Here is a 40,378-nt window from a genome sequence, read left to right as displayed (position 1 = left end):
TTATGAGTTTTAAAGCGAAAGTCTATATTATGCATAAATTCCATCCTCTCTTTATTCTCTTACTTCTATAATAATGGAATTTATGATAGATTTTTATACTTTATATTTGGTAAAATTAGTTATGCGAAATATGAGTTACATCATTCTCTCTTATTTGAATATCTGATAAAAACTTTTGAACAATCGATAATGATGTTGATACATACCTTTTAGGATTAGCATCTTTTCGCCTTAAATTCTCGTTAGCATAAGTATTTAACCATTCTATATACATTTCTATATGATATCTTTCTAATCCCTTTAAATCATTCCAAGTAGGTTCTAATTCACAGATGTAGTTTATAAATTGAGGAATAGATTTTAAATAATTCAGTGCTGAACTCCAAGAAAATTTATTGTTAGAGATTAGTTTTTTCTTAATATATTTCTTTAATGCTTCTCGTATATTGATATTATTTATCTTCTCAAAATTAATATAATGAAGTTGACTTGACGTATTATATGCTATCCCATACTTTTCTAAATTTCTGATATCCCATCTGTCTTTTTCCCATTCTTCTCGTTCATCTGTTAAGTTTATTAGACCAATATATATTTTTTCTAAAAATTTAACAGTGTCTGTCTTTGTAAAAGAATCTCTTCCCATGATTTTACTATTATTGTTGTTTTTTTTAATAGTTCTTACACCATTAACACTCAACCAATCTATCCATTCAATATTTGCTTTTTTAAAATCTAATTCAAATATCGAATTTAGATTAGGATACTTTTTATTTATAAATACTGCTAATTTTTTTATTAAATACATACGTGATATTAAGGCTGTTTGTAATTTCCATTCATCAGAAAATAATTTACTGAAAACTATACATTTAATTTCTTTTTTTATATTGTCATTATCAAATAGAAAAGAAATATTTTTTCGTGTGTATTTATAATTTTCAACTTGCTCTCTAAATTGTTCTATACTACCAAAGAAGTCTATATGCCATTTATCATTTTCTAAAAAATAATCTGTTTCAATCTCTTTATAGTTTGCTGATTTATCTTCATTTATTGTTATTTCAGTATACTTTGATAAAGTTTGAGTAATTTTATCATTATAACCATTTATAGTATTATATCCTAAAATACTTATTGTATTATTTATCATTCGTATCTCCTTTGTTTAGTTTGAATGATGGTTGTGCTATCTCCCAATCCGCTCTTATATCTTCATCAGAAGGGTGTACGTACATATTCATAGTAGTTTGTATCTGTGAATGTCCTAAACGCTCTTGTACTTGTTTTATATCTTTTGTAGCACGATAATACATAGTAGCATGAGTATGTCTTAAAAGGTGAGGGTGAACATCTATTCCAGTTTTCTTTTTGAGTGTTTTAAATAAAGCACTGACATCTTGATATTCTAATGGTTCACCTTTATTCTCACCTCTTAATTTCACAAATAAGAAATTAGTATCAATTTCTAATTCATCTAAAATATCATAAGCATAATCATCAAATAAATCTACTAACTCTTGCGATATGTATATTTCTCTCTCTCCAGTTTTTAATCTTGCACCATTTTGAAGTTCCCCTCTATCAACTAATCTAATCCTATGTCCTTTGTCATGGGAATGGATAACATCCTCAATGAATAGAGAAAGTGCTTCGCCTATTCGCAAACCAGTTTCAAATAGTAGTTTTATAAGAAATTCATCTCTAATGTTAGTTGTGGCATTATAGACTATTTCTATTTCTTCTTTTGTAAGAACCTTTAGTTTTCTTCGTGGCTCTTTGATTTTAAGAATATTTTTATTTGAGGGTTTATCTTTATTAACATGATATAGAAAGTCTTTATAATGCCTATTTGTACGAGTAAAAACTTGTTTCATAAGTTTATCAATCATATCATTATTTAATTCTTCTGACCTAAATAGGTAATCGTAAAAATTAGTTACAACTGTTACTATTAAATTAACTGTTTTTTCAGTTCTTTTAGCCTTAGTTGGCTTTAGGTTTATTATTTTAGTATTTTCATTAGGATTTCTAAGCCAACCAACAAAGTCAGACAATATATTAACATTAACTTTTCTATAATCAACATCTATTTCTTTTAAATACTCAAAATATAGTTTTAAAGAATAACAATAAGTCTTTTGTGTATTATAACTTTTTTCGCCATTATCAAGATACTTTAAGTATTTTACTACTGGAATAATTGGTAATCCATTATCATCTAATAACATATATCTTCTTATGTTATTCTCTATCTTAACTTCTTGTACTTTCAATAACTATACCTCCTACCTTAACCTTATAATTATCGTACTACATAGTAAACATACTGTACCACCTATATTATATATGTATAATAATTATAATATATAAAAATAGTAGGTTATTTAATATACATATTATACTAAATAACCTACTATCATTATACTCTATTTAAAATATTATACTAACACCCTTATTATTTATCTTTTTCCAATTACATTCCATCTTCACAAGCCTTATCCCTCGGATAAAAACACATCATAAGTATTATTACCCCTAATAAAAATATTCCATTTCCTAAAAATACATTTCTAACTCCGAATACATCTGATAAATATCCGCCTAATTGATTTCCTATTATGCCTGATACTCCTGCTGCACCACTTAAAGATACTAAAGATTGGCCTGAGGCTCTTAGTTCCTTAGGCACATTGTTGTAAACATAATTTATCATTACATAAGTAAATACTATAAATCCCCAACCATGAAGACATTGAAGGAGTATGGCCATATATGGATTATAGTTAAAACTCATAATTATCCATCTAACACAAGTGACAACTAGGCCACTCATCATAAGTTTGTAAGGTCCCATCTTTTTTAATATGTATTTAGACTTTAACAGAAAAGGCATTTCTGTAAAAGCTGCCATAAAAAATGCTACCCCCATCAATAAACTGTCTCCAGTAAGTTCATTAAAGTAAATTGAAAAGAAGGAATTATAAAAGGCTATGGTTATAAAGATCATGGCATTAAAAAATAATACTATTCTAATACTTTTATTTTTTAACAATAAACCTACATTCCCCTTATTCTTCTTAGTTCCGTGTCCTTCCACCTTTGGTAGAGTACTTAAAACACCTATGGACAGTATAATAACTATTACATATGCTATAAACACATAATCTAATTTTATAGATGCAATTTTCCCCGCAACTATGGCAAAAACACTAAAGCCTAGTGTTCCACCTATCCTTATCTTTCCATAATCTAAATTATTCTTATCTGCCACTTCTAAAGTTATAGTGTCTCCTAAAAATATTAGGGCACAATTGAAAAAGGCAAATAATCCATAAAGAATATATAAAAAATACTCATTATCCATTTTACTAAAGGTAAACATGGCAATGGCAGAGCATATTAAAATCCCTTTAAGTACATTATTTTTACTCTTGCTTTTGTCCGTTATATTGGCCCAAAAGGGCATGGCTCCTATTCCTATTATTTGTGCTAGTGATAAAAGTATGCCTATCTTAGTTTGAGTAAACCCCTTATTTTTTAGAAATATGGGAATAAACAAAGTAAACATAGGAAGACTTCCAAAATACACAAAATAATAGGTGAAAAATTTAATTGAAAGTTTATTCATGAATTGTCCTCCGTTTTTTGTAAAAATCACATTCAGATAATTATAACACATATATACTGCCTAATTTAAGTAACAACTTGTCCTACTTTTCATATTATAAATCGGAGGTGACCTACTATGACTTCTAAACTTGCCATACTAGCAGCCATAATCTATGCAATTGTAGAAACCCTTGAAAAATTCGGATTAAGTCGTAAGTATGCCCATCTACTGGCTATACCTTTAGGTATAGCTGGAGGATTTGTATTTTTACGTTACAGCTCCCCAATAGACAATGTAATATATGGTATATTTGCTGGTATTACTGCTGTTGGAACTTGTGATACCCTCTGTAACGTATGTAGAAAAGAAAAAGAAAAATAACTGCAAAAAATAAAAGCCCCCTTTAATTAAAAGGGGGGTTATTTTTAGTGAATTCCTCCAGAGTGCTTTTCCTGTACCACGTTACTAACTATACCTTTCGTAGAGTCTATCATGGCATCAACTTTCTTTAACTCTTCTTCTATTTTCTTTTTAGTATTAGGATTTTCAATGGTTCCACTTGCGTTAGTCAAATCATTCTTAATTTGATCTAACTTATTTAAGCAACCCTGTAAGTTTTGTTTAGCATTTCTTTTCATGAACGTTAATCCTCCTAATTTTTATTACCTTAACATTAATTAGTATGGATTTTTTCTAAATCTAAAATTCTTCAAATGTAAACTTCGTAAATTTTTCCACAAAACCTATTTTAATTAATCATCAATGCCAATACGGTGGCAAAGACAATGGCAAATATTACAACTGAATACATTAAACTATTTACCCTAAAGTTTATTTTCCCCATAACCTGAGAAACACTATATTTATAATCTTCCATTTCTTCCATAACCCGTTGAGGACTTATTATATTTTTAACCCTTATATTTCTCTTTTTACTTATATCTATGTCTATTTCACTTATGGCCTTCATCCCATCTGCCACTAAGTAGACACTACTAACAACCATCTTATCTATAATGTGAAATAGGAAAGAACTTGCCTTAAATGTAGTGAATATTACAGGTTTATATATGTTTTCTTCTAGGTTTATCCATCCTAATGTGGGGTTTACATATGATTTATCCTTTAATAGAACCCTATTGACATATGCAAAATATATGATCAATCCTATTATTGTAGAAATCAAAGAGCCCTTTATATTATGGAAGGTATATATATGAAGGTGTATACTCTCTTCTATATTAAAAGTACTTAAAGATCTCTTTAAAAGGGGTTCTAATACTTGGGGATTAAAGCCAATGTACATGATGGTAACTCCTAATACAATCATAGGAATTAAAGACCTTTTCTTAACATGTTCCTTATATTGTCCATAGAATTCTGGATTTTCTTTCATAAATACAAAGACAAATATCTTTAACAAATAGGCAACCGTAAAGGCACTACTCATATAAAAGATTATTTCTAATAACATAAAGTATCCATTGTGATAAAGGTGAGCCCCCTCAGCTAAAGCCTCATGAAGTAATGTTTTACTTATAAAACCATTGAATCCTGGCGTTCCCGTTATGGCTAATAATCCTATTAAAAACATTCCCTTTACTATTTTTTTATGCCTTCCAAATCCACGTATCTTATTTATACTAAGTTCGTGTAATACCATGTATATGATTCCAGCTCCCATAAATAATAGTACTTTAAATAGGGCATGGTTAAATATATGGTATAAGGTAGCATATACAGCTAACCCCTTTTCTTCTAGTATACCTATAAGGCCCATACCTAATAGGATATATCCAGCCTGACTCATACTACTATAGGCTAAAATCCTTTTTATATTCCTTTGGAATAGGGCCATAAATCCTCCAAAGAACATGTTTATGGCTCCAAAACCTAACATTATGATGGATAAGGCAAAATCCGATTCCATAAGCATGTTTACAGTTATAATCATGCCAAATATACCTGTTTTAATTAAAATACCAGATAGTATGGCACTGGCAGGTGTAGGTGCTGCCGGATGGGCCTTTGGAAGCCAAATATGCAATGGATATACACTGGCCTTAGCACCAAATCCTATTAATATTAAAGTACTTATTATATATTTTAAGTTACCTAACATGTGCAATTTATGAGGTATTTCCTCTATATTTAAAGTCTCAGTGTAGTCAAATAATAAAAATATTCCCATTAATAACACAAGTCCTGCTCCTATGGCCATACTAAGATATGATTTTCCCGCATCTAAGGAATATTTATCCTGGTCATGGATTATGAGAGCATAGGATGTGAATGACATTATTTCAAAGAAGGTAAATAAATTTAATATATTATTAGATAAAAATATACCTATAGTACTACTTAATGTGAGCATGAAAAATGCGTAGTATCTATTTCTATTTTTATACCTAATAAGATACCCCGTTGAATAAAGGGTACATAAAAACCAAATGAAACTAGTAACCCACACAAATATATATCTAAATGAATCTAATTTTAATTCCAATCCCGTTCCCATTATATCTGGAATAATTACTTTTATATCCGATGACAATACCTGCCTATACATGGATGTTATTAAAAGAAGTGTGAAAGCAGTTATCATTACATTGAACAAATCTCTATATTTTTCACTTTTCATACCGATTAAAAAACCCACTCCTGCACCTATGGCTGGTAATATTATAAGGCCTAAAATCATTATATTTGTCATATTTCTGCTAACCTCCTTCCTATAAAACTTCTGCAACTATACTTTTAACAAAATTTAAAACCACGTTGGGGAATAAGCCTAAAAATACTATTATTCCCGTTAAGGTTATAATAGGTACTAACATCTTTCTAGATGGATCTAGATTTCTTTCATCCTTATTTTCTTCTATGTGAAAAAAGGCTGTAACTACTATAGGTAATATATACATGGCCGTTAAGAATGCACTTAACAATATGATTATAGGAAATATTACCTTATCATCAAGTCCACCTAAGGCCAGATACCACTTACTTACAAAGGCATTAGTAGGTGGTATACCTATTAATGATATGGCAGCAATGGAAAAACACCACATGGTTATGGGCATATTTTTTCCTATGGCCTCAATTTCTCCTATATTTTTTTTATGGGTCTTATAATATATGGCTCCAACACAGAAAAATAGGGTTATTTTAATTACTGCATGATTTATTAAGTGCATTATGGCCCCTGTCAAGGCTTCCTTATTTAGAAGGACAATTCCAAGTACAATATATCCAAGCTGACTTATGGTAGAATATGCAAGTCTCTTTTTTAAGTTATCCTGATGAAGAGCTAAGAAAGATCCCATCAAAATAGTTAGCACTACTAAAATACTTATATATACATTTCCATTTATTTCTCTTATGACTTGAGCTCCCACTAGAAAATAACTTACCCTTATTAGGGCAAATACTCCAGATTTTACAACTGCCACCGCATGAAGTAATGAACTTACTGGAGTTGGTGCCACCATGGCTGCTGGTAGCCAGGAATGTAGTGGTACCATGGCTGCCTTTACTCCAAAACCTATGAACATACTCATATAGGCTATTAGCATTAAAGTCTTATCGTAACTTAAACCCATAACCACACCCTTTGGTATGAAGTCTAAATTATTAGTAATACTATATAGGATCATCATTCCAAGTAGAGCCAATGTGGCTCCTCCAAAGGAGTATATAAGATACTTTTTACCACTATATAAGGCATCCTTACTTTCTGCATGGATAACCAATGGAAAGGTGGATAGGGTCAATAATTCATAAAATATATACATGGTAAATAAATTTGCCGATAGAGCTATACCCACTGTTATGCCTAGGGTAGCTAAAAAGAAGGTAAAAAATCTTTTTTCATCCTTTTCATGTTTCATATACTCGATTGAATAACTAGTAGTAAATATCCAAAGGGTAGAAGCTAGTATTGAAAATAATATTCCAAGTTTATCAATCTTAAAATATACATCTAAAAAGGAACTTATCTTTACCAAATGAATAGTAAAGGCTTCTCCTTGTATGAACAGCTCCACTAATACTGCTAAATTCAATATTACTGTAGCATATAAAAATACGTTTCTGTCTCTCTCGTTTTCAAACTTCAACCTAGTACTTATGATGGCCATAATTATAGGAAAAACTATGGGAATCAATACAAAAAATTTCATATATGCCTCCTAAAAACCTTTACTTATAAAGTCTATTATTTGAATAGAAAACACTCCAGTTAATATTACACATATAACCAAAATTCCCATTGGGATTATCTTAGGTTTTCTAAGTTCTTTACTCATGTATGTCTTTCCTTCTAGGTTTTCATGGCCAAAGTATCCATTTATAACTATAGGGAAATAATAAGCAACATTTAACAAACTACTAAGAAGTATTATACCTATTAAATATATTTTCCCTGATTCTATAGTAGCTAAGGCTAGTTTCCACTTACTAATAAAACCTGGTAGTATGGGAATTCCCACCATGGATAAGGCACATAATGTAAACAATCCCAGTGTAATAGGCATCTCCCTTCCTATTCCCTTCAAATCCTTCACATATTTAGAACCAGTCTTTTTAATCATGGAACCACCTATTAAAAATAGTGCTGATTTAGTTAAACTATGACCAATCATATGGAATATACTCATAACCACTCCAAGCTTGCTTCCAAGACCAATTCCATAAAATATATATCCCATTTGGGCCACACTAGAGTAGGCTATTACTCTCTTTACTTCCTTTTGGTTCATGGCAAATATGGAACCACCTATCATTCCTATACTTCCTAAAACCAATAATATATTTAATATCCCCATTTCTTTTAATATTTGAATTTTATACACCTTGTATAAAATCTTTATCAAAAATAATACGGGTGGCTTTAAAACCAAAGCAGATAAAATGGCACTTGAAGGTGATGGAGCTGATGAATGGGCATCTGGTAGCCATACGTGAAGGGGGAACATGGCACTTTTCACTCCTAAACCTATAGTAAACAAGGATGCACTTATTACTATTAGGTTTCTATTTCCTCCTTCTAGAGATAGGATAGATTTACCTATGAAATCCATATCAAGATATCCAGATACAGGATATATAAAGGCAATTCCCATTAATACTAATCCTGAACCTAAACTACTTAAAACTAAATACTTTAAAGTGGCCTTTATATTCTCCTTTTTATCTTTGATTACTATTATTCCACAACCTGCTAAAGTACTCACTTCTAAGAATACAAATCCATTAAACAAGTCATTGGTAAATACTATACCAAGCAATGATCCTAATAAGAGATTCATTAAAGTATAATACAGATTTACCCTCTTTTTTGATATTTCTTTTTCAATGGTCATATAGCTATATGACATGACTAAAAGGGCCACTAATGTAAAAACAACACCCATGATAGATTCTACATTTCCTATATAAAATGAAATTCCCCAAGGAGAATCATAGTGGCCTATTCTATATGAAAATGGACCATTATTCAATACATTTATAAAATTTACCACAGAAAATATAAGGCTTAAACTTAAACTTATACCTGATAGAATTTTCACTCTTTTATTCTTCTTCATAATGGGCATACAAAAGGCCGTAATAAAAAGTAATAGTATAATAATAAGGGGACTACTTCTCATAACATTCATTATTAATCACCTCTCATTTTCATAATTTCATCTAATTCAACTGTTCCATATGCTTTATATAGTCTTACTGTTAATCCTAATAAAAACGCGGTTACACTTACTGCTACTACTATTCCTGTAAGCATAAGGGCACTTGGTACTGGGTCTATATAACCTACTGCTCCTTCTCTTATTATGGGAGCATCCTTTCCATGGACATATCCTTTTCCTATGAAAAATAGAAAAATTGCCGTATCCATTATGTTCATTCCTATTATTTTTTTAATTATGTTGTTATGAAGTAACAACATGGTAAACCCTATGCCAAATAATATTATGGACCCGGTTTCGTAATAATTTGTAGTTAAACTCTTCATCTTTATATTTCTCCTTCATAAAAAAGTGAAAATAGAAAATATACTGTTATGGCTACTATAATTCCAACTGCCATATTAAGGGGTAATATGGCTCCCCCGCTAAGTATATGACCTACTTTCCCCAATGGAATTACAGGTAAATGAAAAGAATCTCCTATAAAGTAGTATCCCTTTAGTAATCCATAAAAGACTAGGGATAAACACATGAACTTCATAAGCTTTTCATAGGATAGTTTATACCTAACTTCTCTTTTATCACTCACTAGTCTATAGAGTATAAAACTAACTCCCATTATGGTACCTCCTGAGAATCCTCCTCCAGGAGATAAATGACCAAATAATATTACATAAATTCCAAAGACTTGTATTAAGGGAATTAGAAATCTTAGAATTTCTCTTAAAATAACACTATTCATCTAACTCTTCATCTCCCTTTTTTAAAAGTATCATTACACATATTATTCCTGTGAAAAGTACTGTAGCTTCTGCAAAAGTATCAAAGGCCCTATAATCTAATATAATTCCTGTTACTATATTAGTAGCTCCCGTATCCTTTAATCCATCTTTTATATATTTATTAGCTAAAGGTCTATTTTTTAAAATATCTTCATCACCAAAATGGGGTAAACTAGTTATTCCCATTAACAATACACCTATTATTGTAAGGGTACAGACTATGGATATGATTTTTCTCATTTTTTTACACCCCTTATCTCCTTTAGGGTAATTACAAATAACAAAGTAGTTATCCCTGCTCCTACAGCAGCTTCTGTTATGGCTAGATCTGGAGCATTAAGCTGTTGCCACAATATGGCCATTACTAGTGAATAGGCCATAAAAACAATAACTGCTGACAATAAATTTTTTATGGCAGATGCACATATGGCAGATACAATTAAAAATATGATCATAATAACACTAAATATCTTCATGATTATTTACTTCCCCACTTTTCATGCTAGCCTTTCCTATTAAATGGGTTGCCGTAGGATTTGTAACCCAAATAAATATTATTACTAGCAAAATTTTTAAAGATACAAAACTTATACCACCATATATAACTAATCCTAATAAACATAATACAGCTCCTAAGGTATCACATTTAGCAGCACTATGTATTCTCGTTTGTAAATCTGGAAACCTTATTATTCCAATAGTTCCTACAGAGAAGAAAAATAATCCTCCTAGTAAAAACATTGTTATAAAAACCATCTTCATAACCTTCTACCTCCAATCCCCTGCAATGACAGTAGTAGCTACAAAACTTATAAGGGCATAAACTAATACCACGTCTATAAAGTAAGTTTCACGCAATATGAAAGATATTATAGATATTAAAACTATAGTTTTAGTACCTATTACGTTTATTACTACTAACCGATCTAATTTAGTAGGGCCTATAAAGGCTCTTATCATGCATATCATAATAGTTATACTAAGGACTATTATGGATATGATAAAAATACTATTTGTCATAATCAATCTCCTCAATCTTTAATAGTATTTGTTCAAACTTAGAATCCTTTAAACCAAGGCTATCCTCTTCTCTCAAACAATGTACTGTAAGTATATTGTCCTTTAAGTCCATAGTTAAGGTCCCTGGAGTTAGGGTTATGGAGTTTGCCAAAATAGTTTGATAAATTTTAGACATTAATTTAGTTTCATAGCTTACTATTTTAGGGCATATATTCATCTTTGGACTAAGAACTATTTTAGCTACCTGAATATTAGCTATGACTATTTCCTTAACCAATACTCCCCCATATAGAATAAAATATAAAGTTTTTTTAAATAGAAATGCTCTTCGTTTTCCTACGCCTTCCATTTGTTTTTTATTGAAAATACTTATGGACAAACTAACAATAAGTCCCATAACTAAAACTTCCACGTTAAATTTTTCTGCAAGTATAATAAAAAATACATTAAAAATTATAATGAACTTCATAAAATTATTCATTTTTCCTCCCAAATCAATTCTTTTATTTATACAACTACTATATGCAAAATTCAAGCCAATACTTAGATATTTTTTTAACATCTCCCTCTAATATAGACTTTTCAATATAAATATATTTTTCAGAATAATAAAACAGGATGTTTCACAACATCCTGTTTTATGTTTTGTTTCATTTTGATACACTAGTGCTTGTATACACCTGTTTCAATTCGATACATTTGTTTCATTTTAATACACTTTTAATTAAATATTTATCCATTTTCCTATATAAAGTACTTCTTCCTATGCCTAGTATTTTAGCCGTTAAAGCTAAATTATTTTTTGTTATTTTTAAAGTCCTTATTATGGCCATTTTTTCCATATCCTCAAGGGAATATAAATTTTCATCTAACTCTATGTCTGGTAACAGGGTCTTTTCTAATATATGATTAGGCAAATTATTTTTTGTTATATATTCCCTATCTGATATCATATTTATGACTAATTGAATAACATTTTGTAATTCACGCACATTTCCTGGCCAAGAATAACGCTTTAAGGCCTTATAAAAACTCTTGTCTATTCCCTTAATATCCTTATTCATGTTCTTTGTAAATTTATTTATAAAATAATCGGCAAAAATACTCACATCTTCTTTTCTTTCCCTAAGGGATGGGATAGACACGGGCATTACATTTAATCTATAGAATAAATCTTCCCTAAAGTTTCCCCTTTCCACTTCCTTTTCTAAATTCTTATGAGTTGCGGCTATAACTCTAACATCTATAGGAATTACTTCATGTCCTCCTATTCTAACTATCTGTTTAGTTTCTAGTACCCTAAGTAAACTCACCTGTGCATCTAGGGGCATATCTCCTATCTCATCTAAAAATATTGTTCCTCCGTCTGCAAGCTCAAATTTTCCATGATGGCCTCCCCTCTTAGCTCCAGTAAAGGCACCTTCCACATATCCAAATAGTTCACTTGCCACTAAGTCTCTAGGTATGGCTCCACAATTTAATACTACAAAGGGTTTTCCACTTCTTTCTCCTCCGTTATGTATGGCTTGAGCAAACATTTCTTTTCCTACTCCACTTTCACCTAGTAAAAGGGTTGTTGTATCTGTAGTAGCTGCTAAGGAAGCCATATTTTTAGCACTTTTGATATTAATACTTTGGCCTAATATATCATGAAAAGTAAATCTAGCTTGAGCCCCTACTATTTTATTGACTAATTTATGTACTATCTTCTCCTGTTTAAAAGTTATTACTACTCCTTCTATTTCATTTGAAGCTAAAACTTTTATAGGTGTTATATCTACTATACAAGGGTCTGTTCTTCCCTTTTCCGTTTTAAAATAAATTTCCTCTTCTTCCATTTTTTTGCAACCGCTCATGGATCCTCTTATCTTTTTATAATCCTTTTTATATAATATACTTTTAATGTTTTTTCCAATTATATCCGCTTCCTTCATCTTCAAGAATCTTCTCGCAAATAAATTTATATCCATAACGATCCCTTCATTATCTGTACATATAAGGCCTTCTGATATGGATTCCATAATAGCGTGAAAATGCTTGTTGGCTAGATCTAATTGTTTATTACTTTTTTCTAATTTCAATTCATTTTCAATTGCTTGAGCTGCTGCCATTAACATGCCTAGGGTATGAGGATGAACTTCATAGCTGACCCCTGTTATACTTAATACTCCCATTAAATTATCATTCTCATCCCTTATGGGACAAGCTGATGAAGTCCAATTATGATATATTTTACAATAATGCTCTTCTCCCACAACTTGTATAGCTTCTTCAATAATAAGGGCTAATCCAATGGCATTAGTTCCTATACTTTCTTCTTTCACATTGCACCCTTTATATAAATTTAATTCTCCATATTTTTCAACTAAAGTACCATCTCCTAAAAAGTCTAGTACATATCCTTCCTTATCTGTAAGTCTTATTATGAGGTTAGAACTTCCTACAATCTTATTTAAACTATCCATAAAGGGCTTTGCCCTTTTGGTAAGTTGGGTACAACACTCATACCTTTCATGAAGTTCTTTATCCGTAAGGCTTATCTTTATTTTATCCACAAAGGGATCTATTCCATAGTCTTTACTTCTAATCCATGAGTCATATATTATTTTTCTAACTAAACCCTCTTTCATATATGCCCTATCCATAAATTGAGCCCAAGGGTTCTTAATTTTTTCATCTCCACATATGATCATTTCCTTCTCCAAAAAAAGTTCCTCCTTCTATATGCCTAAAGAAAATGGCCAGTGATTACTGACCATTTTCCATTTCTTTATCTAGTATAGATATGGCATTTTTGTATAATCCGTCTCTAGACTTTTCAATATTTTCATTTATTATCCTATTATTTTTATCTAAAATATTAACATATTGTCCCAGCATTTCTCCTATATTCGTATCTTTATATTTCCTAGCCATCTTTTCATAACTATTATATGCCTCTTCCAATATGATAGAATTTTCCTTGTCTACTTGTGTATCTTCCATTCCCCATATATACACCTGAAGATATGTTAAATATAGACTTGTACATTCCTTCTTAAAAGAAGAGTCTGGATATTTTTCTAAATAAGTTTCAACCTGGATTAATCTTTCTCCTAGTTCATCCCAACTTATACTTAAAGTTCCATCCTTAACCATGACTTTTGCCGATTCTCTTCCCATTAATTTAAAATAATCTTTTATTCCATCTGAAACATAGGGACTATACCTTTTTAAATAGTCATAATCCACAACTGGATAATAACTACCTTCAAATCTAACAAACTTATATCTACCATTAACTATTTCTCTTAAAAGTTCCTTAATCCTCCTATCAGATATATGATGAATTTCACTTTCATCAAATCCATTTGGAAAAATCTTATTTAAAGTTTCCTGAGTTTTATCCTTAAATAGTTTATCCATATATACGTCTCCATAAGAGGATAAATAATCAAATAGGTCTACCATTATTTCATCTGCATTTTCTTCTGATAAATAATCCACATTATTATCAATAAATAAAATTACATCTTCAGGTTTGCTTTCCTCCTCAATAAGATGATTATATTGAGCCATTATTTTATGTGATTCCATATTTACTGCTTCTATTGCTACCCTTTGTTCCATTGACCTTTCCATACTTAAACATCCTGTAAAAATCATAGCTGTAGATAAAATAGGCACAATAATTTTCTTCATCCTTCACGCTCCCCACCATATTTTATATTATAAGTATATCAAACATGTATACATTTACAAACACAGTAAGGAGAACTAGTTTATATATATATTTGCATACTTATACATTCATTTCCAAAAATAATTAAAGGATGGTTAACATTTAACCATCCTTTATCCTAATTATTAGGCATATGAAAGAAATAAAATTATCAGTTTTCTGAGGGATTTGGATTATTTTCAAGACATGGTGAGCGAGCATATTGAATATATGTAAGCGATTCCATAACGAAGAAAGTAATTCAAATAACCAGTGAAATGACTAATTTATTTTTTGAATATGCCTTAACCTATTCCCCCATATAAAATTCCTAAAATTAAAACTGCCGTTGCTGTAAATACAAATATATATTTAGCTAATATTTCCCAATGTTTCACCATTTTTATTTTAGCACCTCTATTGATTTCATTTCTAGCTTTATCTATTCCATAAATCCAGAAAAATGCTATGGCTGCTAAAAGAGCACTAAATGGCAATAAGTATATGGCAACCATGTCAGCAAACTTGCCAAACCACTCCATATTTGTACTTAAAAGGCATCCAGTTCCAATTCCTATGCAAGCTGTCAATAAAGCACTACTAGTCCTTTTCATACCCAATTTATCCATAAATGCTTCCACAGCAACTTCCATGAGTACTATTTCTGTGGATATGGCCGCAAATACTAAACATAGGAAAAATAGTATTCCAAATACATATCCTCCACCCATCATATTAAATATTCTTGGCATAGTTATAAATAATAATTGTGGTCCTGCTCCTGGATCTAAATCAAAGGCAAAGGCTGCAGGTATTATAATAAACGCTGCCATTAGGGCTGCTAGTGTATCAAATAGTGCTGTACTAAATGCGGATGAAGGTATATCCATCTCCTTTGGTAAATAACTTCCCAAAACAACCATACCTGCTCCTCCTAGTGAAACAGTGAAAAAAGCTTGCCCTAATGCCATTACCCAAGTGTCTATTTTTAAAAGATAAGACCAATCAGGTAATAATAGGTATTTAATTCCTTCCATAGACCCCTTTAATAGTAGAGTATTTATCATAAGCATAATAAAAATACCAAATAGAGCAGGCATTATTACTTTACTTACTTTTTCAATTCCACTCTTAACACCTAAAATTACTATACACAATGTTATAAGTATGGCACCTATAGTCCAACCTATACTTTCCGTATGACCTGCAAAATTCCCAAAGGCCGTATTTATATCCATAGTTTTAAATTCATCCCTAAGGGCAAATACAAAGAATCTCAATACCCATCCTACAACTACAGAATAAAATATAAATACACCCGTCTGAGCTATTACAGGTATGGTTCCTATTAATGTTCCTCCAGGAAGTTTCTTTTCTTTAAAAACTTTCTCAAATGCTCCTATGGCTCCCCTTTGTTGAGATCTCCCAAGGGCAAACTCTCCCATAAGTCCTGTAGTTCCTAATAGGAATACAAAGATTAAATATGGTATTAAAAATGCTCCGCCTCCAAATTGTCCCAATCTCCAAGGGAACATCCATATGTTTCCAAGTCCGATGGCAGATCCTATACAAGCTAATATAAACCCTAATTTTGAACCCCAAGTTTCTCTAGAATTATTTTGCTCCATATTATCACCGCCTTAAAATAATAAAACCCTCCAGATGGTGGACTCATATTATTAAGAAATCTCACCCTTAGTGGATAATTTAACTCTCAATAATACAAGCCCTCCGCAGGAGGGCATAGTAATATTCTAAAAAATTTAATTACTATAATGTTGTCCTACTATTCTGCCATCTTACTCTTAAAAAAACAATTTAATCTACCATACTATTTTATAAATAGTATACTACCTCATTTAGTATAAATTAACATGAGCAGAATTGTCAAACTACATTTTAAGTAACTTAGTTAAGTTTGTCCTTATTAAATTTATTTTCCCATTTGTTTATGAACACATGATCAGACATATGAGTATTACTGTCTTGTGCTTCATGTTTATTTACTTCTCCTATGGGAGTCACACCTATAACCTTGTATTCATCAGGTATGTTCAAAGTACTCTTTACCGTAGCCTCATCAATTGCACCGATCCAGCAAGTACCATAACCTTCATTAGTAGCTGCCAAAATGAGATGTTCCATGGCAATGGCTCCATCTACTAAATAGTATTCTTTGTCTCCAATTTTTCCAGAAACATTTGGATTTCCTACTACAACGGCCACCATTGGAGCCTCTCTTAAAGCATTTTCTCCGTTATTTCCATCATTCATAACAGCTCCAGCCAATTTATCCTTTTCTGATTTTTCATTTACTAAAATGATTTTGTAAGAACTTTGATTTTTCCAAGAAGGAGATTTCATGGTAGCTTCCATTATCCTTCCCATTTTCTTTTCGCATATGGGTGTATCTTTAAAACTTCTCTCACTACTTCTTTTATTTATTACATCATAAAAATTCAATCAAATCACACTCCTTACAAATTATTATGTTCATTTTCTCTTTGTTAAATGCAAGGACTTTTTTAAATTTTTTATTCTAATAATTCATAACTACTCATGAGTATAGGCATTTTTAAATTCTCTAAAACTAACTCTAGTAAAATACCTTCCCTTTCCTTATAATCAAAACCATAACTGGCCTTAATGCAAGAACTTATAAATTGTACTCCACGGTCTAATGCCATTGGTAAGCTGTCTCCCTGTAATAAACTTCCTATAACTACACTAGTAAAAGAATCTCCAGTTCCAGGATAGTGGGCTGGTATGTATTCACAACTTACTTTCCAAAATCTATTGAATTTTTTATCATAGGCAACTACACTAGTTCTCTTATCCTTATCTGGAACACTAGTTATTATAACTATATTAGGCCCTATTTCAGAAAGCCTCATAAGATACTCCTTTATATTTTTAGGATCTGGTTCTTTTCCTGGGTCTTCTCCCAAAAGATACATTACTTCCGTAAAATTAGGAGTTATTATATCTGCTTTCTTTATTAATCCTCTCATATTAGTTACCATTTCATCATCCATAGTATCATATAGTTTTCCATTGTCCCCCATAACAGGGTCTACTACTACTATATTGTCTTCCCTTTTAAAGGTATCTATACATTTTGATACTATATTAACTTGTTTAGGAGATCCTAAAAAACCACTATATATGCAATCAAAATTTATGCCTAATTTTTCCCAATGTTCTATGGTAGGTTCCATGGTCTCTGTTAAATCTATAAAATTATATCCTTCAAATCCTCCCGTATGGGTAGACAAAACGGCTGTAGGTAATGGACACACCTGAACTTTCATAGTGGATAGTATGGGTACTATAACAGACAAGGATGCTCTTCCAAACCCTGACAAATCATGTACTGCCGCTACTCTTTTTACTAAATGCTTCATATTATATTTTTCCCCCTCTTTTTAGAAATTATATTGTATGGATTTCGTAACACTAAGCTTACTTTATACAGTAACTTGCCTACGAAGGAAAATATATTTTAATTTTTAGGAATCTGGAGCGTCACTATATCTTAAGCATAGTCAACATAACACATGAACCTAGTTTTAAAATTTACACTTTAGCATGTGACAGGCGACTTAGATGGATAAAAATTAAAATATATTTTCCTGAAGTAGGCTCACATAAAGCAAGTTTATAAATAATGAATCTATAAACGCTCATTTACCATTATATTATAAACTATTTTAAACTTTTATATAGATTTTTAATAAGGCATATGAAAGAAATAATTCAAATAACCAGTGAAATGACTAATTTATTTTTTAAATATGCCTAATAAGCATATGACTCTTTTCAAATTGCCAATTGAAACTTATAATATTTATTAAGAGAAGAACTTAAGGAGGTATTTAAATGAATTTTCCTGATGTATTAAGAGATGGACGATTAAATCTAAGAGGAAGTTGTAGTGTATGTAAAGTATGTGATGGTACCGTTTGTAGTGGCCAAGTTCCTGGAATGGGAGGAAAGGGTACTGGTAGTTCCTTTAAATCTAATGTATTATCTTTAAATAAATATAAAGTAAATATGAGAACTATACATAATGTTAAGGATCCGGATACATCTATACATTTATTTGGAAAAGAATTAGATATTCCCGTGTTTGCTGCTCCTGTTTCAGGGACAACTTTAAACATGGGAGGTAAATTTTCTGAGGAAGAATATATATCTTGGGTTATAAAGGGTTGCCTAGATGGTGGTATCTATCCTATGGTAGGAGATACGGCTGTAGATTCATTCTTGATTAAAAATCTAGAAACTTTGGAAAAATACAACGGACAAGGAATTGCAATAATAAAGCCCTGGGAGAATAAAAATGTTATAGAGAAAATTAAAAAAGCAGAGAAGGCTGGTGCCTTTGCAGTAGGTATGGATATTGATGCCTGTGGTCTAATCACATTGGCCCTCCATGGAAAACCTGTAACACCAAAAACAGTAGACGAGATAAAAGAAATTGTAGATAGTACTAATTTACCCTTCATATTAAAGGGGATTATGACCGTAGATGAAGCAGAACTTGCTGTAGAAACAGGAGCAGATGCCATAGTAGTGTCTAACCATGGAGGAAGGGTTCTAGATCACACTCCTGGTGTGGCAGATGTTCTTCCTAAAATCTCAAGGGCTGTAGGTGGAAAGATTACTATCCTTGCTGATGGTGGAGTTAGAAGTGGAATTGATGTAATTAAGATGATTGCCCTAGGGGCTGATGCCGTATTAATTGGTAGACCCTTTGTTATGACTTCCTTTGGTGGACAGGATAAAGGTGTAAGAATCTATTTAGATAGATTAAAATCAGATATTAAGTCGGCTATGGTCCTTACCGGATGCAAGTCTATTGATTCTATTGATGATAGGGTATTATATAAAGAGTAAAACGCTAGTAGTAAATGGGCATATATTTCTAATATAGGGTTACAAAAAAATACTCTTATATCCCTTTTAAATAAAATTACTTTTATTATGAAAACAGGAGGTTATATATGATGAAAGCCGTATTAATTGATGACGAAAAAAGTGCATTAAACCTTCTTACTAAAATTTTAAATAAATATGAACAAATATCAATCGTAGGAGTCTATTCTAATCCCCTTGAGGCATTGGGAAATCTTAAAACATTGAATCCAGATGTTCTTTTTATAGATATAGATATGCCTACTATAAATGGTTTATCCCTTGCTGGGCAGATCATTAATATGTTTGAAAACATTAAAATTGTATTTGTTACTGCCTATGATGAATATGCCCTAAATGCCTTTGAAGTAAATGCAATTGACTATTTACTTAAACCAATTTTGCCCCGTAGAATGGATCAATGTATAGATAAGTTATTAAAATATAATTCAAATTTAAATCATAAAAACATATTGGATGTGACTTCTAATTATAATGATACTTTCAAGAAAATATTTGCAAATGATAGTGGCGATATTGTCCTTCTACCTATTGAAGATATTTTATATTTTGAAGCTAATGGAAAAACCATTACTATCCAGACAAAAGATTATAAATATAGTTCCTCCAAAACTTTAAATTATTATGAAAATAAATTAGGAGATCAAAACTTCTTTAGATGCCACAAGAGTTATTTAATAAACTTAGATAAAATTCAACGTCTTATTCCTTGTATTAGATATGCATACGATATAATTTTAAAAAATTGTCATAAGAAAATCCCTGTAAGCAGAAATAAAGCATCTTTATTGAAACAATTACTTGAATATTAGCATTTGAAAATTAAAAATTTCAATTATACTAAAATAAGACAGGGGACAAACCCCTGTCTTATTAAATTATATAACCCTTCTTCTCAATATTACACCAACTAAAATTAACATGGAGCCAAATAGATATAATCCTAAATTATTTTCTTCTCCCGTCTTTGGAAGGGTACTCATAATTCCAAGGGGTATTTCTTCCACATCTATTTCTACTATAATTTCTTCTTCATTTCCATTTTCATCCGTAACTCTTATTGTGAATTTATCTTTACCTACAAAGCCTGGATTTGGCGTGTACTTCCAATTTCCATTTTCATCAATAGTTACTTTTCCATTTGATGGTTCTTCTTTTATATTAACCATACCACCCTCTGGAACTTTCACAACCCCATTTATTGGTGTATCCTCATTAGTTACTTTATTTAGATTTAATTGATCTGGTTCTTTTGGCGTATCCTGTGATTTAGATTCCTCTAATTCCTTTGGTACTTCTTCATTCTTTGGTACTTCTTCTGTTACAGGCACCTCTGGTTCCTTTGGTTCCTCCGGTTCTTCTGACTTAGGAGGATTACCTCCACCACCTCCACCACTTGGTTTATCTGGTTTATCTGGTTTATCTGGTTTATCAGGTTTATCTGGCGTTGAATCACCGCCACCACCTCCACCAGTTGAACCACCACTGTCAGTTGAAGAACCATCGTCCGGTTCTTTTACTATTTTTGTTTCTACAATACTGCTTACAGAATCCGTATCCTTACTATCTGCTATGGCTTTATTAATGATTTTGCCCTTATGTTCATCAGATTTTTTCACCCTATAGGTTCCCGTGAACACTTTAGATTCACCCTTTTCAAGTGATATAATGTCATCTAAATGGATTAAAGGATCTATAATATGGATATTATCTAATCTAACGTCACCTGTATTTGTTACTTTAATAGTGTAGTTAAGCACATCTCCCACTTTAGCAGATTTTTTATCTACAGTTTTTTCTATCTTCAGATCTTTATCTGCTTCAATTACAGGTATGGTCCATGTGGAAGTGATTTTCTCAGATTTATATACGGAGCCATAAACAGTTTCAGATACTGTAAAATAAGCTTCTGCCCTATTTGTTATAAATCCTCTCCAATAATCCTCTTGTGTTACCCTATAAGTATTTGGATGAAGTTCCTTCGAGCTACCTACCTTAAGATCTTCAATTATGTTACTAAAATTCAGCATGGAGTCTTCCACATATACACTTTTTATTACAGTATCACCTATATTTTGTACACTGAATAAATATGATATGTCATCTCCAACTTTAACAGAACCTATAGGACCTGATTTCATAAATCTTAGATTTGGATTAATTTGAACATCTACAATCCACTCATTAGATCTTATAGTACCCGTCTCTTTACTTTTTGCCGTGGCTATGTTTTTAAGCTTAGGTGCATCCTTTTCTTTAACAGTATAATGTACTGATTCGTATACAGCTTCACCAACAGTAAGCTCATCTATGTATTTACTAAATCCTATTAATTCATCCTCTAAGTACACATGATGTACCACTGTATCTCCCTCGTTCATAAGGAATAGAGAATATTCAATTTCATCTCCAATTTGAACAGTTCCTCTAGGTCCTGTTTTTTTCAACATTAATCCAGGATTTGTATTAAGTTTTACTATACATTCATTAGAAGATTCTTTTTCCGTTTGGTCACTATAAACTTGGGCTATATTTACAATGTCATAGGTTTTAGCCACTTTAATATTTGAATCTGGAATATCCCTTTGTAATACCATATACTCTACCTTTTCATATACGGCTTGACCTACTGTTAAAGTTCCCATGTTTTTTCTAAAGCTTAACATATCATCTTCTACATATACATTTTCTACAACAGTCTCCCCTTCATTCCTTATAGTAAATGTATATTCTATAGTATCACCAATTTCCACATTTTCTTTGTTAGCTTCCTTTTGGATAGTCAAGTTTGGAATGGCTGATCTATATGCAAAATCCACTTTGTCTGTTGATATGTTATCTTCAGACAAAATAACTGTTGTAGTATTATCCTTTTCTCCATCCAAATTATATGTTACATACATGTTTTCTTCTGGAAGGGTACTTTCATCTAATTCTATTTTGTATTCTCCCATAATAAGTTTGTCAAAGAAATATTTACCACCATCTTTAGTAGTAGTAATCCCTTTTTCTTTGAAAACATGGTTTTCTTTAAGATATAGGGTTACTTTTACACCATCAATACCCTTTTCATCCCTATTATGGACTCCATAATCATGTTCATCTTTCCAAACCCTATCTCCTATGAACCCTGTACTTACATACCCAAAGTCCACATCTTTTTTGTTTTCTCCAAGGGATAGCTTTACTGAAGTATGATTATCAGGAGTACTATCTAAATCATAACTAGGTTTTAAATATTTAGGTATGGTTGATATATCTACTTCAATGGTGTACTCACCAGAAGGTAATTTTTCAAATAGATATTCTCCATCATTACCTGTTATGACCCTTTTGTCGGATATTTTTCCTGATTTATCCTTCAATATGAGTTTAATATGTTTAATACCCTTTTCATGAAGATCTTCATCTCCATCACCATCTAGATCTAGCCATACATAATCTCCAATAGAACCTGTATGATTATATCCAAAATCTGCTGTTAGATTTTGTTCACCCTTATCTAAATCAATAGTATAAGAATTTTTAGGTTCATAGGTGTCATCAGATGATTTGTTATTTACAGGGTCAGATACTTGTTTTAACCTTTTATCTTTAGGCATAGTCACTGTTACAACATATTTATCTTTAGGTAAGTCATTAAATATATACTTACCCTCTGAATCTGTTTTAGTAGTAAAGTTCTTACCATCTGAGTTACGAACTAACCTTACCCCTATTCCTTTAATACCCTCTTCACCTTCATCTTTTATACCATCTTCATCTAAGTCATACCATATTGTATCACCTATAGCACCTGAGTAAAGATATCCAAAATCTATCTTATCTTTTTTACCTCCAGCAGGTAGTTTAACAGTATTCATATGATCAAGGGTACCATCAGGATCATAAACTTGTTCTAGCTTCTTATCCTCGGGCATAGTTACTTTTACAATGTATTCACCCTCTGGTAAATCATTGAAGGTGTATTTACCATCCCCATCAGTAGTAGCCTCTTTAAAAGTTTTATTATCCCCTTTACGTGTAAGACTAAGAATAATATTTTCAAGACCTTCTTCTTCTGAATCTTTCTTACCGTTTTTATTGAAATCCATCCAAACTATTCCTTCTAACTTTCCTGAGTGTTTATACCCAAAGTCAACAGTATGAATAATCTCACCATCTTTAAGGGTAACCTTTGTTGTACTATCTGAACTTAAATCTTTTGGATAAGAATCCTTACATATTACTAGTCCATTAGGGGTTAGGGTATTTGTATCTACTGTGATAGTGTATTTACCTGATTCTAGATCTTCAAATAAATATTTACCATGAATATCTGTAATCCTATGTTTATTAGTAGTATTTGAATCATTTGTTAAAGTAACTTTAACTCCTTTAATACCCTTTTCATCACTATCTTGTATTCCATCAGCATTAGAATCTAGCCATACATAGTCTCCTATTTTACCCAATACTTTAACATTGGCCGTATCCTCATGGGATACATCATCTAATATACCTACTAATTTATTACCACTTGAGTCTGATGGAGTAGCTATAACTTCTCCTTCGTTAGTAATATCACCATTAATTTTAGTATGATAGTAATAGATTATGTCATCTCCAGAAGCTAATGCCTTAGTATCATCTCCACTTCCTAACTGCATTTTAGATTTATTTATACCTAGCTTTGAATCATTTATTCTAATATTGTGAAGATATGTATCCCCCTTGTTAATTACCCTAAAGAAATAGGTAATAGGTCCATCCTTATAATCACTTACCACATCAGATGATTTACTAATATGGTCTATATGTCCATTAGCCACTGTCTTTTCTATTTCTACCTGTGGATTTACCACATATACTTTGGCACTACTTTCCTTACTTTCAACAAGTGGAATTTTAGGATATTTATTTTTATTTGAATCTGTAGCATCTCCTATGGCTTTAGCAATGTTTGTAAGAGAACCTTCTACTGTACTCTTATATTGGTAAGTTGTAGTTTCTCCAGGTCCTAAAAACACTTTTCCCCTTGTAGGCCATGTATTAGGTTTAAGTCCTAAAGGTTCATCAACAATGGAAATATTGTTTATATAAGTATCTCCTTCATTTTTTACAGTAAATACATATGTTATTGGATCATTTGTTTCCCTATACACTGATTTGGTAACTGTATCACCATGACCAGTTAGTATAGATTTATCAATGGTTATCTTTGGAGCTACTTCATCTACCTGGGCCGTATCACTATCATAAGGATTTTTATCCTCTGGAATTTTACCTATATCATCTCCATTAAGATCAACTGGATTCCCTGTAACCCTAGCAGTATTTGTTAAATCGCCATTAATATTTGTCTCATAATAATAAGCTACTTCCTCACCAGGTACTAGAGGCAAATGACCCCTTACTTTGTTCATATGACCTTGGGTTAAATCATGTCCAGAACTATTTTTCAAGTTTAAATCTGTAATCTTAATATGGTCTAAATGTGTACTTCCCGTATTTTTTACAGTAAATATGTAAGTGACCGGTTGATCCTTTAGACCTACAGCAAGTTCTCCCCCCACTTGACCAGATTGGTAAGAACCAATATATACTGTTTTTTCAAGATTTATTCCAAATGTATCTACTACTACATTAGCATCCTTAGTACCTATATAGTCATGTTTAGCCGTCACAGTATTTTTTATCTTGGCATTCTCAATATTATTATCCGACCCCTCTAGTAAGTCAGATGATTTTACCATGTAAGAACCCTTTAGTATCTGTGAATTATTTAAGCTTGTCCTATCTGCAAGTAATGTGATTTTTTTGTTTGTTATATCAGCAAGTAGAGGATCATTAATATTTATATTGTTAAGATCGACACTTCCTTTATTTGTCACTTCTATTGTGTAATTAACTGAATCTCCCACAGCATAAGGCCCCTTATCTGCTGTTTTTTCAATTTCTAAATGGGCTATTTCCACATTTACACTACTCGTCTTTATTATTTGTGTATCTTCACTAATAGCTTCTACATAATTATTAATAGGTAGGGTAGTACCTTTGCTTCCTATATCTTCTTCTTTTACTATATAATTGATCTTATAGACCTTCCTTTGTCCAACACCTAAAGTAGAAAAAACTACTTTATCCGATTCTAATGTATCAGGAGAATCAGAATTTCTAGAAGTTCTTAATTCGTCTTTAATTATCTTAACATTTGTCAGGGGAGAATTTCCTGTATTTTTAAATGATATGGTATATTCTATCTTATCCCCCACATTAGCAATGAACTTACCATCCCTTTTCTTTGCTGCCTTTCCATTTATCTTCGTTACAGTTTTTGTAACTGTAAGGTCTTTAACATAAACTTTATTTTCCCCTTTTACTTCATATCGAATATGATCATTTGTAGCGAAGGCTTCATTTAAAATAGAACTTGATAAATCAGATTCTGATACAGTGTATGGTACTTCAATAAATTTTGAGTTACCCTTTTCTATAGTTCCAAGGTCGTGTTGTAATAGATTTACTTTAGGATCATCTATCTTTACATGGTCTAAATCTATACTTCCTTCGTTGTATGCAGTAATCTTGTACTTTATAATATCTCCCACTTCAACGGCTAAATTAGATATATCTGTAACATTTTCAAATTCCGTCTTCTCTTTTCTTTTAATTTGAGAAACTATCTTTTCTAAACGTAGGGCTGATATATGTACTGTCTCTTCCACTTCCTTACATGGTGGATTGGTAGGGTCTGTATTATCCTTTAACTCATTAGCCCATACCTTTAATGTGTTTTTCACAGGGTTTTTATTATCACAAGCTTCATTAGCATCTGCTTCAATAACTTTATATTCTCCATAAAATTCATATTTTTCATTTACTCCTAATGTATTTACAGTCAATGTATTAGGAGTATCTTTATAAATCACATTAAGATCTTCATCTATAGGTTCAAATTCCTTTTCATTAGAATTAGGATCTGTAAATGTGGCCTTAGTAAATTTAAATCCTTCATTTACCATTTCATCTTCTAATCTAATATTATTAAGGGGAACTGTACCATTGTTTTCAACTAATATCTCATAAAGTATGGTTTCATCCTTATTTACTGGTCCTTTAGTTCCATTAAATAAAACTTCTGTGCCATCAGTTTTCTTATACCCTATGGCTGTCTTTTTCACATTAAGACTAGGCAATCCACTTGACTGGATTAATCCTAAATCTACATTATGGTTTTTACGTGTAGACTCACTACTAGTGTCTATAACCATTTCAGCTGTACGTATAGTAGACCCGTCTTCGTATCCATCCGAATCCTTAGAATCATCATTTGTTGTTGTTTCAGGTATATGGGCATCCTTCTTGCCTACCTTATAATAATTAGGTATTTCAAAGGATACATAATAATTACCCCTTTCTAAATAAGGAAATAAATAATATCCAGGATTTCCTTGGTGATCATTTCCTGTTAAGGTTGTATCTACTATATTCCAATTATCTGTTCCCGAATCCTTCTTGTGAAGATTAACAGTAATTCCATTTATGCCTGCCGATTGATCATCATACCCATCGTTTTGATATCCATCATTATTTTTATCAAACCATATGAAATTCCCAATTTCCCCAATTGGATTTGTTTTAACTTCAATACCCACCTTTAGGGGCTCAGCTGGCAGTAAGGATACTCTATCTCCTTTACTATCTAATGTTTCTCCACTCATACTAATAGAGTTCCATGCAACCTCACCACTAGTGGGAGCTCCCACAGGAGATCTCATTTTCCAATGTAGAGTAAGTATATTACCTGGTTCTAGTCCTCTAGAATCATCAAAACCATTTATTAAAAATTTTAAGGACCTAACACTAGTAATATCACTAGGTGGTTTCTTAGACCAATTAGGATTTTCACTTCCTATTTCTCCCGTTCCCTTTTTACGGACTGGGTCTGTAGCTGTACTATAATATACTTCCACATTGGCATGGGTTATAATTCCATTAGAATCCTTTACTATAGGTAAATTTCCTTCACTTAATTTTTTTATTAAATAGGGACTCCACTGGGATTTTCTTTTCTGACTAGGATTTAACACTGCCGTATCTCCAATGTAAGGAAGAATATCTATAATTTCAATATTATTTACATGAACATTTCCTCCATTAAAGACCTCTAATTTATAGTCAGCAGAACCTCCAGGTGTTGTACTTCCCTTTTCATTAAGACGTTTGTAATTATCACCATCAAATTCTCCTCTTACCCACTTATAGGCATTAAGGGCAGGTGTTTCCCTAACTTTAATATTTGATGGATTTCCCACTAGACGGTTACTAGTAGTAGGGTCCTTGTCTAAATCCTCACTATCAGGTTCAATATTAATACCAGCACTTGTTAAGTATTCACCTTCACTTATCATATATAATTTATTAGTATGTACTCCTACATCTGCATAACTTTTGATTCTCAGATCATACTTTAATCTAATACTTTTACCCTTTGGAAGGTCATAATCATTCCAATACCATTTTAGTGTGGTTTCACCAAGGTTTGGATAATTCTCGTATTTTTCAAATTTTGGTTCTGGTATATGTCCATTTAATGTATTCCATGTGCTTTTCCACTTATTGTTGCTTAAATATTCAAATCCATTAGGAACCACATCTATTAAAATAGGTTTTTTCAAGGAACCCGTTCCTAATCGGCCATGGTTTGTAGCTAATAATTCAAACTCTATGTCTTCTAAAGTGTAGTGGGCATAGTTTTCATCTTCAGTAAGTTTTTTCTTTTCCAAATGGGAAATCCAAGCCTTATCTATTAGTACTTTAAAATTTATGCCATCAGATAAGGACTTTCTTGTATTACCTGTAAATACATTAAATCCATATTCTAAATTAGCATTGTTTTCAATGAATGAATTATTACTTGCTAAACTCTTTACCATTCCCTTTAACTTTATCTTTTCTGAAAATTTAAAGTTTACAGGAATAGTATCATATATTAACCTAATACCCCTTATATATTCATCACTATCTAAACTCAATGAGCTTATATTTATTATATTTTCACTTTGAGTATTACGAGATGTACTATCATTTATCCATCCCTTTTTATTAGTCTTATATGCAAAGGTATAATTTGCAGATAGTAAAGACCTTCCCAAATATATTTCTTTAAAATCTATATGTTCTGATAAATTTTCATCTGTAATAACCACATTAGATAGGGTATGACCATTATCTTTTATATTATTAAAGTCAATTGTGTAGATTATTTCATCTCCATGACCAAAATTTTTATCGGAATTATAATCATAAATTCCTAGATTAAATTTAGGCTTAGGATCTGGTGGACTTACAAAATTAGTAGTAGCATTGGCTATATTAGTTTTAAATACTAATTTTTCAGAAGACTTTATTTCATCTCCATTATGATCTAATTCAATAGGATATCCTTCCACAAAAACAGAGTTGGTACGTGTAGAATTAGGCACTACTCCAATTCCCAAATTATTCCTATCTATAGGATATTTTACTTTAACAATTATACTTGGAGTATTTTTAGGAGATACATCCGTAAGCTTCCAAGTAATCTTATTACCTACCATACTAATTGGATTAATACTTGATGATATATATTGGGCATCTTGAGGCAATGTATCTATTATGGTTACCTCTTTTAAGGGTATATTATAATCCCCATTATCCGTAGTATTCAATGTAATTGTGTATACCATTTCTTTAGTATTCTTTGAATCATCATTTGGAATAGTATATTTTGATAAAGCTCCCTTATATATATACCACTGTTCATCTGAATTAATAAATTTAGTAGTTATACTATGACTAGCTGGATTGAATGTTACAGGTGTATCCCCTTTAACAATCTTTCCATCCTTTATTTCTATAGGATATGCCCTTGCCATAGCAGTATTTGATCGTATAGAATTATGTTTTACACCAATTCCACTACCTTGTCTATCAATCTTATATTTTACTACAACTCTTTTATTTGGAGGATTGCTTACAGAAACATCTTCAAAGTGCCAATTAATTGTGTGATTGTTTTCATCGTAAACTCCACCTTCTGAGGATTTATATATTACATCATCTGGTAATCTATAGGATAAATCCACGTCCTTTAAATCTATATCACCATTAATTAAACGTACATTATAACCTACTTGCACTTCCTTTACCCTAGGATCTTTAGTAAGTTTTACCTTCTCTGGACCAGAAGTGTCTACTTTCCAAACTGCCGTAGACTTAATAAATCCAGTAGTAGCACTGGCAGATGATTCTTTAAAGTCTATCTTTTGGGACCATTTTCCTATGGTGCCATCATCCTTCATTTCTATGGGATACCCTGTAACAGAAACACTATTTCTACGACTATCTCCTTCTTTTACCCCCACATCACCTGAATTTCTAAATATGGGAAATTTTATTTTCACATTTATAGATGTAGTTTTACCAGCAATAACATCTGATAATTTCCAAGTTAATGTATTGCCATTTCTGCTAGTAGGTGTAATAGTTGATGATACAAATGTTCCATTTTGGGGTAGAGTATCTACTATTTCCACATCCTTAAGATTTATATTTCCACCACTTAAATTAATAGTATAATCTACTTTCAATTCCTTTTGATTTGGATTAGTAGAAATTGTAGCGGTTTTTGGTGCTGTTTTAGTAATAATCCAACTATCTGCCAAGGACATGGTCAAGTTTACAATATTACCATATGCTGTTTTCAAAGTTCCAGAAGAACTATTAAGCTTTCCTTTAAGCTCAGCTTTATTTAACTTTATAGTTTTCCCATTAGGATATACACTTGGACTAGGAAATGCAAACTTAACCTCTACAAATCCATTCCCCCCCGATGGAAATAAGCTTTTATCAGTAGTTGAAAGTCTATCTCCTAATTTGAAAGTTACCCTTCTTGTGGATGGATCATATATGGGGTCTTCTATAACATGACCTGACCTAGTTACTGATTTGTATATGGCACCAGGGGGTAGAGTATAGGATAATTCCACATCATAAAAGTTATTATCAATATTAGAACTGGAATAATCTAACTTAACAGTAATTTCTTCCTTTGGTTTTATTTTAGTTTTATTAACAGACTGGCTAATTGTTAATCCACCACTATCATCAGCAGCAAATCCAACAATCTGAATAAATGGTAGAAAAACTTGTAGCAATAAAACTACAATGGTAAATAAACTTACCCATGGATTACTACCCTTGTAAAAATTCTTCATCAAGAGCCTCCTTCCATATTAAATTTTTATAATTTAAAATTGAAATCCCCCCTTTTTATAATGAATTTCAGTTCATTATAAAGCTCATAAGCTATATTTTTGAAAACGTGTGGCACTTCATCAGGTATTATTTAATATTTTATCATTTAGTCCTTTTGTCATGGTTCTTATTTCACAAAATGTAAGAAAAAACGTATGAAAAGGTAGAATTTTCGTATTATATGTATATTAAAATATCCAATGGAATAGTTATATTAAACTATCCATTGGACATGCATTTCATTTTCTATTTTATTTTCTATAATATTCATTAATATTTTCCCTTTGAAAAATATTCATTTGAATTCTTAATCATGGAATAGGATAAATTATTTTTAAGTAAATGAGCATCGTAAGTAGTATCTATTATAATCCACTCATTTGTATCACTAATATAAACTTCGTTCCAAGCATGGTAAGTATTTATATCATTTTTATTTCCTTTAACTAGTTTTGTAGGAATGTTTATACTTCTTAACATGGAAGCAAATAAAGAAGTATAGTCATAACAAATTCCCTTTTTCACTTCATATGTAATCTCTATATTGGGAACATAGTTCTTATTAATATAAGGGATTTTTTCATTATCATAGGAAATATTGTTAATAATATATTTGTAAATAGCTGTAATTTTTTCTTTGTCTGTCTTCAGATTTTTTGTTAATTCCTTAGCTTTTATTATTGATTCCATGTTATTATTCCAATTTATAGTTTGCGTTGAATTTAAATATACAATGTTTTCATCCTTTAAATTTAAATTTATTTTTTCATGGGCTACTACCTTATATTTTTTTCCTTCAACCGATTCTAGTATGGCAATAAAATACTCTCCATTACCAAAGGCCAAAGGATAATATTTATTTTTCTCCAAATTATAAAAATGTTTATCTTTTCCCTTTTGTATCATAATTTTTATCCCATGAATATTATTTATATGGTAATTTCCACTGATAACCCCCTTATGTAATTGACTTTTATCAAAAATATGATCATCCTCTGCAAATGAAAAATTTGTAGTAAAAATCACTACCATAATAAAACATACTAATACTTTTTTTAGCATAATAAAATTCCTCCTTCGAAAACTGGCTACCATCTAATGTAAGGCCCTTTAGCTTTGCGTCCCAAGATTTCCCTTGGTTTGCCCTTATCGGTGAAGAATAATTTTTAATATAAATTGTTTAATTTTATTCTATTTTATCACAATTTGTAGAAAACATACAAATTATAGCTAGGATTATTCTTCTTTTATAATCATTCCCTTAATTATTAGTCTATGGGTTGGATTAATCATAGGATCACAGGTAATCAAAGTAATTTCCTTGTCATTTCCATTTCCACTTAAAACCCATACTTCATTAGGTTTTACTAAAAGCTTCTCTGTGACAATATAAACATACTCCTTAGATTTATGAAAAACCTTTATATAATCTCCTTCAGTGAGTTCATCTAAACGATTAAAATTCCTACCATATGTCTTACTTCTATGACCTGCTATGGCATAGTTACCTATTTGACCTGTCTTTCCCGTATTTTTTATGCTGGACACAGAAATTTTTAGATTTTCTTTAGTTGCATCTGTTAAAATTGGCAAATATAAATTTATTTTATCTATCTTAAGCATGCCTTCCATATGCTCATCTATATATACTTGTCTAAGGTTTCTTTCTTCTTCTTTTCTTTTTTTCTCTTCTCTAATTTCCTTTTCATTAGAAATCTCTAGATCAATTTCATTATTAAGAGTTTTATCATGAATAATTGTATCATTTTCTCCTAATAAATTTTCTTTATCTTCCTCTAAGGCATTTACGTCACTATCTATAGAGGACATATTTTCTTCCCAATATTTAATTAATTTTTCTTGTTCATAATTGTTATAGGTTTCTTCTACCTTTGGATATAAAATAATTATTAATCCAATAATTATTATTAATGTTGAAATCTTCTTTTTCATATTTTACCTCGTCATATTTCTTTTAGTTAATTATAATATAAACTTCACCTTTAAATATATAAGTAAAAAGACCACCATAATTAGTGGTCTTCTATTGATTTATTCATTTTTGATTGCCTTAAGAGCACTTAAGTTCATGGCACGTCTTGCAGGTAAATATCCTGCCACAACTCCTATGATAAATGAAAATACTAGGGCTCCTAGGGCTAATTCTATAGATATGACAGAAATTTTTGTGTCAGGTCCTCCACCCATCATACCTCCTGCCAGCTTATTTAATCCAAAGGATACTAGATAACTGAAAGTAAGTCCTGCTAATCCTCCCGTAAGGCCTATCATGCCCGCCTCTATTAAAAATAATTTTTTAATATCAGAAAGCTTAGCTCCAATTACCTTCATTACACCTATTTCTCTAGTTCTTTCATATATACTCATTATCATAGTATTTGTAATACCAATGGCAGCTACTAATAAACTTATGCCACCTATACCCCCTAGTATTAACCCTATCTTTTGAGTTGTTTCTTTCATATTATTTACCATATCCGTTAAACTAAAGGTCTCATATCCTATATTCTTTATAACAGTCTCTACGCTTTCTACACTTTCCACATCTTTAACTTTAACTTTTATGGTTTCATATTTATTTTCATCCCTATCTCTTCTTCTGTTTGATGAATCCTTTTTTGTTTTTTCGTCTTCTTCTTCTATCTTTAACATCTCTTCTATGCTCATATAGGCCCTGTAACCATTTCTGCCACCTTCTTTTAATATACCTACTCCCTTGGCCGCATAATGCTTAGGAGCTTTGTAATCTGAAGGAGGTTTTGCATTTCTTTCTCCAAAGTATCTATCTGATGTTAATATTAACTTATTTCCCAGTACATCCACAGTGGGAGGTTCTTCTTCGTTTCTAACTCTAGGATTTCTAAAAAATTCTAAAGTGTCCTTACCAAATACTAAAACTGTCTTATCTCCTGGAGCTAATAACCTTCCCTCTTCTACTTCAAGACCAAAGTCTTTCATAACACTTGGGTCTATCCCTATGACTCTCATGTCAGCTATATATTTTCCTACTCCAATTCTCATATGCATTCTTTTCTCAGGAGTCACAGCCTCTACTCCATCTATTTTCTTAAAAGTAGCTATGGCCGTATCGTCTAGCTTAACATCTTTTTTATCCCTACTATCAGATTCATCCCTGTACATGTATCCATCTGCATTAACTTCTATAACTGTTAAATCTCCCATTTCTCCCATGCTCTTTTTAAATTCCGTATCTATTGCTATGCCTAGGGATATCATTACTACGATAGAGGTAGTCCCTATTATTACACCTAGTACAGTTAAAAAGGTCCTAGTTTTCTTTCTCCATAAGTTATTAAATGCCATTTTAAAGAGGTCTAAACTATTCATCTATACCCACTTCCTCTGTTTTCTTTTTACGCTTTCTATAGAAAATGAATCCTCCTACTCCTAAAATAGCAAGTCCTATTATCCATTTTGTTTTAGAAGATTTTTCTTCTTCTTTAGGCATTTCAGGCATTTCTATTTCTGGTTCCTTTTGGGCATTTATACTTATTTCCTTTTCTATTATTTGGTGATTTCCAACCTCATCATCAAATTCAAATATTACAGTTCCCTTAGCTTCTCCTTCCTTTTCAGGAGTAATAGTTGCATCATAGTAGTTATCATTTCCAGCTTCTAAATTTCCCACGTATAATGTTCCATTTTTTATTCTAAAGTCACCCTTTGTATTTATCATAAGGTTCCTAATTTGAGATCTTCCCATATTATAAAAATCTACAGATATACTTGCTGGTGTATTTACAAATATGTCATTTGGTAGTTCCACATGGGATACTACTAATCGTGAATCTTGGATTACAGGCACTCCTATAGTCTCTTCAGCCGTATATTTAGTTCCTGAACCATCTTCATACTCCATGGTTACAGTTATGTTATAGTCCTGATATTTTGCATCAGGCTTTGTCTTTAACTTCATTGTCTTAGAAACTCTACTTTTACTTCCTATGTTTTCTATAAAGAAAGAATTACTACTTCCTACAGGAGAGAATATACCTTCTTCTGGTTTTAATGTTACCTTTATATTCTTAACTGTCTTGGCTGAGTTTGTATTAAAGAAAGATAAATCTAAATTAAATACTTCTCCAGCCTTTATGAACTCTTTTCCATAGTTATAATTATCTATTATTATTTTAGGGTTTTGACTTACTCCCTTGTCATCTACAAAAACTCCCACATATTGTTCAAAGGTTTGAGTTTTTTCTCCTGATATTTTATATTCTACACTTACTTTAACTGGGTAGTTCTTAGATTCTGCTCCATCCTTAGCGAATAACACAAATTTTAATTGTTGTTCTTTCCCTGCTCCTAAAGTGCCTACACTTTTAATAGATGATGATTTTGGTAATATATTATCTCCTGGATCCACTGTTACTTTCACAGATTTGGCATCATAAGGACTCTTGTTTTTTAAATTGAAACTCAAACTAAAGTCTTCGTTGGGAGAAACTTCCTTAGGGCTAGATATGTTTTCTAAGGCTAAATTCAGTTCCTGATCATTTCCCCCTGATATTGGTAAATATATATTTTCCTTTTGCTCATATTCTTTATCATATTTGTCCTTATACTTCATTTCTAAAGTTAAATTATAAGTTCCCGATTCAACTTCTGAGTCAACTTTTATATTATATTTTACCTTTGCATATTCTTTAGCTTTTATATTATCTATTTTCTGAATATCCATATAGTCAGATAGGGTTATCTTATTATCAAAACCTGTTATTTTAACTTCTAAACCCTTAATATCTAAATCAGATTTATTATTTAAATCTAATTCTATTTTACTTACCTTTCCTGATGGTATTTCCTTACTTGGAAGTTTTATATCTGAAATTTTAACCTTAGGCTGATCCTTATCATTAGTTATTCTTACATAAAGATTTTGAGAATCACTGCTAGCACTTCCATTTTCCGCTTCATAATCAACTTTAAAATTTATCGTATAGACCTTATCCTCAGCATTTTCCTTAACTTTTAAATAGAATGGAACTTTTTCACTTCCCTGGCCATTAATAGATCCTACATTTTTTTTAATAGTAGCCTTATCTATTTCAAAGGGAAATTCATTTGGATCTTCTATAACGGGATACATTAGTATATGACGAGCCTTCAAAGTAGAATCATTATCTAAAGGAATAGCTAATCTCACCTCTTCCCCTGCATTAAATACAGGTGTATCCATATTTCTTCCTATAACCATTCTTGGTGAACTACTGTATTCATAGGCAAAAACAGTAGTATTAACACTAACTATTGCAAGTAGTAATACTAGCAAAGCACTTATTCTTCTGTACATTCTTTCTCCTCCCTAATTTCTATCTTTTGTATATTTCCATCTAATATATAGACAACCTTATCTGCATATTTTGCAATACTTCTATCATGGGTTACAATAATCAAGGTTTGATTATTGTCCTTAGCTATTTTTAATATTAAGTTCATGACTTCCTTGGTAGTACTAGAATCTAGGTTTCCCGTTGGCTCATCTGCAAAAACTATAGGAGGTTTACTTACAAAGGCACGAGCTATACCAACTCTTTGTTGTTGTCCCCCACTCATCTGAGTTGGCTTATGGGTTATATATTTTTCAAGACCTACTGCCTCTAATATTTCCTTGGCATGCTTTTCCCTAACCTTTTTACTAAACCCTCTGAATGTCAAAGGTAAACTGACATTTTCAAGGGCCGTAAGGGCAGTAAGCAAATTATATGATTGAAATACAAATCCTATCTCCTTTTGCCTAAAGGTAGCCAATTGCTCCTCCGTCATTTTATCAACCCTACGACCTGCTATACTAATCATACCCTTAGTAGGTTTTTCTAGGCCCGCCATCATATTTAGTAAAGTAGATTTCCCTGACCCTGATGTGCCTAATAAACAACATACCTCTCCTGGTTTTACCTCTAATGATACATCATCTAAGGCCACCACCTTTTCTTCTCCAACTCTAAAAACTTTCCTAACATTTTTAATATCTATAGTATTAATAAATATCACCCCTCAACTTTACCTTAGAATAACATATAAATAATATCACATTTTTCTTAAAATAAACTTAATTGTTACCAATATGTAAGAAATTCTTACATATTGATACATAAAAAATACGCAGCTAAGGGCTGCGTATTAATCTATCTAGTTAAATAGTTGTATATCATATAAGCTGCTCTTCCATTTGTTAAATCCTTATTAGGGTTGAATTCATCCTTAATAATACTTAACTTGTTAGCTATAGTAATATATCCAATATATTCTTTATCTAGCCTATTAGAATCATATGGATACTTAAATATTTCTCCTGATTTAGCTATTTCCTCATAGCCTAAGGCCCTTACTACGAACTTAGTAGCATCCTTTTCTGTAACCATACCTTCTGGATTTTTTTCTTCTTCCTTAATGATGTTTTCATTAATTAGGACCCTATACATTTCATCCATATTATCTTTATTATAATGCTGTCCCAAAGCATCTAGTGTTAACCTTAAAAAGTCCCTTTGAAGTATTTTACCATCTGGTTGGAATCCTTTTTTCATTGACAATATGCCATATTCCCTTAATCCATTCATTTCTTTTTCATATTTATGGCCACTTATAACCTTATTGTTTTCTTCCATTTCTATTATTATAGGTTTTCCATTATGGTCTAATAGTTTGCCAGTTATGCCATGGTATATAACTGGGTAATGGCCTTTTACGGAATATACTAAAGCCACATTGTAGTTTTTGTTAATAGGTACTGATTTAGGCTTTTCATATCTTCTTCTATAGTTTAGTTCCATACCCATTTGTTTAAACATAATGTCATATGCTTTATCTAGGGATATGGTTTTTCCTGTTGGGAATTTCACATTAAACCAATTTAAATTATATGATTGAATCTCTCCTGTTATATTGTTAAAAGTAACCCTTATGAAATTATCTCTTACAGGAATATTGTTTACCAGTCTTCTATAAGTAAAGGTGTAATAAGTAGGAGTTTCTACATTTTCATAGGATACTTCATCATACTCCTTATAAGCAGTGTTCTTATAATCTACAGAAAACTTTTCTAAGAATTTTTCTACTATTTTTTTCGCTTCTTCTTTTTCATATTTTCCCTTTTCATCCGTATAATCTCTACCCTTATAAAAACTTAATACCTTCCCATCCTTAGCATCCACACTTACATTTACATATTCTTTATCTTCTTTCTTTTTGAAATATAACTCCCACTTGAATCTTTCATTTTCTCTATGAACCTTATATATGTTAGCATCTTTTAATTCATATTCATTTCCTATTTTTAATTCATCTATACTCCTAGCTATTTTTTCTGCTTTTTCTTTACCCATTATATCCTTAGAAGAATCTACAGCCTTTTGTTCTTCTGGAGACAGGGAGCGTCCAAGGGCTTTATCTTCTTTCATAGTAACATTTTCATATCTTGGATAGTCAATATAATAATAATCAGCCTTCACCACTTCTCCCCTGTTAGCATCTATACTATTTTGTCTATCATACTTGAGTACATATGCTAAATAGGCTTTTACAGCGTCCTCTTCATATTTAAATTTATAAACCAATTCTAATCCTAGATCCTTTTTAAATATTTCCTTAGCCTTTTCTTCACTAATAATATTCTTGTTACTAGGGAATTTTATATTATCCCACATTTTATTGTAACTAATCACTTTTCCCCTATGGGAATCTACACTTACTTCTATACCATTTTCATAAAAGGGAATATTGTCTATTACCCTATAAAAAAACATACGATATTGCCTAACAGGTAATTTTTCTTTTTTATCATATTCATATTTCACCTTATCTAGTAAACTATAGTCCATTTCCTTTATAAAATCCTTGGCAATTTTTATGGCATCATCCTTACTATATCTAGGTATTTTATTTTCTTTATGGTACTTCCCATCGTAATATCTATAGGATATCATCTCTCCATCTTCATTAACGGATACATGAATAGATTCACTAGTCTTTTCATTTATCCAATTCATTCCCCATATTTTTTTATCACTTATGGTATACACATTATAATCAAATTTTTTATACGTATCCGGTACATTAACTTTTTCTTTAGCTTTATGTATTGCATCCTCTAATCCCATATCTTCACCAAAGGCCATGGTACTTCCAAAACTAGTGAGCAAGAGCATTAACACTAAAATTTTACATATAATCCCCTTCATTTTCATCTCCCCTTCTTATAATTTCTTAACATGATTATTCTTCTTTAATGTTTTGTACATATTTATGACGTATATTATATAAATAATGTTCCCCTTTTAAAATTATGTTTTTTTTTATTATTATTTCCTTTATAGATTTCGTAACACTAAGCTGTCTTTATACAGTAACTTGCCTACGAAGGTAAATATATTGAAAATTTTTGGAATTGAGGCACGTCACAACATCCTATGCTACTCCAATATGACTCATGAACCTATCTACGAAGATTCACACTTTCGCTTGTGACAAGGACTTCAATGGAAAAAATTTTCAATATATTTTCCTGAAGTAGGCCGGCATAAAGCAAGTTTGTACACCAGAAATCTATATAATTTCCACATTTAATTTTAAGGTTCTTATTATTGGGTAGATATATTAATAATATTTTTGTAACATAATTTTAATCTATTTTTAATTTTTTCCAGGAACTTTTTAAGTTATAATAAGTCTAACATTATGAAGAATCAGTATAGGGGGCACTTTATCGTGAAAAAAATCTTGTTTATCATAAGTCTAATATGCGTATCTATCATATTATTATATGGGTGTTTTAAATATAACTCTAAAAATAATTCCCTAGCTTACACAACCATGAAAGTTGAAAAAATATCTAATAAGGAACAATTATCCACGTGGATACTCAATAATAAACATAAGGAAGGTTTCCATTCTCAAGTAATTAATGGACAAACTTATTTATTAATAGTAGGTAAAAAACAAAATGATGTAGGATATAATATTAATTTAAAAGAATTATACAGTGATGAAGACTATTTGTATGTGGATTACTCCATAATAGAATCATCAAAGGATAGTACGGTTACTGATGCAGTATACAATCCATTTTTAATATTAAGATTAAAGGGTAGATCCCAATTTGAGAGAGTTGTAAAAATTTAGGCATATGAAAAGACTAATTTATTCTTTTCATATGCCTTATAGATTTCGCAACACTAAGCTTTCTTTATACAGTAACTTGCCTATAAGGGAAAATATATTGAAAATCTTTGGAACCCTGGAACGTCACAACATCCTATGCTACTCCAACATGACACATGAACCTATATACGAAGATTCACACTTTCGCTTGTGA

At 31.2% G+C, this 40,378-nt stretch carries 30 protein-coding genes and 1 riboswitch; of the genes, 4 read left to right on the top strand and 26 right to left on the bottom strand.

What is annotated here, in order from left to right:
- Window positions 1-115 precede the first annotated feature (115 nt).
- From N4A57_RS18480 to N4A57_RS18470, 3 genes are all read right to left on the bottom strand, one after another.
- Window positions 116-1,153, bottom strand: coding sequence for a hypothetical protein (locus N4A57_RS18480; protein ID WP_293659591.1), 1,038 nt, complete (start codon window positions 1,151-1,153; stop codon window positions 116-118).
- Window positions 1,143-2,276 carry a tyrosine-type recombinase/integrase gene (locus N4A57_RS18475; RefSeq protein WP_293659590.1) on the bottom strand — a complete coding sequence of 378 codons (1,134 nt, stop codon included), beginning with the start codon at window positions 2,274-2,276 and terminating at the stop codon, window positions 1,143-1,145. Before N4A57_RS18475 ends, N4A57_RS18480 begins: the two co-directional genes overlap by 11 nt.
- A gap of 200 nt (window positions 2,277-2,476) precedes the next feature.
- A complete protein-coding gene (locus N4A57_RS18470; RefSeq protein ID WP_293659589.1) occupies window positions 2,477-3,631 on the bottom strand; it encodes an MFS transporter in 1,155 nt (384 codons plus the stop codon).
- A 117-nt stretch (window positions 3,632-3,748) separates the two neighbouring features.
- Between N4A57_RS18470 and N4A57_RS18465 the strand changes: the two genes are divergently transcribed.
- Window positions 3,749-3,994 (top strand): hypothetical protein, encoded by a 246-nt coding sequence (locus tag N4A57_RS18465; RefSeq protein ID WP_293659588.1) that lies wholly within the window; start codon window positions 3,749-3,751, stop codon window positions 3,992-3,994.
- Between the two features lie 44 nt (window positions 3,995-4,038).
- On the opposite strand, the gene N4A57_RS18460 is transcribed toward N4A57_RS18465, so the two are convergent.
- From N4A57_RS18460 to N4A57_RS18385, 16 genes are all read right to left on the bottom strand, one after another.
- Complete coding sequence (locus N4A57_RS18460; protein WP_293659586.1) at window positions 4,039-4,251, bottom strand: hypothetical protein; 213 nt, start codon at window positions 4,249-4,251, stop codon at window positions 4,039-4,041.
- Between the two features lie 110 nt (window positions 4,252-4,361).
- The gene (locus N4A57_RS18455) at window positions 4,362-6,326 is read right to left on the bottom strand and encodes a complex I subunit 5 family protein (protein ID WP_293659585.1); all 1,965 of its coding nucleotides are present in this window, start codon (window positions 6,324-6,326) and stop codon (window positions 4,362-4,364) included.
- A gap of 19 nt (window positions 6,327-6,345) precedes the next feature.
- Entirely contained in the window at window positions 6,346-7,791 is a 1,446-nt protein-coding gene (locus N4A57_RS18450; protein ID WP_293659584.1) for a complex I subunit 5 family protein, read from the bottom strand.
- 9 nt (window positions 7,792-7,800) lie between these two features.
- Complete coding sequence (locus N4A57_RS18445; protein ID WP_293659583.1) at window positions 7,801-9,270, bottom strand: complex I subunit 5 family protein; 1,470 nt, start codon at window positions 9,268-9,270, stop codon at window positions 7,801-7,803.
- 2 nt (window positions 9,271-9,272) lie between these two features.
- Window positions 9,273-9,626 carry a sodium:proton antiporter gene (locus N4A57_RS18440; RefSeq protein ID WP_293659582.1) on the bottom strand — a complete coding sequence of 118 codons (354 nt, stop codon included), beginning with the start codon at window positions 9,624-9,626 and terminating at the stop codon, window positions 9,273-9,275.
- Between the two features lie 2 nt (window positions 9,627-9,628).
- Complete coding sequence (locus tag N4A57_RS18435) at window positions 9,629-10,042, bottom strand: MnhB domain-containing protein (RefSeq protein WP_293659581.1); 414 nt, start codon at window positions 10,040-10,042, stop codon at window positions 9,629-9,631.
- The gene (gene mbhE / locus N4A57_RS18430; RefSeq protein ID WP_293659580.1) at window positions 10,035-10,322 is read right to left on the bottom strand and encodes a hydrogen gas-evolving membrane-bound hydrogenase subunit E; all 288 of its coding nucleotides are present in this window, start codon (window positions 10,320-10,322) and stop codon (window positions 10,035-10,037) included. Before mbhE ends, N4A57_RS18435 begins: the two co-directional genes overlap by 8 nt.
- Window positions 10,319-10,558, bottom strand: coding sequence for a hydrogenase subunit MbhD domain-containing protein (locus N4A57_RS18425; protein WP_293659579.1), 240 nt, complete (start codon window positions 10,556-10,558; stop codon window positions 10,319-10,321). Before N4A57_RS18425 ends, mbhE begins: the two co-directional genes overlap by 4 nt.
- Window positions 10,545-10,844 (bottom strand): monovalent cation/H(+) antiporter subunit G, encoded by a 300-nt coding sequence (mnhG, locus tag N4A57_RS18420; RefSeq protein ID WP_293659578.1) that lies wholly within the window; start codon window positions 10,842-10,844, stop codon window positions 10,545-10,547. Before mnhG ends, N4A57_RS18425 begins: the two co-directional genes overlap by 14 nt.
- 6 nt (window positions 10,845-10,850) lie before the next feature.
- Window positions 10,851-11,102: a monovalent cation/H+ antiporter complex subunit F gene (locus N4A57_RS18415; protein WP_293659576.1), complete on the bottom strand. Its 252-nt coding sequence runs from the start codon at window positions 11,100-11,102 to the stop codon at window positions 10,851-10,853.
- Complete coding sequence (locus N4A57_RS18410; protein ID WP_293659574.1) at window positions 11,092-11,583, bottom strand: Na+/H+ antiporter subunit E; 492 nt, start codon at window positions 11,581-11,583, stop codon at window positions 11,092-11,094. Before N4A57_RS18410 ends, N4A57_RS18415 begins: the two co-directional genes overlap by 11 nt.
- Window positions 11,584-11,806: 223 nt before the next feature.
- Window positions 11,807-13,807: a sigma-54-dependent Fis family transcriptional regulator gene (locus N4A57_RS18405; RefSeq protein WP_293659573.1), complete on the bottom strand. Its 2,001-nt coding sequence runs from the start codon at window positions 13,805-13,807 to the stop codon at window positions 11,807-11,809.
- A 43-nt stretch (window positions 13,808-13,850) separates the two neighbouring features.
- Window positions 13,851-14,783 (bottom strand): hypothetical protein, encoded by a 933-nt coding sequence (locus N4A57_RS18400; RefSeq protein ID WP_293659571.1) that lies wholly within the window; start codon window positions 14,781-14,783, stop codon window positions 13,851-13,853.
- Window positions 14,784-15,107: 324 nt separating this feature from the next.
- On the bottom strand, window positions 15,108-16,430 hold the full coding sequence (locus tag N4A57_RS18395) for a sodium-dependent transporter (RefSeq protein ID WP_293659570.1): 1,323 nt from the start codon (window positions 16,428-16,430) through the stop codon (window positions 15,108-15,110).
- 280 nt (window positions 16,431-16,710) lie between these two features.
- Complete coding sequence (locus N4A57_RS18390) at window positions 16,711-17,265, bottom strand: nitroreductase family protein (RefSeq protein ID WP_293659569.1); 555 nt, start codon at window positions 17,263-17,265, stop codon at window positions 16,711-16,713.
- Window positions 17,266-17,336: 71 nt separating this feature from the next.
- A complete protein-coding gene (locus tag N4A57_RS18385; protein WP_293659568.1) occupies window positions 17,337-18,206 on the bottom strand; it encodes a pyridoxamine kinase in 870 nt (289 codons plus the stop codon).
- Window positions 18,207-18,681: 475 nt separating this feature from the next.
- On the opposite strand from N4A57_RS18385, the gene N4A57_RS18380 reads away from it, so the two are divergent.
- Window positions 18,682-19,701: an alpha-hydroxy-acid oxidizing protein gene (locus tag N4A57_RS18380; protein WP_293659567.1), complete on the top strand. Its 1,020-nt coding sequence runs from the start codon at window positions 18,682-18,684 to the stop codon at window positions 19,699-19,701.
- Window positions 19,702-19,808: 107 nt separating this feature from the next.
- Window positions 19,809-20,552 (top strand): LytR/AlgR family response regulator transcription factor, encoded by a 744-nt coding sequence (locus tag N4A57_RS18375; RefSeq protein WP_293659566.1) that lies wholly within the window; start codon window positions 19,809-19,811, stop codon window positions 20,550-20,552.
- 66 nt (window positions 20,553-20,618) lie between these two features.
- Here N4A57_RS18375 and N4A57_RS18370 read toward each other — a convergent pair whose 3' ends face one another.
- The 7 genes from N4A57_RS18370 to N4A57_RS18340 all read right to left on the bottom strand — a co-directional run bounded on the left by N4A57_RS18370 (window position 20,619) and on the right by N4A57_RS18340 (window position 39,245).
- On the bottom strand, window positions 20,619-30,980 hold the full coding sequence (locus N4A57_RS18370; RefSeq protein ID WP_293659564.1) for an SdrD B-like domain-containing protein: 10,362 nt from the start codon (window positions 30,978-30,980) through the stop codon (window positions 20,619-20,621).
- Between the two features lie 310 nt (window positions 30,981-31,290).
- A complete protein-coding gene (locus N4A57_RS18365) occupies window positions 31,291-32,082 on the bottom strand; it encodes a transglutaminase-like domain-containing protein (protein WP_293659563.1) in 792 nt (263 codons plus the stop codon).
- Between the two features lie 14 nt (window positions 32,083-32,096).
- Window positions 32,097-32,175, bottom strand: a riboswitch (cyclic di-GMP riboswitch).
- An 81-nt stretch (window positions 32,176-32,256) separates the two neighbouring features.
- Entirely contained in the window at window positions 32,257-32,973 is a 717-nt protein-coding gene (locus tag N4A57_RS18360) for a class D sortase (RefSeq protein ID WP_293659561.1), read from the bottom strand.
- A 99-nt stretch (window positions 32,974-33,072) separates the two neighbouring features.
- Complete coding sequence (locus N4A57_RS18355; protein ID WP_293659559.1) at window positions 33,073-34,389, bottom strand: ABC transporter permease; 1,317 nt, start codon at window positions 34,387-34,389, stop codon at window positions 33,073-33,075.
- The gene (locus N4A57_RS18350; RefSeq protein ID WP_293659558.1) at window positions 34,382-36,355 is read right to left on the bottom strand and encodes a COG1361 S-layer family protein; all 1,974 of its coding nucleotides are present in this window, start codon (window positions 36,353-36,355) and stop codon (window positions 34,382-34,384) included. The genes N4A57_RS18355 and N4A57_RS18350 overlap by 8 nt, the downstream gene beginning before the upstream one ends.
- Window positions 36,340-37,056, bottom strand: a complete 717-nt coding sequence (locus N4A57_RS18345; protein WP_293659557.1) for an ABC transporter ATP-binding protein — start codon at window positions 37,054-37,056, stop codon at window positions 36,340-36,342. The genes N4A57_RS18350 and N4A57_RS18345 overlap by 16 nt, the downstream gene beginning before the upstream one ends.
- Before the next feature lie 134 nt (window positions 37,057-37,190).
- A complete protein-coding gene (locus tag N4A57_RS18340; RefSeq protein ID WP_293659556.1) occupies window positions 37,191-39,245 on the bottom strand; it encodes a YcdB/YcdC domain-containing protein in 2,055 nt (684 codons plus the stop codon).
- A gap of 526 nt (window positions 39,246-39,771) precedes the next feature.
- Here N4A57_RS18340 and N4A57_RS18335 point away from each other — a divergent pair.
- The gene (locus N4A57_RS18335; protein ID WP_293659555.1) at window positions 39,772-40,185 is read left to right on the top strand and encodes a protease complex subunit PrcB family protein; all 414 of its coding nucleotides are present in this window, start codon (window positions 39,772-39,774) and stop codon (window positions 40,183-40,185) included.
- Window positions 40,186-40,378: the final 193 nt, after the last annotated feature.

Source organism: Anaeromicrobium sp., assembly GCF_025210435.1.
Lineage (GTDB): Bacteria > Bacillota > Clostridia > Peptostreptococcales > Thermotaleaceae > Anaeromicrobium.
Note: the sequence above shows the minus strand (reverse complement) of the source record. Positions and strands in the feature narration are given on the sequence as shown.

Coding starts and splice junctions, on each gene's coding strand:
- N4A57_RS18480 (WP_293659591.1), bottom strand. CDS start 1,153: ATGATAAATAATACAATAAGTATTTTAGGATATAATACTATAAATGGT.
- N4A57_RS18470 (WP_293659589.1), bottom strand. CDS start 3,631: ATGAATAAACTTTCAATTAAATTTTTCACCTATTATTTTGTGTATTTT.
- N4A57_RS18465 (WP_293659588.1), top strand. CDS start 3,749: ATGACTTCTAAACTTGCCATACTAGCAGCCATAATCTATGCAATTGTA.
- N4A57_RS18460 (WP_293659586.1), bottom strand. CDS start 4,251: ATGAAAAGAAATGCTAAACAAAACTTACAGGGTTGCTTAAATAAGTTA.
- N4A57_RS18455 (WP_293659585.1), bottom strand. CDS start 6,326: ATGACAAATATAATGATTTTAGGCCTTATAATATTACCAGCCATAGGT.
- N4A57_RS18450 (WP_293659584.1), bottom strand. CDS start 7,791: ATGAAATTTTTTGTATTGATTCCCATAGTTTTTCCTATAATTATGGCC.
- N4A57_RS18445 (WP_293659583.1), bottom strand. CDS start 9,270: ATGAATGTTATGAGAAGTAGTCCCCTTATTATTATACTATTACTTTTT.
- N4A57_RS18440 (WP_293659582.1), bottom strand. CDS start 9,626: ATGAAGAGTTTAACTACAAATTATTACGAAACCGGGTCCATAATATTA.
- N4A57_RS18435 (WP_293659581.1), bottom strand. CDS start 10,042: ATGAATAGTGTTATTTTAAGAGAAATTCTAAGATTTCTAATTCCCTTA.
- mbhE (WP_293659580.1), bottom strand. CDS start 10,322: ATGAGAAAAATCATATCCATAGTCTGTACCCTTACAATAATAGGTGTA.
- N4A57_RS18425 (WP_293659579.1), bottom strand. CDS start 10,558: ATGAAGATATTTAGTGTTATTATGATCATATTTTTAATTGTATCTGCC.
- mnhG (WP_293659578.1), bottom strand. CDS start 10,844: ATGAAGATGGTTTTTATAACAATGTTTTTACTAGGAGGATTATTTTTC.
- N4A57_RS18415 (WP_293659576.1), bottom strand. CDS start 11,102: ATGACAAATAGTATTTTTATCATATCCATAATAGTCCTTAGTATAACT.
- N4A57_RS18410 (WP_293659574.1), bottom strand. CDS start 11,583: ATGAATAATTTTATGAAGTTCATTATAATTTTTAATGTATTTTTTATT.
- N4A57_RS18400 (WP_293659571.1), bottom strand. CDS start 14,783: ATGAAGAAAATTATTGTGCCTATTTTATCTACAGCTATGATTTTTACA.
- N4A57_RS18395 (WP_293659570.1), bottom strand. CDS start 16,430: ATGGAGCAAAATAATTCTAGAGAAACTTGGGGTTCAAAATTAGGGTTT.
- N4A57_RS18385 (WP_293659568.1), bottom strand. CDS start 18,206: ATGAAGCATTTAGTAAAAAGAGTAGCGGCAGTACATGATTTGTCAGGG.
- N4A57_RS18380 (WP_293659567.1), top strand. CDS start 18,682: ATGAATTTTCCTGATGTATTAAGAGATGGACGATTAAATCTAAGAGGA.
- N4A57_RS18375 (WP_293659566.1), top strand. CDS start 19,809: ATGATGAAAGCCGTATTAATTGATGACGAAAAAAGTGCATTAAACCTT.
- N4A57_RS18370 (WP_293659564.1), bottom strand. CDS start 30,980: ATGAAGAATTTTTACAAGGGTAGTAATCCATGGGTAAGTTTATTTACC.
- N4A57_RS18365 (WP_293659563.1), bottom strand. CDS start 32,082: ATGCTAAAAAAAGTATTAGTATGTTTTATTATGGTAGTGATTTTTACT.
- N4A57_RS18360 (WP_293659561.1), bottom strand. CDS start 32,973: ATGAAAAAGAAGATTTCAACATTAATAATAATTATTGGATTAATAATT.
- N4A57_RS18355 (WP_293659559.1), bottom strand. CDS start 34,389: ATGAATAGTTTAGACCTCTTTAAAATGGCATTTAATAACTTATGGAGA.
- N4A57_RS18350 (WP_293659558.1), bottom strand. CDS start 36,355: ATGTACAGAAGAATAAGTGCTTTGCTAGTATTACTACTTGCAATAGTT.
- N4A57_RS18340 (WP_293659556.1), bottom strand. CDS start 39,245: ATGAAGGGGATTATATGTAAAATTTTAGTGTTAATGCTCTTGCTCACT.